The 56,834-nt window shown below is 70.9% G+C and carries 52 protein-coding genes and 2 tRNA genes; 22 read left to right on the top strand and 32 right to left on the bottom strand.

The features are described 5' to 3' along the window. Positions 1-522 precede the first annotated feature (522 nt). On the top strand, positions 523-807 hold the full coding sequence (locus ACPXBU_RS06090; protein ID WP_425757022.1) for a hypothetical protein: 285 nt from the start codon (positions 523-525) through the stop codon (positions 805-807). A gap of 98 nt (positions 808-905) precedes the next feature. Beyond that, positions 906-1,373, top strand: coding sequence for a hypothetical protein (locus ACPXBU_RS06085; RefSeq protein ID WP_425757020.1), 468 nt, complete (start codon positions 906-908; stop codon positions 1,371-1,373). 7 nt (positions 1,374-1,380) lie between these two features. Here ACPXBU_RS06085 and ACPXBU_RS06080 read toward each other — a convergent pair whose 3' ends face one another. Further along, positions 1,381-2,316 carry a PASTA domain-containing protein gene (locus tag ACPXBU_RS06080; protein WP_425757019.1) on the bottom strand — a complete coding sequence of 312 codons (936 nt, stop codon included), beginning with the start codon at positions 2,314-2,316 and terminating at the stop codon, positions 1,381-1,383. 157 nt (positions 2,317-2,473) lie between these two features. Further along, positions 2,474-3,157, bottom strand: a complete 684-nt coding sequence (locus ACPXBU_RS06075; protein WP_425757017.1) for a PASTA domain-containing protein — start codon at positions 3,155-3,157, stop codon at positions 2,474-2,476. A 126-nt stretch (positions 3,158-3,283) separates the two neighbouring features. Between ACPXBU_RS06075 and ACPXBU_RS06070 the strand changes: the two genes are divergently transcribed. Beyond that, a complete protein-coding gene (locus tag ACPXBU_RS06070) occupies positions 3,284-4,738 on the top strand; it encodes a hypothetical protein (RefSeq protein ID WP_425757015.1) in 1,455 nt (484 codons plus the stop codon). Between the two features lie 147 nt (positions 4,739-4,885). On the opposite strand, the gene ACPXBU_RS06065 is transcribed toward ACPXBU_RS06070, so the two are convergent. Both ACPXBU_RS06065 and ACPXBU_RS06060 read right to left on the bottom strand, forming a co-directional pair. Then, positions 4,886-6,364 carry a glutamate--cysteine ligase gene (locus ACPXBU_RS06065; protein WP_425757014.1) on the bottom strand — a complete coding sequence of 493 codons (1,479 nt, stop codon included), beginning with the start codon at positions 6,362-6,364 and terminating at the stop codon, positions 4,886-4,888. A 294-nt stretch (positions 6,365-6,658) separates the two neighbouring features. Beyond that, complete coding sequence (locus ACPXBU_RS06060) at positions 6,659-7,240, bottom strand: YceI family protein (protein ID WP_393365150.1); 582 nt, start codon at positions 7,238-7,240, stop codon at positions 6,659-6,661. A gap of 99 nt (positions 7,241-7,339) precedes the next feature. On the opposite strand from ACPXBU_RS06060, the gene ACPXBU_RS06055 reads away from it, so the two are divergent. Continuing rightward, positions 7,340-7,846 (top strand): MarR family winged helix-turn-helix transcriptional regulator, encoded by a 507-nt coding sequence (locus tag ACPXBU_RS06055; RefSeq protein ID WP_393365148.1) that lies wholly within the window; start codon positions 7,340-7,342, stop codon positions 7,844-7,846. Between the two features lie 275 nt (positions 7,847-8,121). Here ACPXBU_RS06055 and ACPXBU_RS06050 read toward each other — a convergent pair whose 3' ends face one another. The 3 genes from ACPXBU_RS06050 to ACPXBU_RS06040 form a co-directional block, all read right to left on the bottom strand. Continuing rightward, positions 8,122-10,812, bottom strand: coding sequence for an ATP-binding protein (locus tag ACPXBU_RS06050; protein ID WP_425757011.1), 2,691 nt, complete (start codon positions 10,810-10,812; stop codon positions 8,122-8,124). Between the two features lie 133 nt (positions 10,813-10,945). Beyond that, complete coding sequence (locus ACPXBU_RS06045; protein WP_393365144.1) at positions 10,946-12,094, bottom strand: acyl-CoA dehydrogenase family protein; 1,149 nt, start codon at positions 12,092-12,094, stop codon at positions 10,946-10,948. 75 nt (positions 12,095-12,169) lie between these two features. After that, positions 12,170-13,702: an acyl-CoA carboxylase subunit beta gene (locus tag ACPXBU_RS06040; protein ID WP_393365143.1), complete on the bottom strand. Its 1,533-nt coding sequence runs from the start codon at positions 13,700-13,702 to the stop codon at positions 12,170-12,172. A 169-nt stretch (positions 13,703-13,871) separates the two neighbouring features. Here ACPXBU_RS06040 and ACPXBU_RS06035 point away from each other — a divergent pair, with 169 nt between their 5' ends. Then, positions 13,872-14,432 (top strand): snapalysin family zinc-dependent metalloprotease, encoded by a 561-nt coding sequence (locus ACPXBU_RS06035; protein ID WP_425757009.1) that lies wholly within the window; start codon positions 13,872-13,874, stop codon positions 14,430-14,432. Between the two features lie 54 nt (positions 14,433-14,486). Here ACPXBU_RS06035 and ACPXBU_RS06030 read toward each other — a convergent pair whose 3' ends face one another. The 3 genes from ACPXBU_RS06030 to ACPXBU_RS06020 form a co-directional block, all read right to left on the bottom strand. Further along, positions 14,487-15,398: a hydroxymethylglutaryl-CoA lyase gene (locus ACPXBU_RS06030; protein WP_393367016.1), complete on the bottom strand. Its 912-nt coding sequence runs from the start codon at positions 15,396-15,398 to the stop codon at positions 14,487-14,489. 44 nt (positions 15,399-15,442) lie between these two features. Further along, positions 15,443-16,780, bottom strand: a complete 1,338-nt coding sequence (locus tag ACPXBU_RS06025) for an acetyl-CoA carboxylase biotin carboxylase subunit (RefSeq protein WP_425757007.1) — start codon at positions 16,778-16,780, stop codon at positions 15,443-15,445. Positions 16,781-16,851: 71 nt separating this feature from the next. Continuing rightward, positions 16,852-17,451 (bottom strand): TetR/AcrR family transcriptional regulator, encoded by a 600-nt coding sequence (locus ACPXBU_RS06020; protein ID WP_393365138.1) that lies wholly within the window; start codon positions 17,449-17,451, stop codon positions 16,852-16,854. 82 nt (positions 17,452-17,533) lie between these two features. On the opposite strand from ACPXBU_RS06020, the gene ACPXBU_RS06015 reads away from it, so the two are divergent. Then, positions 17,534-18,763, top strand: coding sequence for an MFS transporter (locus tag ACPXBU_RS06015; protein ID WP_425757005.1), 1,230 nt, complete (start codon positions 17,534-17,536; stop codon positions 18,761-18,763). On the opposite strand, the gene ACPXBU_RS06010 is transcribed toward ACPXBU_RS06015, so the two are convergent. Beyond that, entirely contained in the window at positions 18,760-19,938 is a 1,179-nt protein-coding gene (locus ACPXBU_RS06010) for an FAD-dependent oxidoreductase (RefSeq protein ID WP_425757003.1), read from the bottom strand. The genes ACPXBU_RS06015 and ACPXBU_RS06010 overlap by 4 nt on opposite strands. 86 nt (positions 19,939-20,024) lie before the next feature. On the opposite strand from ACPXBU_RS06010, the gene ACPXBU_RS06005 reads away from it, so the two are divergent. The 3 genes from ACPXBU_RS06005 to ACPXBU_RS05995 all read left to right on the top strand — a co-directional run bounded on the left by ACPXBU_RS06005 (position 20,025) and on the right by ACPXBU_RS05995 (position 22,403). Next, positions 20,025-20,606, top strand: coding sequence for a TetR family transcriptional regulator (locus ACPXBU_RS06005; RefSeq protein ID WP_425757002.1), 582 nt, complete (start codon positions 20,025-20,027; stop codon positions 20,604-20,606). Positions 20,607-20,673: 67 nt separating this feature from the next. Further along, the gene (locus ACPXBU_RS06000; RefSeq protein ID WP_393365131.1) at positions 20,674-21,222 is read left to right on the top strand and encodes a SigE family RNA polymerase sigma factor; all 549 of its coding nucleotides are present in this window, start codon (positions 20,674-20,676) and stop codon (positions 21,220-21,222) included. After that, positions 21,219-22,403, top strand: a complete 1,185-nt coding sequence (locus ACPXBU_RS05995) for a hypothetical protein (RefSeq protein ID WP_425757000.1) — start codon at positions 21,219-21,221, stop codon at positions 22,401-22,403. Before ACPXBU_RS06000 ends, ACPXBU_RS05995 begins: the two co-directional genes overlap by 4 nt. 82 nt (positions 22,404-22,485) lie before the next feature. Here ACPXBU_RS05995 and ACPXBU_RS05990 read toward each other — a convergent pair whose 3' ends face one another. The 3 genes from ACPXBU_RS05990 to ACPXBU_RS05980 form a co-directional block, all read right to left on the bottom strand. Then, the gene (locus ACPXBU_RS05990; RefSeq protein ID WP_425756999.1) at positions 22,486-23,388 is read right to left on the bottom strand and encodes a sulfurtransferase; all 903 of its coding nucleotides are present in this window, start codon (positions 23,386-23,388) and stop codon (positions 22,486-22,488) included. 73 nt (positions 23,389-23,461) lie between these two features. After that, positions 23,462-23,908 (bottom strand): imidazolonepropionase-like domain-containing protein, encoded by a 447-nt coding sequence (locus ACPXBU_RS05985; RefSeq protein WP_425756998.1) that lies wholly within the window; start codon positions 23,906-23,908, stop codon positions 23,462-23,464. 2 nt (positions 23,909-23,910) lie between these two features. Further along, positions 23,911-24,678 (bottom strand): SGNH/GDSL hydrolase family protein, encoded by a 768-nt coding sequence (locus ACPXBU_RS05980; RefSeq protein WP_393365125.1) that lies wholly within the window; start codon positions 24,676-24,678, stop codon positions 23,911-23,913. A gap of 242 nt (positions 24,679-24,920) precedes the next feature. Here ACPXBU_RS05980 and ACPXBU_RS05975 point away from each other — a divergent pair, with 242 nt between their 5' ends. Further along, positions 24,921-26,060, top strand: a complete 1,140-nt coding sequence (locus tag ACPXBU_RS05975; RefSeq protein WP_425756997.1) for a transporter substrate-binding domain-containing protein — start codon at positions 24,921-24,923, stop codon at positions 26,058-26,060. Continuing rightward, on the top strand, positions 25,946-27,106 hold the full coding sequence (locus tag ACPXBU_RS05970) for a hypothetical protein (RefSeq protein WP_393367014.1): 1,161 nt from the start codon (positions 25,946-25,948) through the stop codon (positions 27,104-27,106). The genes ACPXBU_RS05975 and ACPXBU_RS05970 overlap by 115 nt, the downstream gene beginning before the upstream one ends. Before the next feature lie 58 nt (positions 27,107-27,164). On the opposite strand, the gene ACPXBU_RS05965 is transcribed toward ACPXBU_RS05970, so the two are convergent. After that, positions 27,165-28,343, bottom strand: coding sequence for a TolB family protein (locus tag ACPXBU_RS05965; RefSeq protein ID WP_425756996.1), 1,179 nt, complete (start codon positions 28,341-28,343; stop codon positions 27,165-27,167). After that, complete coding sequence (locus ACPXBU_RS05960) at positions 28,340-28,870, bottom strand: SigE family RNA polymerase sigma factor (RefSeq protein WP_425756995.1); 531 nt, start codon at positions 28,868-28,870, stop codon at positions 28,340-28,342. Before ACPXBU_RS05960 ends, ACPXBU_RS05965 begins: the two co-directional genes overlap by 4 nt. A gap of 156 nt (positions 28,871-29,026) precedes the next feature. Between ACPXBU_RS05960 and ACPXBU_RS05955 the strand changes: the two genes are divergently transcribed. From ACPXBU_RS05955 to ACPXBU_RS05940, 4 genes are all read left to right on the top strand, one after another. Next, positions 29,027-30,796, top strand: a complete 1,770-nt coding sequence (locus tag ACPXBU_RS05955) for a proline--tRNA ligase (protein ID WP_425756994.1) — start codon at positions 29,027-29,029, stop codon at positions 30,794-30,796. A 57-nt stretch (positions 30,797-30,853) separates the two neighbouring features. Continuing rightward, entirely contained in the window at positions 30,854-31,279 is a 426-nt protein-coding gene (locus ACPXBU_RS05950; RefSeq protein ID WP_252416973.1) for a CBS domain-containing protein, read from the top strand. A 72-nt stretch (positions 31,280-31,351) separates the two neighbouring features. Further along, positions 31,352-31,780, top strand: a complete 429-nt coding sequence (locus ACPXBU_RS05945) for a SufE family protein (protein WP_357066208.1) — start codon at positions 31,352-31,354, stop codon at positions 31,778-31,780. A 20-nt stretch (positions 31,781-31,800) separates the two neighbouring features. Further along, positions 31,801-32,436, top strand: a complete 636-nt coding sequence (locus tag ACPXBU_RS05940) for a DsbA family oxidoreductase (RefSeq protein WP_425756993.1) — start codon at positions 31,801-31,803, stop codon at positions 32,434-32,436. Positions 32,437-32,501: 65 nt separating this feature from the next. On the opposite strand, the gene ACPXBU_RS05935 is transcribed toward ACPXBU_RS05940, so the two are convergent. The 5 genes from ACPXBU_RS05935 to ACPXBU_RS05915 form a co-directional block, all read right to left on the bottom strand. Further along, positions 32,502-33,050: a YbaK/EbsC family protein gene (locus ACPXBU_RS05935; protein ID WP_425756992.1), complete on the bottom strand. Its 549-nt coding sequence runs from the start codon at positions 33,048-33,050 to the stop codon at positions 32,502-32,504. Positions 33,051-33,145: 95 nt separating this feature from the next. Then, positions 33,146-33,340 (bottom strand): hypothetical protein, encoded by a 195-nt coding sequence (locus ACPXBU_RS05930; protein WP_425756991.1) that lies wholly within the window; start codon positions 33,338-33,340, stop codon positions 33,146-33,148. Positions 33,341-33,416: 76 nt separating this feature from the next. Next, entirely contained in the window at positions 33,417-34,070 is a 654-nt protein-coding gene (locus ACPXBU_RS05925; protein ID WP_425756990.1) for a GAP family protein, read from the bottom strand. Between the two features lie 51 nt (positions 34,071-34,121). Then, positions 34,122-35,510, bottom strand: a complete 1,389-nt coding sequence (locus ACPXBU_RS05920; RefSeq protein WP_425756988.1) for an MFS transporter — start codon at positions 35,508-35,510, stop codon at positions 34,122-34,124. A 58-nt stretch (positions 35,511-35,568) separates the two neighbouring features. Further along, positions 35,569-35,829 (bottom strand): hypothetical protein, encoded by a 261-nt coding sequence (locus ACPXBU_RS05915; protein WP_425756986.1) that lies wholly within the window; start codon positions 35,827-35,829, stop codon positions 35,569-35,571. Between the two features lie 217 nt (positions 35,830-36,046). Here ACPXBU_RS05915 and ACPXBU_RS05910 point away from each other — a divergent pair, with 217 nt between their 5' ends. Further along, positions 36,047-40,519: an HAD-IC family P-type ATPase gene (locus tag ACPXBU_RS05910; RefSeq protein ID WP_425757542.1), complete on the top strand. Its 4,473-nt coding sequence runs from the start codon at positions 36,047-36,049 to the stop codon at positions 40,517-40,519. 81 nt (positions 40,520-40,600) lie between these two features. Here the strand turns inward: ACPXBU_RS05910 and ACPXBU_RS05905 are convergent, their stop codons facing one another. Beyond that, a complete protein-coding gene (locus ACPXBU_RS05905) occupies positions 40,601-40,903 on the bottom strand; it encodes a hypothetical protein (protein ID WP_425756985.1) in 303 nt (100 codons plus the stop codon). 138 nt (positions 40,904-41,041) lie between these two features. On the opposite strand from ACPXBU_RS05905, the gene ACPXBU_RS05900 reads away from it, so the two are divergent. Beyond that, positions 41,042-41,842: an MBL fold metallo-hydrolase gene (locus ACPXBU_RS05900; protein WP_425756983.1), complete on the top strand. Its 801-nt coding sequence runs from the start codon at positions 41,042-41,044 to the stop codon at positions 41,840-41,842. A 76-nt stretch (positions 41,843-41,918) separates the two neighbouring features. Here the strand turns inward: ACPXBU_RS05900 and ACPXBU_RS05895 are convergent, their stop codons facing one another. Further along, positions 41,919-42,377 carry a YciI family protein gene (locus ACPXBU_RS05895; protein ID WP_425756981.1) on the bottom strand — a complete coding sequence of 153 codons (459 nt, stop codon included), beginning with the start codon at positions 42,375-42,377 and terminating at the stop codon, positions 41,919-41,921. A 171-nt stretch (positions 42,378-42,548) separates the two neighbouring features. Beyond that, positions 42,549-42,833: a hypothetical protein gene (locus ACPXBU_RS05890; RefSeq protein ID WP_425756979.1), complete on the bottom strand. Its 285-nt coding sequence runs from the start codon at positions 42,831-42,833 to the stop codon at positions 42,549-42,551. A gap of 119 nt (positions 42,834-42,952) precedes the next feature. On the opposite strand from ACPXBU_RS05890, the gene ACPXBU_RS05885 reads away from it, so the two are divergent. Together ACPXBU_RS05885 and ACPXBU_RS05880 are read left to right on the top strand one after the other, a co-directional pair. Then, positions 42,953-43,393: a DUF4259 domain-containing protein gene (locus ACPXBU_RS05885; protein ID WP_425756977.1), complete on the top strand. Its 441-nt coding sequence runs from the start codon at positions 42,953-42,955 to the stop codon at positions 43,391-43,393. Positions 43,394-43,431: 38 nt separating this feature from the next. Further along, complete coding sequence (locus tag ACPXBU_RS05880; protein WP_425756975.1) at positions 43,432-43,935, top strand: O-acetyl-ADP-ribose deacetylase; 504 nt, start codon at positions 43,432-43,434, stop codon at positions 43,933-43,935. Between the two features lie 74 nt (positions 43,936-44,009). Here the strand turns inward: ACPXBU_RS05880 and ACPXBU_RS05875 are convergent, their stop codons facing one another. Beyond that, the gene (locus ACPXBU_RS05875) at positions 44,010-44,642 is read right to left on the bottom strand and encodes a LysE family translocator (protein ID WP_425756973.1); all 633 of its coding nucleotides are present in this window, start codon (positions 44,640-44,642) and stop codon (positions 44,010-44,012) included. 697 nt (positions 44,643-45,339) lie between these two features. Here ACPXBU_RS05875 and ACPXBU_RS05870 point away from each other — a divergent pair. The 3 genes from ACPXBU_RS05870 to ACPXBU_RS05860 all read left to right on the top strand — a co-directional run bounded on the left by ACPXBU_RS05870 (position 45,340) and on the right by ACPXBU_RS05860 (position 49,214). Beyond that, positions 45,340-47,880: a phosphotransferase gene (locus ACPXBU_RS05870; protein WP_425756971.1), complete on the top strand. Its 2,541-nt coding sequence runs from the start codon at positions 45,340-45,342 to the stop codon at positions 47,878-47,880. A gap of 9 nt (positions 47,881-47,889) precedes the next feature. Then, positions 47,890-48,330, top strand: a complete 441-nt coding sequence (locus ACPXBU_RS05865) for an NUDIX hydrolase (RefSeq protein WP_425756969.1) — start codon at positions 47,890-47,892, stop codon at positions 48,328-48,330. Positions 48,331-48,434: 104 nt separating this feature from the next. Beyond that, positions 48,435-49,214, top strand: coding sequence for a PfkB family carbohydrate kinase (locus ACPXBU_RS05860; protein WP_425756967.1), 780 nt, complete (start codon positions 48,435-48,437; stop codon positions 49,212-49,214). On the opposite strand, the gene ACPXBU_RS05855 is transcribed toward ACPXBU_RS05860, so the two are convergent. From ACPXBU_RS05855 to gyrA, 7 genes are all read right to left on the bottom strand, one after another. Then, the gene (locus ACPXBU_RS05855; RefSeq protein ID WP_425756965.1) at positions 49,195-50,541 is read right to left on the bottom strand and encodes a radical SAM protein; all 1,347 of its coding nucleotides are present in this window, start codon (positions 50,539-50,541) and stop codon (positions 49,195-49,197) included. The two genes, ACPXBU_RS05860 and ACPXBU_RS05855, sit on opposite strands and share 20 nt — an antisense overlap. 43 nt (positions 50,542-50,584) lie before the next feature. After that, complete coding sequence (locus ACPXBU_RS05850; RefSeq protein WP_425756963.1) at positions 50,585-51,283, bottom strand: hypothetical protein; 699 nt, start codon at positions 51,281-51,283, stop codon at positions 50,585-50,587. 155 nt (positions 51,284-51,438) lie between these two features. Beyond that, positions 51,439-51,514 (bottom strand) — tRNA-Ala (locus ACPXBU_RS05845). Positions 51,515-51,556: 42 nt separating this feature from the next. Next, on the bottom strand, positions 51,557-51,685 hold the full coding sequence (locus tag ACPXBU_RS05840) for a DLW-39 family protein (RefSeq protein WP_209444550.1): 129 nt from the start codon (positions 51,683-51,685) through the stop codon (positions 51,557-51,559). 43 nt (positions 51,686-51,728) lie between these two features. Next, positions 51,729-51,802 (bottom strand) — tRNA-Ile (locus ACPXBU_RS05835). A 151-nt stretch (positions 51,803-51,953) separates the two neighbouring features. Continuing rightward, entirely contained in the window at positions 51,954-52,862 is a 909-nt protein-coding gene (locus ACPXBU_RS05830; RefSeq protein ID WP_393365088.1) for a DUF3566 domain-containing protein, read from the bottom strand. 4 nt (positions 52,863-52,866) lie between these two features. Continuing rightward, on the bottom strand, positions 52,867-56,649 hold the full coding sequence (gene gyrA, locus ACPXBU_RS05825; protein ID WP_425756962.1) for an intein-containing DNA gyrase subunit A: 3,783 nt from the start codon (positions 56,647-56,649) through the stop codon (positions 52,867-52,869). Between the last annotated feature and the right edge of the window lie 185 nt (positions 56,650-56,834).

Genomic DNA, 56,834 nt, shown 5'->3' with positions numbered 1-56,834 from the left:
TCGTCCGGCGAGCGTTCGCGACGAAGGGGGTGGTGCCGGTCCTCGGCCGGCCGCGACGGGCGAAACCGGCTCCCAGTGTGCCGTCCGTACGCGGAAGGCTTCAATAGGCCTTTCGCGGGACTCGCTCACGTATCGGCAAAAGTCGACGTGCAACTTGCATGAAGCACGTCCCTCATGCACTCTGTCCGTATGGCACGGGTTACTCAGCGTCTCGACCCGCTTCCTCGCAGTGGTGACCCCACCGAGGCGAGGAAGCCCGGCACGACGCGGGCCCAGCAGGCACAACCGAGACCTGCTCCGGGGTAATGACCCCGCCGCTGCAAGCCGGCAAGCTGCGGCGGCGGGCGCGGTTCCCGGCAGCATCCGGGTGGTGGTCGGGTGGCGGCACGCCACCAGCGAGGTACGGCCCGACCATCACCATCCGCACCACCGGTTCACGAGGCACGACCCCGTCACCGGCCGAGACGTCCCCCGTTCAGGCACCGCCGGCACAGTCGCCGGCCATCCTCCCCAGGAGCCCATGTGCTTCCCCGCACCGGTGACGTACTGCTCGTGACTCGCGCGGCGAGTGTCCAGTTCCTCAGGCCCATCAAGTTCCGGGTGATCCGGGTGCTGGACTGGCCCACCTACGACGGTTGGCTCTGGCTCGACGGCTACGAGCTGAACGCCGCGGGCGACGCGGTCACCCGACGATCGATCTTCGTCCAGCGCGACGGGCTGGAGCGGCTACAGGCAGCCCCCGAGCCCCGCCCGCACACCGTACGGGCCCGGCGACCGGTCACCCGTACCCCGCTCCGGGTCGGCTGACCGACGCGATCCGCCGCCGGTGGGCGTGCCGTCGCCATAGAATTGGTACGCCCACCCCGGCACCGTTCCACCCGCGCGTCCAGGACCCTGACCCTGGGATGGTCATGGTCAATCAGCCCGCCCTGCGGCGGCACCACCGCTCCCGTATCGCCTATGTCTGTGGACTGCTCGCTCTCCTCGGGGCGATGGTCACCGTCCTGGTCCTCGCCCGCGACCCGGCGATGTCGTCCACCCGCCTGACCACACCGGTGCCCGCACCGGAGATCACCGTGGTCGACGACCACCCGCCGACGGACGACGATCCACCGGCAGCCGAGGAATCCGACTGGCTCGGCGCCGACGCCCGGGGCAACCGTGCCGGCGTCACCGAGCCGACCGGGTCGGTGACCGGCGGCGGTGCCGGCGGCGAGCAGCAGCAGCAGCAGCAGCAGCAGCTCAGCGAAGCGGCTCCGGCCGGGAACACCGCGACGGACACCCGCCGCTCCCTGTTCTGGTCCGGGATCTTCGGCCTCGCCATCTCACTGGCCGGCCTCGGCCTGGTCGGCACCCGCCGGCGATTGTGGTGACCACAGGTCAGGGCGTACCGGTCACCGTCGGGCTCGGCGCCGTCGGGCTCACGTCCGTCGAGGGCCGGGCCTGGGAGATGATCAACAGCACCTCGTCCTCGGTCGACACCGGAGTGCCAGTTCCCGGCTCGGTGCCCACCACGGTCCCGGGCGGCAGCTCCGACGGCCGGTACACCACCTCGTAGGCAAGGCCGAGCCGGCTCAGCAACCCCTCGGCGGTGGCCTGCGGCAGGCCGGCGAGCGGCGGCACCGGCACCTCGACCGGCGCGCTGCTGGGCGGCGGGCTGCTCGGTGCCTCGCTTGTCGGCGCGGCCGAGGTGGGGGGAGCGCTTGTCGGCGCGGCACTTGTGGCACTGGCCGGCGGGACGGACGGGGTGGAGTCCGGATCGTCCCGGTCGTCATCCTGCTTGGCGAGCACCAGCCAGAGCGCCCCGCCGAGCAGGCCGGCGAGCAGCAGCGCGAGAACACCCCACAGGATCGGGAGCCACCACCGGCGGGCGCCCTGCTCCTCGACGTACCACTCTCCGGCTTCGTCCGGCCGGGGCGGCCGGACCTCGGCCCGTCCCGACCACGACGGCACGGCCGACCGCTCGACGGGCAGCCGTGTCGTCTGGTCGGCGGGTGGCCGCGTCGTTTCGTCGGCGGGTGGCCGCGTCGTCTGGTCGGCGGGTGGGGTCGGAGCGGGCGGCGTGGCCGCTGGCGTCGGGGCGGGCGGCGTGCCCGGACGGCCCGGCGGGGTCGCTGCGGGACTGTCGATCGGCATGGTCTGGTCCGGTGACCCGGCGGAACGAGCCGGGCCAGTCCGGTCGATCGGCGCCGTCTCGTCCGGCCCGCTCGTGGGTCTGGTCGGTTGCGGCGGCTCCGCCCGGTCGGCGGCCGGTGGCAGTGGGCGGGTCCGGTCGTCGTGCTCGCCGGCGGGAGGCTCCTGGCGGTCGTCGCTCATCGCACGTCCTTTCCCGAACCGGACGGGCGTCATGGCCCTCGACCGTCAACCTAGTCGCCCAACCGGCCGGCGGTGGGGATCAGCGGGCCGAGCCGCGCCGGTCACGGGCACGTCGCGCCTCCTCGGCCACGACGACGATCGACTCACCAGCCACAGCTCAGGGGGAGGGCTTCACCGTCGGTTGTTCGGGTGCGCCGGCACCACACCAGATGCTGACCTCGTCGTTCCACCGGGCCGAGCCGCCCTCGACCGGCTCCTGCCGGGCGACCTTTCCACTACGGCCGCTTATGTACCGCGGGTACAGACCCTCGTCGATCAATTTGTCGACGGCTTTGGCGCAGTCCTTTCCGACCACGTCCGGCACCTCCGCCGCCGGCGCTGGCCCAGCCACCTGAAGCTCCACAGTCGTACCCCGGGACACCGCGGTTCCCACGGGCGGTGCGGCGCTCTCGACACTGCTACCGGCTCCGCCGCCGAAGACCAACCGCCAACCCAGCCGTCGCTCGCGCAGCATCTCCCGGGCCTGTACGAAGTCGACGCCGAGAACCGGTGGCACGGTCAGGCCGGTTCCCTTGGTCGGCGCGGCGGAGGTCCGGACGGCCGACGGCGTGGCCCGACCGGTGCTCGGCCGAGCCGCGGTGGCGCGGCTGGTCGGCGGGCCGGTCGTGGTCGCCACGGCCAGCGGATCCCCCTGGGACCCGTCCCCATCGCCGGCCAGCAGCCAGCCGCCGGTCGCGCCGATCGCGGCGAGCAGCACAACGGCCAACCCACCACCCAGCCACATGCTGGCCCGGCTCGCGCCGCCCGCGGCATCCTGCGGGCCCGTGCTCGTGTCCGTCATACCGCCCACCGCCTCATCACCGGCGACCGTACCGTCCGCCGCCCAATCCGCCGCACCGACTGTCGGTCCGTACCGGCGGGTCGTTGCGACTCGCCGCGCCGACGACGGGACGTTACGCTGCCCGGCATGGCCAGACAGGGCTGGGGAGTGTCGATCGCGACCGCGATCGGAATCGCTGCCGGCGCGGGCGCCGCGCAACTGGGCTTCGGCTACGGACTCGGCGTCATCACCTGGACGCCCACCGAAGCGGGCGCCAGCGACACGGCCTGGGCCGACGGCCTCGCCTGGGCCACCTGGCTCGCCGCCAGCTCGACCGTCCTCGGCGCGGTCTGTGCGCAGCGGCTCCAGCAACGTGGCGCGCCGACGACGGCCGAACCGCCGCTGACCGGCCCGACAGCAGCCGAGTTTTCCGACTCGGCGACCGCCATGGATCCACCTGCCGCCGACCGGCCCGGCCCGGAGCCGACGGACGGCCAATCGCCGCAGGTGACCGACGCGGCGTCCGCCGACCGAGACGGCCTGCTGCGGCGGGTGGTCCTGGCGCTCAGCGCCGGGATCGGCGGCCTGGTCACCGTGCTGCTGATCGCCGTGCCGGCGCGGGTCGCGACCGGTGCCGACACCGGGGCGCCGCAACGGACCGCCGCCGTGCAGGCGACGCTGGGCATCCTGATCGGCGTGCTCGTCGCCGGCTGGGCGCTTCGGTCCCGGGCCGCCGCGATCAACGTGACCGCGACCGCCGCCTGGCTCTGGCTGCTCGCGGTGGTCTCGGTGATCGACGGGGTACGCGTCGGACGCGGGCTGACAGGTGCCCAACTCGGCACCTGGCACTTCGATCCGGACCACCCGCGGTACTGGATCTCCGACCAGCTCTACTGGCCCGGCGCGCTGTTGGCACTCGTGCCCGCGCTGCTGATCGGCGTGCTGGCCGCCCGGCGGACGGCCCGGTCGGCCGGGCACCGCGTCGGGGCCGCGGCCTCCGGCGCTGCCGGCCCGGTGCTTGTCGCGCTCGCCTACCTGACCACCCTGCCGCACTGGTCGACGCTGGGCCCCACGCAGCTCTCCACCCAACTGATCGCCCCGTACGCGGTGATCGCGGGGATCGGCGGCTCGATGCTGGCCGCTGTCCTCGCCGATCGTGGCGAGCGGAGTCGGGCTGCCCACCGGAGCGCCTCTGCCACAGCGCGGAAACCCGAGGCACACCCCGCAGTTCAGGCCGACTCGACGCAGGTCACCCTCGACGGGCCGACCCCTCGGACCGATCCGGCTCCGAACGCCGAGTCCGACTCCGAGCCGTCGACCTCCCGCTCGTCCATCGCCACCCCGGGTCGACGCGGCAGGACCGACGCCGCACCCCGGGCAACCACGACAGGCGCCGCACCGGCTGCGGACGCCACGCCAGGCGCGGATGCCACGCGAGGCGCGGACGCCACGCCAGGCGCGGACGCCACCCCGTGGGTGCCCGCACCGAGGGTGCCCGCACCGCGCACCGAACCATCCACCTCCGCCCTCGCAGAGGATCCGACACCAAGCGCCCGCCGCACCCGCGCATCCCGCCGATCCACCCGCCCCACCTCCGACTAACCCCCGGCCCGCGCCCCGCCCCGCGCCCACCCCCGAGCGCGTCGATCATGAGGTTGTAGCCATCCGGCACGGCGTGTCGCGCCTATAACCTCATGATCGACGCGCTCGGGGGTGGGGGTGGGGGGTGGTGGGGTGGGGTGGGGTGGGTTAGGGGACTGGCCAGGTGTGGACGGGTTCGTTGGCTCGTTGGAGATCCGCGTAGCGCTGGACCATGTGGTGCAGCGCGGCCGACCGGTCCATGCCGTGCCGCCGCTCCGCCGACCACACCGCCTCGGTCTGCCAGACGGCTCCGTTGCGGCCGGTACGGCAGCGTTGCTCGATGATGCCGAGCAGCCGGTCCCGTTGCGCCGGGGCGACGCCGAAGCCGTCCAGGCCGGCGGCGGCGGTGGGCAGCAGCCGCTCCAGCACCAGCTTGGTCACCGGCACGTCGCCGAGCCCGGGCCAGTGCAGCACGGCGTCGAGGCCGCGTCGGGCGGCGGCTTGGAAGTTCTCCTCGGCGGAGGAGAAGGTGAGTTGGCTCCAGATCGGGCGGTCCTCCTCGGCCAGACCCCGCGCCAGCCCGAAGTAGAAGGCCGCGTTGGCGAGCATGTCCACCACCGTCGGGCCGGCCGGCAGCACCCGGTTCTCCACTCGCAGGTGCGGACGGCCGTCCATGATGTCGTAGACCGGGCGGTTCCACCGGTAGACCGTGCCGTTGTGCAGTCTCAACTCCCCGAGCTGCGGCACACCGCCGGCATGCAGCACCTCCACCGGGTCCTCGTCCTCGCAGATCGGCAGCAGCGGCGGAAAATACCTGACGTTCTCCTCGAAGAGATCGAAGATCGAGGTGATCCACCGTTCGCCGAACCACACCCGGGGCCGTACGCCCTGGGCTTTGAGCTCGTCGGGGCGAGTGTCGGTGGCCTGCTGGAACAGGGCGATCCGGGTCTCGGCCCACAGTTGACGCCCGTACAGGAAGGGGCTGTTCGCCCCGACCGCGACCTGCACCCCGGCGATGGCCTGGGAGGCGTTCCAGTAGTCGGCGAAGCTGTCCGGTGCGACCTGAAGGTGGAACTGGAGGCTTGTGCAGGCAGCCTCGGGGGCGATCGAGTCGGTGTGTGTCCGTAACTGCTCGACGCCACGGATGTCCAGCTCGATGTCCTCGCCGCGGGCGCCGACGATCTGGTCGTTGAGCACCCGATAGCGCTCGTTCGTGGAGAGGTTGTCCTCGACCAGGTGCCCCTCGGTGAGGGTGGGCAGGATCCCGACCAGGACGATCTTCGCGTCGGACTTGGCGGCGCGTTCGTCGGCCCGGGAGAGGCTGCCGCGCAGGTCGTGTTCGTAGTCGGCGAAGCCGGTGCCCTCGATCAGTCGGGGTTCGGCGTTGAGTTCCAGGTTGAACTGTCCCAGCTCGGTCTGGAACAGCGGGTCGGCGATGTCGGCGAGGATCTCCTCGTTGCGCATCGCCGGTTCGGCCGCCGAGTCGACCAGGTTGAGCTCGATCTCCAGGCCGGTCATCGGCCGGTCGGCGTCGAAACCGAAGTCGTCCAACATGAGGGCGAAGACGTCCAGGCACCGTCGCACCTTCTGCCGGTAGCGGACGCGCTCATCCCGGGTGAAGGCGCCCTGCGCGACGTCCTTGCCCATGTGTCCTCCCGACAGCCGGCGCGGTCGGGATTCTTCCTCCCGGAAAGCGCATTGTGAACCCTTCACGGTAAGAGCGCCCACCTGACCGGGCCAGAGGCCGACGTCGGTGATCCGACATCGATCGGGGCGGGCGCACTCGTGGCGCCATCTGTACCCCGTTCGACGGAGCGACCGACGCGATGGCGGGCGAGCCGCCCGTGACAAATACCACGAGGTCGGCGTCGGAGGCGGAGACGACACCGGGCCCGCGCCGACGTGCGGCGTGGGCCCGGGGTACGGGTGCTGCGGGGCAGATCAGGCCTGGCGTACGGCCTCGCCCTCGATCTCGATCTTGATCTTGCGGCTGACCAGCACGCCCCCGGTCTCCAGGGCGACGTTCCAGGTCAGGCCGAACTCCTCGCGGTCGATCTCGGTGCTCGCGGAGAAACCGAAGATGTCCTGACCGAACGGGCTGCGGCCGACACCCTCGAACTCCACCTCCAGCTCGACCGGCCGGGTGACGTCCTTGATGCTGAGCTCACCGGTGAGCACGAACTCGCTGCCACGACGGGACTTGACCCCGGTGCTGCGGAACTCGAGCGTCGGGAACTTCTCGGAGTCCAGGAACTCGGGGCTGCGCAGGTGCGCGTCCCGGTCGGTCTGGGTGGTGTCGATGCTGGCCGCCTGGATGGTCGCGACGACCGACGACTGCAGTGGGTCCTCGCCGATGGTGATGGTGGCGGTCGCCTCCTTGAACTCACCGCGCACCTTGCTCACCATCATGTGTCGTGCGACGAAGCCCACCCGCTTGTGCGCCACGTCGAGGGCGTAGGTGCCAGCCGCCGGGATGGTGAGACCGTCCCAATCGCGGGTAACCGCATCGATGCTGCTGGTCATGCTGCTGTCCTCCAGGAGATTGTTTAGTAGCCCAACGACTGCTGTAGCAAATATAGTCGCAACAACATTCCCTCTGTCAAGTACTGGTAGGATTAACGAGTGACCAACGTCTTCGACGATCCCCGGATCACCGCCGTCGGCCTGCTCTTCGAGGCACACGCCGGGCTGTCAGCCCGGTTCAACGCCCAATTCGAGGAGCACGGCCTCTCCGCGGTCGAGTTCGAGGTCATCACCCGACTGGCCCGCTCGCCGGGCAACCAACTACGAATGACCGACCTGGCCGCGCAGACCTCGTTGTCGACGAGCGGCGTGACCCGCGTGGTGGACCGGATGGAACGTGACGGGTTGCTCATCCGCCGGGCCTGCCCGAACGACAGGCGCAGCTCGTACGCCGTGGTCACCGCCGCCGGGATGCAACGTCTGAACGAGACGCTACCCGGGCATCTCCAGATGATCGAGCAGTGGTTCACCGGCCAACTCGACCCGGAGGCGCTGGCAGCCCTGCTCGACGGGCTGCGCCGGGTGCGCGACGCCGCGCATCCGTGCGCCACCGCCGGCAGCGACGACATCAGCCCCGAGCAGGAGGCCGCCGCCACCCGGCCCTGAGCCTCCGGGATCGACGGTTGCCAGCACCGGCAGAAAGACCGGCAGAACTGCGCCAGCCAAGCCGGAGAATTCCACCAAACCCGACGTTCCGCTCTCGTGGGGGTGGCAGGCTTCCCGCACCGGGGATCACCGGGGGGTGACGGCGCGGGCGAACAGCGAGGGGTAGCACCAAGGGGGCTCTTCGTCCGCGCCACTCTCACCACGCCCACGCCCACGCCCACGCCCACGCCCACGCACCGGCACGGGCACGGGCACGGGCACGGGCACCGGCCCTCCTACGGCGCTTCCGGTCCGCTCCGGGCGGCCGTCAGCGCGTAGAGCAGTCCCGATTCCTGCGGCAGCAGTCGAATGCCGCTCTCCTCGCAGACCCGTTCCAGCCGCTCGAGGACCGCCGGGTCCGCGGTGCTCGCGGCCAGCCCGACAAGAGCCTCCACCACGTCTCGGCGCTCCTGACCTCTGGCGTCGGCAGCGGCGGCGAACCACTCGGCGGCCAACTCACGGTCGCCCCGGTGCAGCGCAAGATTCCCCTCGATCAACGCACCGAGCCCCGCCTCCGGCCCGCCGGCCGACAGCGCCGCGTCCTCCGAGCGTTGGCGCGGTATCACGGCCCGCCGAGCCGGCACTCGCGGTGATTCGGCCGCCGCCGCCTCAGCAGCCCCCGCACGCAGCTCGGTGAGCACCTCGGTCGCCTCCGCGGCACGCCCGTCCTGGGCGAGCGCCAACCCGATCTTCCCAAGCACCCGGCGGCGTCGCCTCGGATCACCCAGCTCGGACAACGCCGCGAGCGTCCGCCGGCCCTGGTCGACGGCGTCTGCGTACCAGCCCTCCAGGCGGGCGACCTCGGCCCGACTGGCCCAGGCCAGCACCCGAAGGCGCTGCTCTCCGCTCTCGGCGGCGAGCCGGTCCACCGCGGCGAGCCGGCGACGGGCGGCGGCCAGGTCACCGGTCCGGATCTCGTGCCAGGCAAGACTGTTCTGGGCCACCGCCAGATCCCGGGTACGTCCGTTCCGGGCGGCCAACCGCAGCGCCGTCTCGGCCTGCTCGCGAGCCTCGTCCTGCCCACCGACGTCGATCAGCAGGGTGCCGAGGACGCTTCGTGCCTCCAGCTCCCCGGTGACATCGCCGACCTGTTGGAAGATCTCCAACGCCGTACGCGCCGTCGACAGTTCCTCGGCGCCCGCACCGTGCTCGACCGCGAGCCGGGCAATCCCCAGCGCGCCCCAGGCACGCAGGATCGGATCGGCGTCGGCGGTCCGCGGGTCCGCCAGCAGCCGCCGCAACCACTGTCGCCCGGCGACGTCGCGCCCACGGAACCGCCACCAGCGGGTCAGGCACGCGGCCAGCCGCAGCGCGGTGAGCGGGTCGTCGGTGGTCGCGTGGGCCAGCGACGAGCTGATGTCACTGCTCATCTCGTCCAGTCGGTGCACCGCGTCGGGCTGCCGGGGGCCGACCAGATCACCCGCCGTCCGCGCCACCAGGCGCGCGATCACCTCGGCGTGCCGACGCCTGATGCAGGTCAACTCACCCGCCCCGGCCGCCTGCTCGACGGCGTAGTCGCGGACCGCGTCGAGCAGCCGGAACCGGAACTGCCCGGTGCCGCGTACGCTCAGCAGCCCCAGCTCGACGAGCCGGTCCAGCAGCGGAACGGGGTCGATCGCCACCGTGCCGTCCCGGTCGGCCTTGTCGCCGAGCATCTCCTCGGCCAACTCCACCGACCAGCGGTCGCCGAACACGGCGAGCTGCCGCAGCGCTGCCCGCTCGTCGGGTGCCAGCAACCGGTAGCTGGTCGCCACCGCGTCCCGCAGGGTGACCGACACCGCCGCCGAGGCGGGGTCCGACTCGCTGGCATGACGGGTACGCGCGTCCGGGGCGTCCCAGCCGGGCCGGGCCGCCGGATCGGCGGGAGTGGCGAGGTCGAGCACGCGGTCGCCGTACCTGTCGAGCAGTTCGGTGAGGTCGAGCAGTCGGCCCCGGGCGGCCATCAGCTCGATGGCCAGCGGCAGCCCTCCCAGCCTGCGAACCAGCGCGACGAGCGCGGGCAGCTCGTCGGGGGTGGGCGGCTCCCGGCGGACCTGAGCCAGTCGGGAGGTGAACAACGCGACCGCCGGCCACGATTCGAGCGTGGCCGCTCCCGCGCGTTCGGCGCCCGGTGGCGGCACGTCGAGCGGCGCGACCGGCCAGACCCTCTCGCCGGACAGTCCGACCGGGTGCCGACCGGTGACCAGCACCCGCAACGAGGGCACGGCACCGAGCAGCCGGTGCAGCGTCGTGGCGGCCGGACCCGGCGCGTGCTCCACCGCGTCCAGCACCAGCAGCGCCGGCCGTCCGGCGAGCCGGGCCACGAGTTCCGGCAGCCGGGCCGCGCTCAGTCCGGCCATCGAGGCGGCGAACACGTCCGGCCCGTCCGCGCCCTCCGCCACAAGGACTCCGGCCACACCGCCCGGGTGGGCGACGGCCACCAGGTGTGCCACCGCCGTCGCCAGCGCGGTCTTGCCGACGCCGGCCAACCCGACGAGGCTCACCAGCCGAGGCCCACGCTTTGCGGTCAGCATCTCGGCCAGCTCGGTGAGGTCGCGTTCCCGGCCGACGAGCGCGACCGGCGGCGGAAGTGTGACCGGCGGGTTGGTGGCCGCCGCGAGCGCTGTCGTCTGGTCACCGATCCCGAGCGCGGGCGGGGTGGTGTCCGGCCGGGGTGAGTCAGCGCCGGAGGGGCCGCGGGCGGCGGCCAGGAACGCCGCCCGGCTGGCGCCGGTCAGCGCCAACGCCGTGGCGAGCAACTCGACGGTGGTGCGTTGCGGCCGGACCGAACGGCCCCGCTCCAGGTCACGCACCGTCCGCACACCCACCCCGGCACGGGACGCCAGCTCGGCCTGGGTCAGGCCGGCGGCACGTCGATGCCCGCGGAGCAGCTCCGGCAGGGAGGTACGACCAGCCGGGCTCCGCGACCGATCATGATCCGGAGTCATGGCCACGAAGAGTACGGATGGACTACGACCGTCGGCAGCCGAACGTCGGGCTACCGACGCCCGTTCGCCGATAATCCGACAGCCCTACGGACAGCCCTGCGAGACCGACCGGTAGGCCCTCCGCGGCGGACCTTCAGAGACCCAGATCGCGAGCGATGATCATGCGTTGCACCTCGCTCGTGCCCTCGCCGATCTCCAGAATCTTGGAGTCGCGCCAGAAGCGGGCCACCGGGTACTCGTTCATGAATCCGTACCCGCCGTGGATCTGGGTGGCCTCCCGGGCGTTGTCCACCGCGATCGTGCTGGCGTGCAGTTTGGCGATGGCGGCCTGGCGCTTGAACGGCTCGCCGGCGAGCATCCGGGCGGCGGCGTCGTAGTAGGCAAGTCGGGCGGTGTGCGCCTTCAGCTCCATGTCGGCGATCTTGAACTGGATGGCCTGGTTGGCGCCGATCGACCGACCGAACGCGTGCCGCTCCTTCGCGTACTTGATCGACTCGTCGACGCAGCCCTGGGCGAGGCCGACCGCCAGGGCGGCGATGGCGATCCGGCCCTCGTCGAGGATCCGCAGGAACTGCGCGAATCCCCGGCCCCGCTCGCCGAGCAGGTTGGCCGCCGGCACCCGGCAGTCGTCGAACGTCAGCTCGTGCGTGTCCGAGGCGGTCCACCCCACCTTGGAGTAGCCGGGCGCCACGGTGAATCCGGGCGTGCCGGTCGGCACGATGATCGTCGACAGCTCCTTGGAGCCGTCCGGGTTCGTGCCGGTCACCGCCGTGACGGTCACCATGGCCGTGATGTCGGTCCCCGAGTTGGTGATGAACGCTTTCGACCCGTTGATCACCCACTCGTCCCCGTCGAGCACCGCCCGCGTCTGGGTGCCGGCGGCGTCCGAGCCGGTGCCCGGTTCGGTGAGACCGAACCCGGCCAGCGCCTCGCCGCTGAGCAACCTGGGCAGCCACGTCGCCTTCTGCTCCGCCGTGCCGAACCGGTAGATCGGCATCGCGCCCAGTGAGACCGCCGCCTCCAGCGTGATGGCCACGCTGGAGTCGACCCGGGCCAACTCCTCCAGGGCCAGGCAGAGCGCGAAGTAGTCGCCGCCCATGCCGCCGTGCTCCTCGTCGAAGGGCAGGCCGAACAGGCCCATCTTGCCCATCTGGCGGATCACCTCGTACGGGAAGGTGTGCTGCTCGTAGTGCTCGGCGATGACCGGGGCGACCACCTGGCGCGCGAAGTCCCGCACGCTCTCCCGCAGCGCCGCTTGATCGTCGGTGAGCCGGAAGTCCATCTCATCCTCCTGTAAGGACGGTCCGTCGGGCGCTCGTGACGCCGGGACGGGTCGCGGTGGGGCCTGGGCCGAGGATCAGACCGGGGTGACGCCGTGCCGACGGCGGGAGAAGTGCCGATCCTTCGTCCGCGCGGCCGCGAAGCGACGGACCAACTCGGTACGCAGGTCGTGCGGTTCGACGATGGCGTCCACGACCAGCTCGCTGGCCAGCCGGACAACGTCGATGTCCTGCTCGTACTCGGCCCGCTTGGCGGCCACGAAGGCGGCTCGTTCGGCCTCGTCCTCGATTGCCGCGATCTTGTTGGCGTAGACCGCGTTCACGGCGGCCTCGGCGCCCATGACCGCGATCTTCGCGCTCGGCAGCGCGATCGTGGCGTCCGGCTCGAACCCGGGGCCGGCCATCGCGTAGAGGCCGGCGCCGTACGCCTTGCGGACCACCACGCAGATCTTCGGCACCGTCGCCTCGGAGATCGCGGTGATCATCTTGGCGCCGTGCCGGATGATGCCCTGCTTCTCCACCACACTGCCGACCATGAAGCCGGGTACGTCGCTGAGGAACAGCAGCGGCACGTTGAACGCGTCGCAGAGCTGCACGAACCGGGTCGCCTTGTCGGCCGAGTCGACGAAGAGCACGCCGCCCTTGAACATCGAGTTGTTGCCCAGCACGCCGACGACCTGACCGTCGAGACGACCGAAGCCGATGGTCAGCTCCTTCGCCCAGAGCGCCTGGATCTCGAAGAACGAACCCTCGTCGAGCAGGCCCTTGACGTACCGCCGCATGTCGAACGCCTGCCGTTCGCTCGCCGGCACCAGCGCGGCCAGGTCGGCCTTCGCGGGCGCGGCGACCGCCGGCGCGGCCGGCGGCGCCTGCGTCCAGTTCGCCGGCAGGTACGACAGGTAGGTCTTGACCACGTCCAGCGCGTCGGCCTCGGTCTTGCAGAGGAAGTGCCCCACGCCGGACTCGGCGGTGTGCACCTTGGCCCCGCCCATCGCCTCCAGGGTGGTCTTCTCCCCGGTGACCATCTCGACCATCCGGTCGGAGCCGAGGTACATGCTGGCGTTGCCGTCGACCAGGGCGACCACGTCGCAGAACGCCGGGATGTACGCCCCACCGGCGGCACTCGGGCCGAACAGCGCGCAGACCTGCGGGATCGAGCCGGAGGCGCGGACCTGGTTCCAGAAGATCTTGCCGGCGCCGCGGCGGCCGGGGAAGAGGTCGACCTGGTCGGTGATCCGCGCGCCGGCCGAGTCGACCAGGTAGACCATCGGCACGCCGGCGCCGTACGCGCGCTCGATGATGCGGATGATCTTCTCGACGGTGCGGGCGCCCCAACTGCCGGCCTTGACCGTGGAGTCGTTGGCCATCAGGCAGACCTGCCGACCGTCGATGGTGGCGGTGCCGGTGACCACGCCGTCGGCGGGCAGCCCGTCGGCGAGCGCGTTGGCGTAGAGGCCGTCCTCGACGAACGAGCCCTCGTCGACCAGGAGCGCGACCCGCTCGCGGGCGAAGAGCTTGCCCTTGGCGGCGTTGGCCGCGTGGTACTTGTCCGCGCCGCCGGACCGGGCCCGCTTGCGCAGCTGCTCCAGTGCCTCACCGTCGAGCGTCACGCCGACTCCCTCGCCATCCTGACCTGAACGATCGTTAGGCTAGCGCATCGGCGCGACCACCCGCGACCCATGAGCGAATCAGACCGGCGAGGCCCAACACAAGACATTGAATAACATGAATCCTTATCGCTAGGCTCCTGGCACCCCTCCTCCCGGATTGGAGTCAGCGATGACCTCACGACTCAATCGGCTCGCGGTCGCGTTCCTCGCGACGGCACTCGCAACCGTCGGCGTCACGGTCGCCAACCCCGCACCCGCGTCCGCCGCCATGACCATCTGCTACAACACCAGCCAGGCGGGAAGCTACGCCAGCGTCGCCAACCAGTCCGCCTCGATCTGGAACAACGCCACGTCGAACCTGACGCTCTCCGCGAACTGCGGCTCCAACCTGCGGATCTACCGGATCACCGGCGGCGGTTCCTACGCCGTGCGGACCAGCCTCGGCAACGGCCGGGTCTACATCGACACCCAGCAGGCGGCGCAGTATAGCGTGCTGCGGATCATGACCCACGAGATCGGGCACATCCTCGGCCTGCCGGACAACTACAACGGCAACTGCGCGATCCTGATGTCCGGCGGCAGCGCCGGCACCGGCTGCACCAACCCGTACCCGAGCACCGCCGAGGCGAACCGGGTGACCAGCCTCTTCGCCGGCACGTTCAGCGCCACCGACCGTAACGCGAACGTCTTCCGGGACAGCTGGCCGAGCGTGGTCGCTCCGGTGAGCTGACCGACTCGGCAGGTGGAAGGGGCCGGCGCCCGCGCCGGCCCCTTCGTCGCGTCCTCAGCTCGGCAGCGGCGTCAGCCGGGTACGCGGACCGGCCCGCAGCACACCGGACGGCAGCTTCTTGCCGAGCAACTCCTCGGCCAACTCCGCCGCCTCGATCAGCGCCGGCAGATCGATGCCGGTGTCGATGCCCATGTCATGCAGCATGTGCACGGCCTCCTCGGTGGCCAGGTTGCCGCTCGCCCCCGGCGCGTACGGGCAACCGCCCAGACCACCGACGCTGGCGTCGAACTCGGTGACCCCCAGCTCCAGCGCGGTCAACAGGTTGGCCAGCGCCGTACCCCGGGTGTTGTGGAAGTGCAGCAGCACCGGCACGTGCGCGTTGCGGTCGCGTACCGCGGTCAGCAGCTCCCGGACCCGGCGTGGGGTGCCCATTCCGGTGGTGTCGCCGAACGCGACCCGGTCCGCGCCGTCACGGACCACCCGGTCCACGATGCCGGCCACCCGCAGCGGGTCGATGTCCCCCTCGTACGGGCAGCCGAAGCTCGTCGCGACGATCACCTCGACCCGCGCCGAGGCGGCGTGCAGCAGGTCGATCAGCTCGGCGATGTCGTCGAGCGACTCGTCGGTGGACCGGTTGACGTTGCGTCGGTTGTGCGTGTCGCTGGCCGAGACCACCACCTCGATCTCGGTGAAGCCGGCCGCGAGGGCGCGCTGGGCGCCCCGGGTGTTCGGCACCAGCGCCGAGTAGCGCACGCCGTCGGCCCGCACCGCCCGCTGCCACACCTCGTCGGCGTCGGCCATCTGCGGAATCGCCCTCGGGTGCACGAACGACACCGCCTCGATCCGGCGCACCCCGGTGCCGGAGAGGGCGTCGAGCAGCCGCACCTTGGCGTCGGTCGGGATCGGGTCCTCGTTCTGCAACCCGTCCCGTGGCCCAACCTCACGAATGGAAACGAAACCCGGCAGATCCGTCACGGGGTCACCTCACTCTTGATCAACGGGGTCGGGGGTCAGCGCATGCGGGAGACGATGGCCGTGTCGTAGGCGCCGGAGAGGAACTCCTCGTTGTCGAGCAGTTCGGTGAAGAAGGGGAGGTTGTTCTTCGGGCCGGCGATCTGGAAGGCGGCCACCGCGACCTTCGCGCGTTCCAGCACCTCCGCCCGGGTGGCGCCGGTGATGATCAGCTTGGCCAGCAGGCTGTCGTAGAACGGGGTGACCGTGTTGCCCTCGGTGTAGCCGGAGTCCACCCGGACACCGTCACCCGCCGGCTCCACCCAGGTCCTGATCACACCTGGACCGGGCAGGAAGCGCTTCGGGTCCTCGGCGTTGACCCGCATCTCGATGGCATGGCCCCGCGAGGTCAGCGCGTCCGGGTCGAACGTCGGGGCCAGCCCGGACGCCACCCGCAACTGCTCCTCGACCAGGTCGACGCCGTACACGTACTCGGTCACCGGGTGCTCCACCTGAAGGCGTGTGTTCATCTCCAGGAAGAAGAAGTCGCCGGTGGCCGGGTCGAGCAGGCACTCCACCGTGCCGGCGTTGCGGTAGCCGACCGCCTCACCCGCGCGCACCGCCGCCGCCAGGAGGCGGGACCGCAGCTCCGGCGAGACCGCCGGGGACGGGGACTCCTCGACCAGCTTCTGGTTACGCCGCTGCACCGAGCACTCCCGCTCGCCGAGCGCCACCACCCGACCGTCGGCCAGGCCGAGGATCTGCACCTCGACGTGCCGCACCCGGGGGAAGAACCGCTCGATCAGCACCGAGCCGTCACCGAACATCCGCTCGGCGAACGCGCGCACCTTGTCGTACTCGGTGCGCAGCGCCGCCTCGTCGACGGCCACGCCCATGCCCATGCCGCCGCCACCGGCCGCGGCCTTGACCATCACCGGGTAGCCGATCTCGGCGGCGGCCGTCACCGCCGCGTCCAGGTCGGCGGCCGGGTCGGTGGTGCCGGGCGCGACCGGAACGCCGGCCGCCGCCATCAGGTTCCGAGCGTTGATCTTGTCGCCCATCGCGGTGATCGCGTCCGCGCCGGGCCCGACCCAGATCAGGCCGCTGGCCTCGACGGTACGGGCGAACTCGGCGTTCTCCGACAGGAAGCCGTACCCGGGGTGGATGGCCTGCGCGCCTGTCGACGTGGCGGCGGCGAGGATCGCCTCGGTGTTGCGGTAGCTCTGCGCCGGGGCCGGCGGGCCGATCAGGACCGCCTCGTCGGCCTCGGCGACGAACGGCAGGTCGGCGTCGGCCTCCGAGTACACAGCGATCGCGCGGATGCCGAGCCGCTTGGCGGTACGGATGATCCGGCGGGCGATCTCGCCCCGATTGGCGACCAACAGTGACTCGATCATGATTCCTCCCGGCGTCCGGATGTTGGGACGATGTCAGGGAATCATGACCGGCCGGCTTCTGACGAGTCGACTCAGGCGAGCAGCGCGGCCAGGGCCGCCCCACGCAGCAGCTCGGCGCGACGCCGCCGATCCACCTCACCACCGAGGAACGGGGTCGAGTTCATCAGACCGAACGCGGCGTGCGCGATCACCCGCGCCTCACCGTCGGGCATGCCCGGGTGCAGTGCGGTGAGCACCGTCACCCACTCCTCGACGTAGAGCCGTTGCAGCCGGCGGATGCGCCGCCGCGGCTCCTCCGGCAGGCGGTCCAGCTCGTGCAGGTGCAGCGCGATCACCGCCGGGTTGGCCAGCGCGAACTCGACATGGAAGTCGATAAGGGACTCCAGCACCTCGCGGGGATCGTCCGGGTGCCCGACCGCGCGTTCCCGACCGCCGGCCAGCAGACCCTCACTCACCGGAATGAGCGCGGCAGCCAGCATCGCCTCCTTGCCGGCAAAGTGGTGGTAGAGCGCCGGACCGGTGACCCCAGCGGCCGCGCCGATGTCGTCCATCGACACACCGTGGTAGCCGCGGGCGGCGAACAGACCAACCGCGATCTCCAGAATCTCGTCCTTGCGGGACCTGCGCCGGCCCGTACCCGCCGCACCCCGTGCCTGCTGCTCCACCGTCACCGGGCAAGCCTAGACCGCGAACTGCCTGCGATGGAGGACAGCGGCTTGACCCTCGACCCGGTCGAACCCGCACGGTCACCGGATGACCTCCCCTCCGCTCGGCCGAGATTTCCGGCTGCTCTGGTCCGCCGCCGTCTCGTCGAGGTTCGGGGACGCGCTGCGTACGCCGGCGTTGGCCCTGCTGGCCGCGACGGTGACCCGCGACCCCCGGATCATCGCGGCGGTCGTCGTGGCTGGTCAGCTCCCGCCACTGCTCTTCGGCCTGCTCGGCGGCGTGTACGCGGACCGCTGGGACCGACGTCGGACGATGTCCCTGGTCGACGGCGTACGCGCCACCGTGGTGGCGGCGCTGGCCGTCGCGGTCGCCCTCGACCGGATCGGTGTCGCGGTGCTGCTGCTGGCCGCGTTCCTCCTCGCCGCGTTGGGCACGCTCTTCGACTCGGCGTCGTTCGCCCTGCTTCCGGCGCTGGTGCCCCCGGACGCGCTGCCTCGGGCGAACGGTCGACTGCAGGCGGGGGCCGCGGTGGCCGGCGGCTTCCTCGGCGCACCCGCCGCCGGTCTCCTCTTCGCCGTCGCCCCGGCCCTGCCGTTCGCTCTCGACGCCGTCACCTTCGCCGCCGCCGCCCTGCTCGTGCTGGCCCTGGCACCGGTTGCGACTCCGGCCCCGGTCGCGCACGGACGACGCGGGTCGGTGTGGGGCGAGATCGCCGAGGGGGTGCGGTGGCTACGCGGCCACCGGACACTGTGGCGGGTCACCCTGCTCGCCGCCGCCAGCAACCTGGCGATCAGCGGGATCATGGCGGTGCAGGTGCTCTACGCGCTCGACGTGCTGCGGGTGCCGCCCGCCGGGTACGGGCTGTTCGCCGCGGCCGCCATCGTCGGCGGTGTGGCGGGGGCGCTCGGTGCCGGCCGGCTCGCCGCCCGGGTCGGCACGCTGCCGGCGCTGCGCGCCGTGCTCGCCGTGGAGACCGTGGCGCTGACCGGGTTCGCGCTGGCCCGCGATCCGGTGCCGGGTGGCCTCGCGATGGCCGTCTTCGCCGCCGGGACCGTGGTGTGGAACAGCCTGTGCGCGTCGTACGGGCAGCGGCACGTGCCGGCCGGGCTGCTCGGCCGGGTCGGTGCGGCGCAGCGGATGGTGGGTCTGCTCACCGCACCGGTCGGGGCGGTGCTCGCCGGCCTGGCCGCCGCGGCGTACGGCACGGTGCCGGTGGCGGGCGCGGCGGCAGGCACGTTCGCGCTTGTCACAGTGGCCGCGTGGCGGACACTGCGGCCGGTCGGGACCGGCGTGCCGGACCAGAGCGGGGTTGCCTAGCCTGACGCCGGCTGCCGGTGGGACAACCCGGACAGGCGTAGCGCGACCTTCCGGCGGGCCGGCGGCAGTGCGCCGAGCAGCCGGATCAGCACGTCCCGGGCGGGTCGGTGGGCCGGGGGGACGGTCGCCAGCCGGGTCAGCCCGGCGGCGAAACTCAGCACGTCCTCGGCCATCGGCCGCTGCCCGGCGCTGTAGTCGTCGAGCAGCGACTCCGGGCCTCCGTCGAGCACGTCCGCCACGGCGGTGCCGAGGGCGACCGCGTCGCAGATGCCGAGGTTCATGCCCTGACCGCCGGCCGGGCTGTGTACGTGCCCGGCGTCCCCGGCCAGCAGCACCGGCCCGGCCCGGAAGGTGTCGGCGATCAGGTGGTGCACCCGGAACCGGGAGCCCCAGAGGACCTCGGTCACCCGGTCGGGTCGTCGCGCCGGACCGCGCTCGTCGAGCAGCGCCTGGAGGTACGCCGCAGCCGGATCCGGCGGAGCGCTCGCCACCGCGGCCACCAGCCGGACCACCCCGCCCGGCAGCGGGGCCCAGATCAGCGGACCGGACCGGGCGAGGAAGAGCGCCACCTCGTCGCCGGGCAGGGCGCTGTCCACCCGTACGTCGGCGAGCACGAAGGACTCCTCGTCGCGGGGGCCGGTGAAGCCGATGCCGGCTGCCTGCCGGACGGTGCTGTGCAGGCCGTCGGCACCGGCCACGTACCGGGCGCGCACCTCTGCCCCGTCGACCCGCGCGAGCACGCCGCCGCCGGTCGTACTCAGGCCGGTCAGCCGGGACGGCCGTCGGACCCGGACGCCGTGGGCTGCCAACTGTGCGGTGAGGACCGCCTCGGTGACCGACTGCGAGATCAGCAGCGCGTAGGGGAAGCGGGACGGCAACTCGTGGAACGGCACCGTCAGCAACACCCGGTCCCGGTCGCGCACGGTGAAGCGCGGCGACCGCATCCCCTGGGCGACGAGCGGCGCCGCCGCGCCGATCCGGTCCAGCACCTCCAGGGTGTACGCGTGCACGACCGCCGCGCGGGAGGTCGTCGGCGGCGCGGCCAGTTGGTCCAGCACGGTCACCTCGATCCCGCGTCGGGCGAGCGTCAGCGCGGTGGCGAGACCGGTGGGGCCGGCGCCCACCACCAGCACGTCGGTGCTCACGGGCAGCATGGCCACCTCCGGAGAAGCCATTGCCAACACTTGTTGGCAAACAGGTGTTGGCAACGCTAGGGCGCTGCTGATTGTGTGTCAACAGTTGTTGGCATACGGTCGTCGCCATGACCGCGTCCGCCCAACCGACCCACAGCCGTCGCTCCGACGCCACCCGGGCGGCGATCCTGCGAGCGGCCCGGGAACGCTTCGCGGCGGACGGTTACGAGCGCGCCACGATCCGGGCCATCGCCGCCGACGCCCAGATCGACCCGTCGATGGTGATGCGCTACTACGGCAGCAAGGAAGGGCTCTTCGCGGCGGCCGCCGAGTTCGACCTCCGCCTGCCCGATCTGGCCCCGGTGCCGCCCGCCCACCTCGGCGAGGTGCTGATCCGGCACTTCCTCAGCCGATGGGAGGGCGACGAGACGCTCGTGGCGCTGCTCCGGGCCGCCAGCACCAATCCGGGCGCCGCCGAGCGCATGCGCGGCATCTTCGCCGACCAGCTCACCGCCGCCGTGGCCACGTTCGGCACCGACCCGGCGACGACAGCCCGCCGCGCCGGTCTGGTGGCCAGTCAGATCCTCGGTCTGGCCTTCACCCGATACATCGTCCGCCTGCCACCGGTTGTGGATCTGCCAGCCGAGGAGCTGGTCGCCTGGATCGCGCCGACCCTGCAGCGCTACCTGACCGGGAATCCGGAAAACTGACCCAACCTTTTACCCCTCGCCGTGCGTCTGGCAGGTGACGCGTAACGCGGCGGCCGGGAGGGGGCGGATGGCACCGACGGGACACGACGGCCGGGACGGCTACCTCGCCTTCGTGGAGAACCACCAACACCGGCTGCTCCGTGCGGCCTATCTGATCTGCGGCAACCAGCACCAGGCCGAGGATCTGCTCCAGGACGCCCTGCTCAAGCTGGCGCTGCGCTGGGCGTCGGTCCGCGACGGCGACCCCTCCGCGTACGTGCGGGCCATCCTCTACCGGGACGCGGTGTCGTGGTGGCGACGGCGACGGCGGGAGTGGCTGAGCGCCACACCACCGGACCGGGCGACCCACGACCGGGACGGCGCGCTGCGGCTGACCATGCACGACGCACTGAGCCTGCTGCCGCCCCGGCAGCGGGCCGTCCTGGTGTTGCGCTACTACGAAGACCTGACCGAGGTCGCCACCGCCGAGGCGCTCGGGGTGACCGTCGGCACCGTGAAGAGCCAGTGTCACGCGGCGCTACGCCGCCTCCGCGAGGTCGCCCCTGACCTCGCCCGGGACGCCCGGCCACGGCAGGGCTCGGCCGATCTGGCCGCCGGCATGGAGGTGAACCCGTGAACGAGCAGGACCTGCGCCGGTTGCTGACCATCACCGTCGAGGACGTGCTGCCCAGCCAGCCGGCAGTGGCCAGTTGGGACCGGGCCCGGCGCAAGCGGCGTACCCGACGGGTCGTCGTCGTGGTCGCCCTGGCCGTGACACTTGTCGGCGGTGGCACGGTGGCGGTCCTGCGGCCAACCGACCCACCACCGAACCACTCGGTGGCGCCGACTCCGACCGCCGTCCCCACGCACGCCGATCCCGTGCAGCACCCGCCCGCCGAGCTGACCTTCCCACCCGATCCGCTGGCCCGGCTCGGCGGCCCGGCGACCGTGCCGCTCTCCGAGCGACCGGTCCAGCGGGCGCTGGCGCTGTTCCAGCCCACGGACGAGGAAAATCGCGCGGACGGCCCGGTGCGGGTGCTCGGCAACGACGGCGTGGTACGCAGCCTCGACGTGGTGACGCTGCAACCCACCCGGGATGCGGGCTACAACGAGGCACTCGCCGTGAAGCCGGGCGTGCTGTCGCCGGACGGCAAGTCGGCGGCGTTCGCGCAGACCAAGGAACTGGTCGTCGTCGACCTCACCACCGCGCAGGTGCGCCGGATTCCCCTCGACGGCTATCTGGAGCTGGTCATCTGGGCAAACGACCGGGTGCTGGTCGGGGGCGACGACCGGACGTACGCGGTGGACCGGGTCACCTGGGCGGCGAGCAGGATCGACGTGTCGACCTGGGTCCTGGCCGCACCCGACCCGGAGGCCGGCCGCGAGGCGCCGCTCGTCGAGTTGATCGGCGAACGGGATGGCCTGACACTGCGCAGCCGCACCGCCCGCGAGGCAACCGTCCGTTCCGAAGAGCGGATCACCGGCGACGGACTGCCCTCGCCGTATGCGATCAACGAGTTCTACGGCCAGGGCTGGCTGCACGGCGGGCGGCTGGCCAGCGCCGCGTGGATCACCAGCGACGAGATCGACGGCGCGGAGGGGGCGGCGGTGCTGGACGCCCGGACCGGTGCCGTGTCCCACCTGCTCGACCTGGGCCGGGAGCGCGGTAAGGGCTGCTGCGAGGTGCTCGGCTGGGACAACATGGGTGCGGTGCTGCTCCGGTTGGAACCGGCCGCGCTGGCCCGCTGGAACCCGGAGACCGGCGAGGTCACCGGCATCATCCGCGACCTGCGTGGCGTGATCGCAGTCGCCGGTTGAACGACCGCCCCCGCGCGAAAGGGCATCGCGCGGGGGCGGTCCACACCACCGGCCGCTCCGGCGGCCGACAGGCCGGCGTCGCTCAGGCGGCGAGGCCACCGGGCTGGTCGCCCTTGACGACGGGCGCCCGGACCAGGTTGCCCCACTCGGTCCACGAGCCGTCGTAGTTACGCACCTGCGGGTAGCCCAGCAGGTGCCGCAGCACGAACCAGGTGTGGCTGGACCGCTCGCCGATCCGGCAGTACGCGATCACGTCGTCGTCCGGGCTGAGCCCGAGCTGGTCGGCGTAGATCGCCTTCAGCTCGTCGGCGGACTTGAACGTGCCGTCCTCGTTGGCGGCGGACTTCCACGGCTTGCTGACCGCGCCCGGGATGTGGCCGCCGCGCAGCGCGCCCTCCTGCGGGTAGTCCGGCATGTGCAGCGTCTCGCCCGTGTACTCACCCGGCGACCGGACGTCGACGAGCGGCCGACCGGCGGCGATGTGCGCCATGACCTGCTCACGGTAGGCCCGCAGCGGCGCGTCGTCGCGCAGCGGCACCGGGTAGTCGGCGCGCGGACGAGCCGGCTTGTCGCGGGTCACCTCGCGCCCCTCGGCGATCCACTTCTGCCGGCCGCCGTCGAGCAGCCGCACGTCGGCGTGGCCGAAGAGCGAGAAAACCCAGAGGGCGTACGCGGCCCACCAGTTGAAGTTGTCGCCGTAGAAGACGACCGTGTCACCCCGACCGATGCCCTTCGCGGCGCACAACTCGGCGAAACGCTCGGCATCCAGATAGTCGCGGGTCACCTGGTCGTTCAGGTCCAGGTGCCAGTCGACCTTGACGGCACCGGGAATGTGACCCGATTCGTAGAGCAGCACGTCCTCGTCGGACTCGACAACCACGAGGCCCTCGTCGCCCAGGTGCTCGGCCAGCCACTCGGTGGTGACCAGCCGTTGCGGATCCGCGTACGACTGAAGGCGGGGATCAGGATCGTTCGGCACAGACATGATCCCCAAACTACGCCGTCACCCGGGCCGGTGAACGGCCATCGGGGTGCGACGCAGCGCACGCGAGACGCCCTCAGGCGCGGCGGTGCGCGATCCGGCCGGCGACCACGGTCACCAGGCAGACACCGTCGGGGTCATGAACCGCGAGGTCGGCGCGCTCGCCCAGCCGCAGCGTCGGCGACACGGCAGCGGGCAGCACCAGCAGGTCTCCCCGGTCGACGGCGGCCCGCACCCCCGGGTCGGTCAGGTGCTCCGCCAGCACCGCCGTCACCCCGTTCCGCAACAACGCGTGCACCCGCTCGCGCGGGGTGGGCGCCGTCGGCAACGGACCGTCGTGCAGCAGGCCCGGCCCCAGCGTGCCGGGCCACGCGCGAACCCGCACACCCGCGTACGCCGCGCTCAGCTCGGCCAGCGGGCCGACGGCCTCGATGCGGTCACCGCCGACCAGCACGGCGTGCTCCGACACCGGCTCACCGCCAGGGGTGCGCCGCAGCAGTGGCGCGGTGTGCAGCGTACGCACGTTCAGTCGACGATCGGCCCGAGCGACGGGCGCTTCGCCGTCAGCCTGTCACCTGACGACCGGCCGGTCAGCCGTCGCTTCAGCCAGGGCGCGAGGTGCTGACCGGCCCACCGCACGTCGGCGGCACGGGCAGCCAACCACGGCGACGGCGCCGGGTGCGGCGGGACCAGCAGCCACTCCTCGTCGCAGTCGACCCCGAGCGCGTTCAACACCTGCCCCGCGACCCGCCGGTGGCCGGCCAGGGAGAGGTGCAACCGGTCGGTGCTCCACAGCATCGGGTTGAGGAAGGTGTCGTCGGCGTACAGGTCGACCATGATGGCGCCGTGCCGCTCGGCGGTCTCGCCGACGGCCTGGTTGAGCAACTGCACCCGGGGGGCGACGAGGCGCTGGCCGGGCAGCCGGGCCATCACGTCGGCGAACCGGAAGAGCAGCACGTCCGCGCCGCCCGAACGCAACTGCCGGACCACCTCGTCGAAGCGGGACACCAGCGCGTCCGGGTCGAAGGTGCGGCGCAGCACGTCGTTGCCGCCGGCCGCGAAGCTGATCAGATCCGGCTTCATGGCCACCGCCGACGGCACCTGCTCGGCCACCACGCTGGGGAAGAGCCGACCCCGGATGGCCAGGTTCGCGTACCGGAAGTCGGGTCCCGCCTCGGCGGCGAGCCGGGTCGCCACCAGGTCCGCCCAGCCCCGGTAGGTGCCGTCCGGGTACGCGTCATCCATGCCTTCGGTGAAACTGTCCCCGACCGCGACAAAACTGCGCCAGCGCACCCGCGCCCCCTCACACCACTCGTTGCCTGCGGCGACCAGTCTTTCACCGGAGGCGCGGCGGGCAGTGCCCCGATCGGGCGACGTGGCGGAGGTCATGCGGCCGCCGGATCCGTCCGGCCCCGGGAACAGGGATCGATCGGGTGCAACTGTCGCCAATCCGGCTTGTGGCGGAGTGTCGTGGCTCGCGCCCAGGCCTCACAATGGGGGGCCGATCACCGGTCCGAGCAGCGGGGAGGGCCTAGTTGAGCCAGGCAAGCGAACCGAGCCCGCCGGGGCCGACCCCGGCGGCGACCACCTCGCCGCGCAGCGCACGGACCCGTCAGATCCGACTCGTGGGGCTCATCGTCGTGCTGGCCGTCCTGGTCGCCGCCCTGGTCCCGATCGTCCTCGCGATGGGACCGCCGACCCGCGACGAGTTGCTGGAGAAGGCCGGCCTCAAGGGAAAACAGCAACTCGTCATCGGGGTGAAGGACGACCAACCGGGCATCTCGCAGCACCTCGCGAACAACGTCTGGAAGGGCTTCGACGTCGACATCGCCTACATGATCGCGGGCTATCTCGGCTTCGACCACTCCCAGGTGCGCTTCCTGCCGATCGAGAGCGAGGACCGGGCCCGTCGACAGGCCCGGGACAACGACGGGTTCGTCATCGTCGACCTGGTCATCGCCTCGTACAGCATCAACGAGAAGCGCAAGGAGGAGGGCGCGGTCTTCTCCGCCGCGTACCTGCACACCGAGCAGTCGGCGATCACCCTGAAAAGCTTCGAGGGGCAGGTGAGCAGCCTGGAGGATCTCCGTGGGCGGACGGTCTGCTCGCTGACCACCTCGACGTCCATTCAGCGCCTCGGCGAGGCGGGCGCCACGCCGGTGGGCCGAAACCGGATCAGCGAGTGCGTCCAGGAGCTGTACGACGGCAAGGTGCAGGCCGTCACCACCGACGCGGCGATCCTCGCCGGCTTCGTCACGGCCGACCAGCCGGGCGACGACGGGCAACGTTTCCCGGTGACCCTCAAGAACCCGAAACCGCTCCGGCACTGGGACATCGGCTCGTCGCCGCAGGAGAAGTGGGGCATCAACGTCGGCCCCAACGAGGCCCTGCTCGACCTGGTCGACCTCGCGCTCTCCGAATCGGCCCTGGACGAGGAGAACTCGACCTGGGAGAACGCGTACAACGCCAACCTCCGGTGGCAGCAGGGATACAACCTCCCGCAGCCGGTCGCGGAACAGCAGCAACCCGAGGCGAGGAAGGTGAAGGTGCGACAGTGGCCGTGGGAGAGGATCGCGCTACCGCCCCCGGCGTACCCCGGGTCGTCACCAGTTTCGGCGAGACCCGTCGCCCGCGCCGGATGGCGGGGGCGCGGCAGGCGCAGCAGTGGCTGCTGACCCTCCTACCCGCCTTCCCCGTCCTGCTCCTGGTGCTGCGACTGTGGCAGCTCAGCCAACAGGACATGTCCACGATGCTGCTGCTGGTGCAGTACGTGAGCCCGCTCGGTCTGCTCAGCGCCCTGCTGATCGCCCTGGTGTGGGCGTTCCCCGTCGTCGTGCTCGCCTTCGGGGTGCTCGGTCGGCTGCTGCGGCTCAGCGCTCCGGACCGGTTCGACCCGGAACGGTCACTGCTGGCCTCCGGTACGGCACGCACCCCGGGCTGGGTGATCAGCGCCGCGGTCGCGCTGGGGGCGCTCACCTGGCAGCTCCGCTTCCTGCCGTCGCTGCTGATGCTCGCCCTCTGGCTGCTCGCGCTGCGCACCCGCTATCTACACCCGGACCAGCCGACCCGGGTGCTGCTGGTGAGTGTGGCGCTGCCCCTGGCGGCGGCGATCCTGGCGTACACCGTGCTCGGGCCGGCGATCTGGACCGCGTACCAGGATCGTGAGCTGGCCACCGCCGCGCTGCTGGCGGTGCCACCCGCCGCCACCGTGCTGCTCACCGGCCCGATCCCCGGCTGGATCGCCCCGACGCTCACCCACGGCCTGGCGTTCACGGTCGCCGCCGTGCTCCCGGTGGTGATGGGCGCGGTCTTCCTCCGGGTGCCGCTGTTGCCCACCGCCGCGATCGAGGTGGTGCCGAAGGAGTCGGCCAGGACGACCCCGGCCGCGACACCCCCGACGGGTGACGGCGCGCCGACCGAGGGCAGCGGGACCGGGCCGCCACCGGTTGCCGACGCCGACCCGGAGGTGGTGCTCGGCGCGCTCATCGCGGTCACCGACACGTCGACGATCGTGCTGGACCGGGCCGCCAGCGTGCGGTTCCTGCCGAACGGTTGGGTCGAGTCGCAGGTCCTCTGCCCACAGGTGACAGAGGTGCCGTACAGCCTCGTCTCGGTGCGTGGTTGGCCGGTGGAGGAGACGGCACTGAACTGGATGATGCCCCGGCGGCCGGTGGTCGATCCGGACGTCCGCTGTGAGGGCCGGCTCCCCGGCGCGCGGTGAACCGGGCCCGGTGGCGGGCCACCCCGGGAGGTGGCCCGCCCTCGTACGTGCCGCTGCGTCAGCCCGCGACGGCCAGGATCTGCATGTCCTTCAGGCTCGCCGGCTCGGCGGTCTCGGAGATCTTGCTGCCATTCGCGTGGACCAACAGCACGGCGTGCCCGCTGCCGTCCCGAACCCGTACGACCATCGAGCCGTCGGTCTGGAAGTAGACCTGCCGCAGCTCGCGTCCGCCGAGTGGCAGCCGGATCTCCTTCCCGGTCCGGGTGTCCAGCACCACGTTGACCCGCAGGTCGCGAGCGACGTCGCCGGCGTCCCCAGCCGCCTTCTTCCGCAGCAGGGCGATGCGGGAGCCGTCCGGGGAGAGGCTGGCGATGTCGTTGCTGCGCCAACCGTCCGGCGAGAAGCCGGGGACGACCCGCTTCGTCGTGCCGTCCGTGCCGTAGAGCGCGACGCCGGCGTCGGTGTTCAGGGCGATGGTCTGACCGTCCGCCGACCAGAGGGCATGACATGCCTCAGGTTCGGTGGTCCACCAGCGCACGCCCTTCCCCGTCGAGAGCGCCTCCAGCACGCCGTACCGGCCGGGTCCACCCGCCGCGTTCGGCTTCGTCTCGCGGAACAGCAGTTGCCGCCCGTCCGGCGACCAGACCGTGGTGACGCAGTACGGGTCGACATCCGAGCGAACCTTCCGCCGGTCGGAGCCGTCGGCGTTCGCGACGAACAGGTTGTTGCTGCTGCCGTCGCTGTCCACCCAGGCCACTCGGCGGCCGTCCGACGAGACGCTCACGTTGCCCTTCCACGCGAGATCGGGCAGCGCCAGCAGTTGGGCCGGGTTGTCGCCGGGGCGCCAGGACCGCAGGTTCGCGGTCTTCGCGCCGGTCACCTCGGCGGGCCCGTAGAAGAGCCTGCCGATCGCCACCGTCGGCGAGATCGCGCTGGACCCGCCGCTGGGCGGGGTGCTGGGGGTGTTGGACGGCGACGGGGTGGGCGTTGGCGACGGCGACGGCGTCGCGGTCACCGACGGGGTGTCGGCGGGGAGCGGCACGGGAGACCCGTTGGGCCGGATGGCGAGCGCGGTGCCGGCCGCCGCCGCGACCAGCACCAGCGCCGCGGCCGACGTGGCCACGGCGCGCTGGATCCCGAGCCGACGGGACGTACGCAGGGTCCGGTCCCGCAGGTCGACGACCGTGACCTCATCGGCCAGGTCGGTCAGGTCGAGCCGGAGACGCTCGTCGTTCATCGGGTGCTCCCCTTCAGGACGTACAGCTCGGCGAGGTCGGGGGCGACGGCGCGTAACTTGGCGAGCGACTTGGCCGTCTGGCTCTTCACCGTGCCGACGGTGACGCCGAGCAGGTCGGCGGTCTCCGCCTCGGTGCGGTCCTCGAAGAACCGCAGCACCAGCACGGCCCGTTGCTTCGGGGAGAGCTTCGCCAGCGCCGACCGGAGGGTCAGCCGCAGACTCGTCTGTTGCGCGTGGTCCGGGGCCGAGTCGCCTCCGCGGGGCTCGGGCAGGTCGCCCGGCATCGACTCGGGTACCCGGCGGCGCCGCCACCAGGACACCTGCAGGTGGTACATGATCTTCCGGGTGTACGCCTCGGCGTTGCCGCTGTGGTGCAGCCGGTTCCAGGACCGGTGTGTCCGGGCCAGCGCCGACTGGAAGAGATCCTCCGCCAGGTGCTGGTCACCGGTGAGCAGGTAGGCCGAACGCAGCAACGCTGGCGTGCGGGTACGGATGAACGAGTCGAACTCACTCAGCAGAGGGTCCACACGGGCCGATCCTTCGGGTCGTGGTGCGTGAGGGATGTGCTGCCTCTCCAGACGTCGCCCCGGGCCACAGTGGTTGCCGGCACGCACCCGCCGTGTTCACGACGCGCCTGACGAATTGGGTCGCTCGGGCGCTCGGCACGCCTCTACGCTGCGCGCATGCTGCTACGCATGTCGACCCTGCTGCTCCGGACCCTGCGCGAGGACCCGGCCGACGCGGAGGTGCCGAGCCACCGGCTTCTCCTGCGCGCCGGTTACATCCGCCGCGCCGCACCGGGCGGCTACACCTGGCTGCCGCTGGGCAAGCTGGTGCTGGACCGGGTCACCGACGTGGTGCGTGGCGAGTTGTTCGCGATCGGCGACCAGGAGGTGCACTTCCCGGCGCTGCTGCCGGCCGACCCCTACCGGACGAGCGGCCGCTGGGCCGAGTACGGCGACGACATCTTCACCCTCACCGACCGGCGCGGCGCCGAGCACCTGTTGGCGCCCACCCACGAGGAGATGGCGGCGCTGCTGGTCAAGGACGTGTTCACCTCGTACCGGGACTTCCCTGTGACGCTGTTCCAGGTGCAGACGAAGTTCCGCGACGAGGCGCGGCCCCGGGCCGGGCTGCTGCGCGGTCGGGAGTTCCTGATGAAGGACGCGTACTCCTTCGACCTGGACGACGCGGGGCTGCGGGACGCGTACGCCCGGCATCGCGCGGCGTACCAGCGGATCTTCGACCGGTTGGGCCTGGACTACACGGTGGTGCACGCGATGTCCGGGGCGATGGGTGGCTCCGCGTCGGAGGAGTTCCTGGCGACGGCACCGGTCGGCGAGGACACGTTCGTGGGCTGCACCGCCTGCGACTACGCGGCGAACACCGAGGCGGTGGTCACCCGGGCGCCGGCCGCCGGCGACCCGAGCACCCAGCGGGCGGTCGAGGTGCACGACACCCCGGAAACCCCGACGATCGCGAGCCTGGTGGAGTTGGCGAACGCCCGTCGGTTGGGGGATCGGGACGGCTGGACCGCCGCCGACACCCTGAAGAACGTGGTGTTGTCGGTCCGGCAGCCGGGTGCCGACCGGGCCGAGCCGGTGGTGATCGGGCTGCCCGGGGACCGGGAGGTCGACCTGAAGCGGGTCACCGCCGCGCTGGCGCCGGCCCAGGTGGCCGTCTTCGACGAGTGGGCCGAGCATCCGGAACTGGTCCGCGGCTACCTCGGGCCGCAGGTGCTCGACAAGCTGGGCATCCGCTACCTGGTCGATCCCCGGGTGGTGCCCGGTTCCGCGTGGCTGACCGGGGCGAACGAGCCGGGCCGGCACGCGACCGACGTCGTCTCCGGGCGGGACTTCACGCCCGACGGGACGATCGAGGCGGCCGAGGTACGCCCCGGGGACAGCTGCCCCGACTGCGTCGACGGCGAGTTGACGATCCGGCGGGGCATCGAGATCGGCCACATCTTCCAGCTCGGTCGCCGGTACACCGACGCGTTCGCCGTCGACGTGCTCGGGCCGGCCGGCAAGCCGGTCCGGCCGACGATGGGCTGCTACGGCATCGGGGTGTCCCGGGCGGTCGCGGCGATCGCCGAACAGCACCACGACGACCGGGGACTGGTCTGGCCGGCGGCGATCGCGCCGTGCGACGTACACCTGGTGGTGGCGGGCAAGGGCCCGCAGCTCGACGCGGCGCTGGAGCTGGGCGGGCGCCTCGCCGCCGCCGGCCTGCGGGTGCTCGTCGACGACCGCACGCACGTCTCGGCCGGGGTCAAGTTCACCGACGCGGAGCTGATCGGCATCCCCCGGGCCGTCGTGGTCGGCCGCCGACTCGCCGAGGGGTACGTCGAGATGCGCGAGCGGGCCGGCGACGGGCGCGTCGAGCTGCCGCTGGAAGGTCTGGTGGACCGACTTGTCCACGAGGTACGCCAGGAACGTGGGAACCTGGTGTAGCTGCCGCGTCACGGGGTAGTGCAGTCGGATCGACCGAAGACGTTTGCGGAGGCTCTCATGACCGGTTACCGGGTCAGTGACGTGATGACCAAACAGGTCGTGTACCTGCCTGCCGAAACCACACTGGACGAGGCTGCCAGGGTGATGAAGGAGGCGGACATCGGTGACGTGGTGGTCACCGACGGCGCAAGCCTCGCCGGCATGCTCACCGACCGGGACATCGTGGTGCGGGCCGTGGCGGAGAACAGCTCCCCCGCGGCCACCACCATCGGCTCGATCGTCACCCGCGAGGTGGTCATGATCGAGCAGCACTGCACGGCGGGTGAGGCGGCGGCGCTCATGCGGGACCGGGGCATCCGCCGGGTGCTGGTCTGTGACACCGACCGCAAGCTTGTCGGCATCGTCTCGCTCGGCGACCTGGCCATGCAGCTCGACCCCACGAGCGCGCTCAGCGAGATCAGCGAGCAGTCGCCGACGGTGTGACGAACGGGCCGGGCCGGCCGCACGGTAAGTGCCGCCGGCCTGTTCGCGGGTGGCCGGCGGTAGCCTCGACGCATGGCTGACATGCCGGCCCGACTGGCCGAGATCGTCGACGAGTTCGCCGCCGCGCCGCGTGACCTGGTGCTGGAGATGCTCCTGGAGTACGCGGACGTCATTCCGGTGCTGCCGGAGGGCACCGTCGAACGCGAGGGCATGGAACAGGTGCCCGAGTGCCAGACATCGTTCTTCCTGCGCGCCAAGGTGACCCCGGAGGGCACCGTGGCGACGATCTTCGACTGCCCGCCGGAGGCGCCGACCACCCGGGCGTTCGCCGGGATCCTCGCCGAGGGGCTGGCCCTGGCGAGCCCGGAGGAGGTGCTGGCCGTGCCGGACGACCTCTACCAGCGGATGGGCCTGGCGCAGGCGATCAGCCCACTGCGGATCCGCGGCGGCACGGCGATCCTGGGCCGACTCAAGCGTCAGGTGCGGGAACAACTGGCCTGACCGCGAGGTTGCCAACGATCATGGAGATCGAGATCTACGCGGACGTCATCTGCCCGTGGTGCTACATCGGCAAGCGCCGCCTGGACGAGGCGCTCGCCAGCTATCCGGGCGAGGTGACGGTCCGCTACCGGCCGTTCCAACTCGACCCGTCGCCGGTAGCCGAGCCGCTGCCCCTGGTGGAGGCGCTGGCCGGAAAGTTCGGCGGCCCGGAGCGCGCCCGGCAGATGGTCGCCCACGTGACCCAGGTCGCGGCCGGTGACGGGCTGCGGCTGGACTACGACCGCGCGGTGATCGCCAACACCTTCGACGCGCACCGGCTGGTCTCCTGGGCCACGGACCAGGGCCGGGCGGCCGAGATGGTGGAGGCGCTCTACCAGGCGCACTTCAACCACGGCATCGACGTCGGGTCGCGGGAGGCGCTGGCCACCCTGGCCGGCGAGATCGGCCTGGACGCCGCCGACGCGCGTCGGTTCCTCGACTCCGACGAGCGCGTCGCCGACGTCTCCGCCCAACTGGCCGAGGCGCAGGGCCTGGGCATCAGCAGCGTGCCGACCTTCGTCCTGGCCGGAAAGTACGCGGTCTCCGGTGCGCAGGAGGTGCAGACGCTGCTCGCCGCACTCAGCGAGGTCGAGCAACGCGAGGCCGCAGCCCACTAGGCCAGCGCAGCCGGCATCGATGATCACGATGTTTCACGTGCAACAACATCGATGCCGGTGTTTGTTCAGGCTGGCCTGGCCAGCCCTTCCACCACCTGGGCGCCCGGCAACGCGCCCAGCGCCGGCCCGGGCAGCGCGATCTTGCTGTGCCGTACGCCGGACCCGATGATCACGTGCGGGGCGGCGATGACCCGTGCGTCCACCAGGATCGGCCACTGCGCCGGCAGCCCGATCGGGGTGATGCCGCCGTACTCCATGCCGGTCAACTCGACCGCGTCGGTCATCGGGGCGAAGCTCGCCTTGCGGACGTCCAGCGCCCGGCGGGCCACCCCGTTCACGTCGGCCCTGGTGGTGGCCAGGACGATGCAGGCCGCGTAGCGGACCACACCCTCACGCTTGCCGGCCACCACGACACAGTTGGCCGACACGTCCAACCCCACCTCGTACGCCGCACAGAACGCCGCGGTGTCGGCGAGTTCGGCGTCGATAGGGGCGACCAGCACGTCGTTGACGTCGACCGGCGCGTCGGCGGGCCACTGCGCGATGGCCTCCGCCACCGGCGGGGCGAGCAGGTCGAGGCGGGCGCGGGCGGGTTCGGTCTTCAGCGTTCCCATCACGGGTGCGATCCTCGCATCCGCGACGCTGAAACGCCCGACGGCTCCCGTGCCGTTTCGGGACGCCACCGGCCCGGGCCGGACGGATCCGGTGCTCAACTGCCGGCGAGGAAAGCGTTGTCGCGCAGGAAGGAGCGGTCCCTGGCGGCAGCCAGCTCCTGCTCGCGTCGGGCCCTGGCCCGTTGTAGTTCCAGATCCTCCATCGCGTGCCGGACACCCAGCCGGATCACGCCGTAGAGGAAGACGAAACCGAAGACGTAGAGGATCACCGTGGTGACGACAGCGAACATGGCGTCACCGTAAGACGAACGTGAACCGTTGTTGCTCTCATTTCCGCCCCGTTCCCCCGTACGTGTCTGCCCCGGCTCAGCCCGAGCGGACCAGGTCCAGCACGGTCAGCAGCGCGAAGAACGCGATCACGATCTCGTTGACGATCCAGGCGTGCCCCTCGGCCCACTCCCGCATCCGGGTCAGGACCCGCGCCGCCCGGTCCCCGAGCAGCAGCAACGCCAGCAACGGCAGGGCGAGCAGGAGCACGGTGAGCAGCACGAACGGCACGAGGTGCCACCACGGCAGGTCGTGTCGGGCCACACTCGCCCCGACGGCGGCCATGGTCAGGTCGTCGGTCGGCGTGAGCACGAAGAGCAACGCGCCCAGTCGCAGTGCCGTACGCGGGGCGGCGTGCTCGATGCTCCCCAGCCACCTCGGCGGTCCGGACCGGTTCCGCCGTACCCACACCAGCACGGCCAGGCCGACCAGCAGGGCGAGAACCACCAGGTCGATGGCGGGACCGCGATCGACCTTGCCGGCGGCGGCACTGGCGTCGGCGGCCAGCCCACCCACCCAACGGGTCAGCAGCCAGCTCAGCGTCACTCCGGCCGTGACCACCAGCCCGGCGCCGGCGAGGAAGCCCAGTGACGCCGCCCGGGGCCGGTCCGACGAGGCGAGGAAGACCGCCACGACAAGTTGGGTCCCGGCGACCATCACCACGGCGAGCGGCAGGACGGTCAGGAAGTTCATCGCCCGCCATCCTCCCGGGCCGACCGGGCCGGGAGTGACCGAATCCGCGGATCACCCGCCCGGTCGCACGCTCCCAGGCACCACGACGCGACCGGCCAACAGCGCCCCGAGCAGCGCCAGGCCCGCCGTGACCGCCAGCGTCGCCGCGTAACTGGCCGGGCCGGGCGCGCTCCCCGCGGCCAGCACGGCACCTGTCAGCGCGAGCACCGTCGCCGCGAAGAGGGAGTCGCCCAGTTGCAGGGAGGAGCTGTTGCGGCCCTGCTCACCGGGGGCGGACAGCTCCAGGGTGAGCACCGACAACGACGGGTAGAGCAACCCCATGCCGAGGCCGGCAGCCGCCCATCCGAGCACGGCGACGGCCACCGGGATCTCGGGCCACACGGCGAGCGCCACCGTGGCCGTGCCGACAGTGATGCAGCTCAACCCAAGCCGCGGCAGGCTGGCCCGAGACGCGGGCACCGGCATCCGGCCCTGCAACCAGGAGCCCACCGACCAGGCCAGCGCGCCGACGGTGAGGACCAACCCGGCCGCGGTCGGCGAGAGGCCCCGCTCCCGGGAGAGCATCAACGGGATGACCACCTCGGCGCCCACGAAGGCCGCCGACGCCAGCCCCCGCAGCCCCACCACAGTGGGCAGCCCCCGGGCCGCCCGCAGGAACCCGGCCGGCAGCAGACGCGGCGCACAGACCAACAGGCCGACCACGGCCAGCGCGACAAGGACCAGGGCGGTGACGCCGCGCTGCTGTCCCCCGATGTGCAGCAGAGCGGCGCTCACCGCGGCCCCGCACGCCCAACCGATCCGTCCCACCGCGCCAACTGGTGGCCGGGTCGCCACGCTCCGCCCCAGCGACCGCAGGCCGGGGTGGATCAGCAACACCGCCGGCACCGCCACCGCCGGCACCGCGAGGAAGACCCACCGCCAGCCCAGGTGCTCCACGATCAGGCCGGCCACCGCCGGCCCCACCAGCGACGGTACGACCCACGCCGCCGCGAACGCCGCGAAGATCCGCCGGTGCAGTTCCTGCGGGTACGCCTGCCCGACGATCACGTAGAGCGCCACCGAGAGCAGCCCGGTGCCGAACCCCTGCACCACCCGCCCGACGACCAGCACACCCATCGCGTGCGCGGTGCCGGCGATCAGCAATCCGACCACGAACCAGGCGACCCCGTGCCACATCGGACCCCGTGGGCCTCTGGCGTCACACCAGATGCCGGAGACCACCATGGCCAGCACGCCGGTGGCGAACGGGCCACCGAACGCGATCCCGTACAGCGCGACCCCGTCGAGGGCGCGGGCGACGGTCGGCATCGCCGTACCGACCGCCAGCGCCTCGAACGCAAGCAACGAGATCAACGCGACGCTGCCCACAGTCATCGCGCGCAGCCGGGGTGCGAACAGTCCCGGCGCGGCAGGTGCGGTGGTGGCGACTGTGCTCGGCATGACCCGAGCATGCGACTTCAACCTGGATTCAAGTCAATCACCGGTGACCCGGCTCTCGTCAGGCGTCCTGCAGCGCCTGCCCGACCCCGCGCACCACTCCCGACAGGTGCTGGTCGGCCAGCAGGTGACCGGCGGTGATCACCAGGGCGATCGGCCACTCGATGACCTGTAGGGCGGCGAGCACACCGAGCCCCGCGTAGTAGGCGACCTTGTCCGGTGGCGGCACCGCCATCTCGCCAAGTATTGGTAACGCCACCCGCCGGTCGTACATCCGGACGTTCTCGTGCGAGCCGTTCAGATGTCGCGTCAGCGTGCTCATGCCGGCCTCCCCGTGTCCGGTGATGGTCGTCGGATTCCACGGCCCACCCCGTCCATGCGCCGGCGACGACGCAAAGTTCCACCGCCGAAGGGGCATAACGGACGGCAGGTCGGGAAGCCAGGCCGCCGGACGTGCGGCGGTGGGAGGACGAGATGGCCAAGGTCAGGACCAGCAGCAACAGGGAGTCGGACACGCGTCCGTCCAGCCGTACGCCTCGATGACGGCGGCGGGTCGCGCGGCCGGCCGCATCCTGCCGTCCTTCGGCATGCCGCATCTGGTCGGCGAGGCGTCCCGGACCGTCGGCTCGGCCGCGACCAGGCTGGCCCGGACGGCCGGGCTGACGCGGCGTCGGGTGTGGTCCCGGCCCGGCCGACACCACATCGAGGTGCACGGCGTCTGCCAGGACGGCGGGAACCAGTTGGCTCGTCAGGTGGAGGGCGCGCTGGAGCGTCTGCCCGGAGTCGCCTGGGCCCGGGTCAACGCCCCGTCCGGGCGGGTGGTGGTGGCCGTCGAGACCCCCGAGCCGGCGCTGCGCGAGCTGATCGCCACGATCAGCCGGATCGAACGGACCTGTGACCACGAACCGGATCCGGAGATCCCGCCACCGCACCCACCGGAGGAAGGGCCACGCACCCCCCGTACCCTCGGCGCGCTCGCCTCGGACGCGCTGGGCCTGACCATCTCGGCGGCCACCCGGATCCTGCCGTTCGCGCCGCTGCCCGGTGAGGTGGCGGGCCTGCTCGCCGCGGTTGATCTACAACCGAAGCTGCACGGGTTCATCGGCAAACGACTGCGCTCCGACCCCCGCGCCGACCTCCTCTTCCCGCTGGCCGAAGCGGTGGTGCAGGGGCTGACCGGCCGTTGGACCGGGATCGTCCTGGACGGCGCCCAGCGGATGGTGCAGTGGGGCGAGGCGCGAGCCCAGCTCTCCGCCTGGGAGCGGGCCGAGCCACGGCTGACCGGCGACGCGGAACGAGCCACCGCCCGTTGGCCGGTCATCGAGCGTCCCCGGCCGAAGCCGGACGGCCCGGTCGAGCGGTACGTCAACCGCATGCTCGGCGCGGGCGCGGCGGCGGGTGCGGCGGCGATGCCGTTCGCCGGACCGAAACGGGCCATCGCGGTGGGCCTGTCGACGCTGCCGAAGGCTCCCGGCAGCGGACGCGAAGGGTACGCGGCCCAACTCGGCCGGATGCTGGCCCGGCGCGGCGTGATCGCGATGGACCGCAGCGTGCTGCGGGAGCTGGACCGGATCGACACGCTCGTGCTGGACGCCGCCGTGCTCGGCTCGGACCGGGGCGTACTCGCCGATCTGGCGCCGGTGCCCGGCGCGGACGTCGACCAGGTGGCGGAGCGGGCCTTCGCGCTGTTCGACCCGGATGATCCGGCTGCCTCCCGCGCGGCGGACGGCTGGCGGCTCGGACCGCTGGATCAGCTGCCCCGCACCGACCTCGGGACCATCCCGGACGCCGAGCGGCTGCGCTCCGCCGGCGGCCACCTGCTCGGCCTCGCCCACGGCGACCGCCTCGCCGCGCTGTTGCGGGTCGAGCCGGAACCCGCCCCCGGCGTCGACGGACTGCCGGCCGCCGCCCGGCAGGCTGGCCTGCGCCTGGTGGTGGCCGGCGGCGACGAGCAGCGGTACGGCTTCGCCGATGCGATGTTGCCCGGCGGCGACCGACTGGCCGAGTCGGTACGCGCGTTGCAGCGCGACGGCGCGGTGGTGATGCTGGTCTCGGCGGACCGGAAGGCACTCGGCGCGTCCGACTGCGGTCTGGGGCTCGCCCCGCCGGAGGCGCTGCCGCCGTGGGGCGCACACCTGCTGGTGGGCGCCGACCTGCGGGTGGTGGCCCTGGTGGTCGAGGCGACCGGGGTGGCCCGGCGAACGGCTCAGCAGAACATCCGGCTGGCCATGGCGGGCACCGGTCTCGGGGCGCTGGGCGCGTTCACCGCTCCGCCTACCCAGCTGCCGCACAAGGCGCTCGTCGCGGTCAACGGCGCGGCCGGGTTGGCCTTCGCGAACGGGGTCTGGCAGGCCCGCCGCCTGCGCGACCAGTCGGACACCCCGGCACCGGTGGCGACGGCCTGGCACCTGATGCCGGTCCGTACCGTGCTCGACCACCTGCACACCACGCCGGACGGTCTGGCCAGCACGGAAGCGCAGCGCCGGCACCACGGCACCGGCGGGAACGGCGATGCCGGACCGGCACGCGGTGGTCTGCTGCGCGCCTTCGTGGACGAGTTGTCCAACCCGTTGACCCCGGTGCTGGCCGCCGGCGCGGTGCTGTCCGCGTCGTTCGGCTCCCTCGTCGACGCCGCGCTCGTGGGCAGCGTCGTCGGTGGGTCCGCCCTGATCGGCGCCGTGCACGAACGCAACACCGAACGGTCACTCGCGGAGCTGCTGTCCCGTTCGGCGGTGACCGCACGGGTCCGCCGCGACGGCGGCGAGCAGGTTCTCGCCGCCGAGGACCTGGTCCTCGGTGACGTCATCGCCCTGGAGCCGGGTGACTCGGTGCCCGCCGACTGCCGCGTCCTCGAATCGGTGGGCCTGGAGGCCGACGAATCGTCGCTGACCGGCGAGTCACTGCCGGTCGCCAAGTCCAACCGACCTGTGGTGGCCGCCGCCATCGCCGACCGACACTCGATGCTCTACGAGGGCACCACCGTCGCCGCCGGGCACGGCACAGCCGTGGTGGTCGCGACCGGCTCGGACACCGAAGCCGGCCGCAGCCTGGCGCTCGTCCGGCAGGCACCACCGACAAGTGGGGTGGAAGCCCGCCTCGGTTCGTTGACAAGCGCCGCCATCCCGTTGGCTGCCGGTTCGGCGGTGGCGGTGGCCGGCGCGGGCCTGCTTCGGGGCGTACCCCTGGCCGAAACGGCGGCGACCGCGGCGAACCTCGCCGTGGCGTCGGTGCCGGAGGGGTTGCCGTTCCTGGTCAGCGCGGCGCAGTTGGCCGCCGCCCGCCGGTTGGCCGAGCACGGCGCGTTGGTGCGCAACCCCCGCACCATCGAGGCGCTGGGTCGGGTGGACGTGCTCTGCTTCGACAAGACCGGCACCCTCACCGAAGGCCAGTTGCTGCTCGCCGGGGTCGGCGACGGCGTCGGCGACCGGTACGCCCCGGTGGACCGGCTGGACGACAGGCTCCGGTTGACGCTGGCCGCGGCGCTGCGCGCCACTCCCGCCGCGGCCAACCCGGAGGAGTTGGCGTTGCAGACCGACCGGGCGGTGCGACGGGGCGCCGGCGTGGCCGGGGTGGTGGAGCAGACCGGTGCCGCCGGGTGGCAGGCTGCCGGCGGGCTGCCGTTCGAACCGTCCCGTGGCTATCACGCGAGCATCGGTGAGACCGACGGTCGCCTGTTGTTGAGTGTCAAGGGCGCTCCGGAGACGGTGCTGCCGCGTTGTTCGGCCCGACGCACCGACGGCAGTCAGCAGCCGCTGGACGACGCCGGGCGCGCGGAGCTGGAGCGGATGCTGGCCGATCGGGCCGGGGCGGGAAACCGGATCCTGGCCGTCGCCGAGTGCCAGGTGGACGACCCGAAGGTGACCGACGCCGACGTCCGAGGGCTGACCTTCGTGGGTTTCCTGGCCCTGGCCGACGGGGTCCGGGAGAGCGCCGCCCCCGCGGTACGCCGCATCCGCCAGGCCGGCGTGCACACCATCATGATCACCGGTGATCATCCGGCCACCGCCGAGGCGATCGCGGCCACCATCAGCGAGCACGACGAGCAGCGGGTGGTCACCGCCGGTGAGCTGGACCAACTGGACGACGAGGCGCTCGCCGAGCGGTTGGCCCACACCGACGTGGTGGCCCGCTGCACCCCGGCGCACAAGGTGCGGATCATCCAGGCGTTGCAGAAGTGCGGGCGGACCGTCGCGATGACAGGCGACGGCGCCAACGACGCCCCGGCGATCCGGCTGGCCGATGTCGGCATCGCCCTCGGCCAACGGGGCACCCCGGCGGCACGGGCCGCAGCCGACCTGGTGGTGACCGACGACCGGTTGGAAACCATCATCGCCACCCTGGTCGAGGGTCGGGCGATGTGGTCGTCGGTGCGGCACGCGCTCAGCATCCTGGTCGGCGGCAACCTCGGTGAGATCGCGTTCAGCGTGCTGACCGCAGCGGCGACCGGCCGCTCCGCGCTCACCGGCCGACAACTGCTGCTGGTCAACCTGCTCACCGACCTGGCACCGGCACTTGCCATCGCGGTCCGGCCACCCGCGTCGGACCGCACCGACAACCTGCTCCGGGAGGGCCCGGACGCGGCGCTCGGCGAAACCCTCACCCGGGAGATCGGCCTCCGGGCGGCGGCGACCACGCTGGGCGCGACCGCGGGCTGGACGTTGGCCCGGTACACCGGACGCCGTCAGCGGGCCGGAACCGTCGCACTCGTCTCCCTGGTCGGCACCCAACTCGGACAGACCATCCTGGCCGGCGGCACCAGCCCCGCCGTGCTGGCGTCCACGGCGGCGTCGCTCGGCGTGCTCGTCGTGGTGGTGCAGACGCCGGGGGTGAGCCAGTTCTTCGGTTGCACCCCGCTCGGGCCGGTCGGCTGGACCATCGGGGCCGGCTCGGCGCTCGGCGCGACCTTCGCCAACGGCGCGCTCACCAAGCTGATGGAACACGTGCCCCAGGCCCGCCCCGACCGGAGCGGATCCGGCGCCGAGCCTGCGGCGGAAGGTGGTTCCGAGGGCTGACGGACGACCCGTCGTGACCGGGACCTCGCGGCGGTGTGCCGTACGGTCGGCTGGCGCTCGCCGCTCCCCGCGCGGCAGCGCTCAGCGAACCGGAAACCCCTCCCGTACCGGGCCCGACTCGGCCCAGCAGTGGCCGCCCCGGAACTCGATGCCCGGGATCTCGTCGACCAGCCCGGTGACGTCCACGACGCTGGCCAGCGACGCCGTGAGATCACCCCGCAACTCCTCGGCGGCGGTGTCGAGGTCGTCCTCCTCGCTGGACCAGTCGATCCGGGCGGATCGCAGCTCGGCGACCGCATGACCGGTCACGGCAGCCGGATCGGTGACCACCACGTCGACACGGCAGTACAGGTGCAGGGTGACGGGCTCCGGCGGTACGTCCACGGGTGAATCATGGCGAGCGCGGTGCCGGGTGGGAAGCCGATTCCTCGGTGCTGGTGAATCTGCGTGCCCGATGCGGCGCGAAGAGCTGAGCCGCATGCCGACGGCTCGCCTGGGTACCGGAGCCGGAGGAGGTGGGCAGTGGTCGAACAACCACGGGTGACGTTCATCGGTACCGCGACGACGGTGCTGCGAATCGGCGGGTTCACCCTGCTGACCGATCCGAACTTCCTGCATCGGGGGCAGCGGGCGTACCTGGGTAAGGGTCTGTGGTCGCGCCGGCGCACGGACCCGGCGCTGCGGATCGCCCAGCTCCCGGAGCTGGACGCGGTGGTCCTCTCCCACCTGCACGGCGACCACTTCGATCGGGTGGCCCGCCGGCAACTGGACCGCGACCTGCCGATCGTCACCACCCCGGCGGCGGAACGCAAACTGCGTCGGTGGGGCTTCCAGGCCGCCCAGGGTCTGCCGACCTGGTCGTCCCGGGAGCTACACCGCGACGGTACGACACTGCGGCTGACCTCGATGCCCGGACAACACGGCCCGGGTGCCCTCGACCTGCTGATGCCCGACGTGATGGGCACGATGATCGATGTGGAACGTGCCGGCAGCAGGGAGTTCCGGCTGTACGTCACAGGTGACACCCTCAACCGGCCGATGCTCACCGCCATCCCCGAGCGCTACCCGGACATCGACGCGATGCTCATCCACCTCGGCGGCACGAAGGTCGCCGGAATCCTCCTCACCATGGATGCTCGCCAGGGTGCCGACCTGGTGGAACTGGTCCGCCCGAAGCTGACCGTGCCGATCCACTACGACGACTATCCGGTGTTCCGGTCCCCGCTCGCGCACTTCGTCGACGAGGCCCGCCGCCGTGGCTGGGTGCGGCAGGTGCGCACCATCGCCCGCGGCGAGACCGCCCCCCTGACCCCACCGGCCTGAGGTGGACGGCGACGGGCCGGCGCGATGATCGCCGCCTACCGGCGAACCGGTGGGCGGCGATCGACGCGTCGGGAGGTCACCGCCGACGATCAGCCTCACGGAGCAGCGCCTCCGACTCGGGGTCGGGCATGATCTCCCGGACCTCCTGCGCACAGCGGCAGGCGGCCGCAAGCTTGGCGGCCCACGCCAACGCGTCGTCGCGAGAGGCCACGTCGACGATCGCGAACCCGCCAATGACCTCCCTGGTCTCCGGGTACGGGCCGTCGGTGACCGTCCCGTCGGTTGCCACGATCGTCGCCTGCTGCCTCTCCAGGCCGGTGCCGAACACCCACACGCCCGCGTCCATGGCCTCCCGGACCACCGCGTGTGAAGCCTTGGCCACGTCGGCAATCTCCTCGGCGGGGATGTGGTCCATCGAGCCGTCATTGAACGAGATCAAGTACCGCGTCATCCTCGTCACTCCCATGTCCCGGCGGCCACGTCGACCACCTCTCGTCTCCTCTACGAACGACTCGTCCCGGATTCGACGCTCCACCGGAAAACTTCGCGGGATCATCGCCGGCTCGGCGCTCGCCACGTCCGTCGGATGAGCAGATCGCGCGTGAGTCCGCACGTCAAGGGACTCAGGGCCCACCAGCGCCGTGGCTAATCTGGACGGGTGAATGCGCCAAGCCCCGATCGTCGAGAGCGGCGGGTCCGCTGGTGATCATGTCGGGTCCTGGACGATGTCGCCGGACGATTCGACCAGGTGGATGAACCGCCGCAGGATCAGCCAGGGGACATCGCCGCCACAACTGACCACCACCTCGCTCGCCGGGCGCGGGGTGAACGGCCCGCCCTCCGGCGTCGCGTCCGGGATCCGGGCGCTGAGGTACGGCCCGGTCCCCGATGCTCCGGTCAGTCCGACCAACTCGTACTCCCACGCGTAGTCGGACACGCTGTAGTACGAGTTGACCTCGTAGAGCTTGCCGTCGTGATCCCAGACGTCCACGGCCGCAGGATCACACACCTTCGTCAGACGGGGCAGCGCATTACCGGTGGATGACGCCGCCCTTGCGCCACTCCCCGCCTGGCTCCATGATCGGCTCACCGGGAACGTGGAGGAGAAGCATGGGCACCTGGGATGACGGTCCGTTCGACAACGACAGCGCCGCCGACTGGTGCGGTGATCTCCACGACGCCGATCCGTCCGCGCGGGGGGCAATGGTTCGTACTGCCCTGACAACGGCAGCGCACAACACCGACTACCTCGACTATGACGATGCCGCCTCGGCCATCGCCGCTGCGGCGATCGTCGCGTCTCAGCTGCCCGGCGGGGACCCCATAACCTCGGCGTACGCGCCGGACTTCCTGCTTGCTGGCGAGTCCCTCGACCTGGACGACGACCTGCCGCTGCTGGCGGTCGAGGCACTTGACCGGATCCTCGGCGACGACTCGGAGTGGCGCGGCCTGTGGGGTGAGGGAGGAGTGAGTGAGTTCCCGCAGATCACCAAGCTCCGCGCGGTGCTGTCCGGGCCGCCCGAACTGTCCGGGCAGATCGCACTGCTCTAGGGGCCGCGCGTCCATGGTGCCGTGGTGCATCCTCAGGTATGCCCGTGATTGAAGTTGTGCTTGGGGATATCACAAGCGAGGACGTCGACGCCATCGTTACCGCCGCCAACGAGTCACTGCTGGGTGGCGGCGGTGTGGATGGGGCGATTCACCGAGCGGCCGGACCGCGACTGGCCGAGGCCGGCGCCGCGCTCGCACCCTGCGCTACCGGCGACGCGGTCGCCACACCCGCATTCGACCTCAACCCGCCAGTGCGCCATGTCATCCACACCGTCGGCCCCGTCTGGGAAGGCGGTGGCTACGGTGAGGTCGACCTCCTGATCTCGTGCTATCGGCGCAGCCTTGAGGTTGCCGACGAGGTCGAAGCGCGCAGCGTCGCCTTCCCCGCCATCGCCACCGGCGTGTACGACTTCCCGCCCGCGCAAGCCGCGAAGATCGCGATCTCGACCATCAGAGCAACGCCCACCAAGGTCGAGCGTGTCCGCCTGGTCGCCTTCGACGAAGAGACACACCAGCTTCTGACCGCAGCAGTCCAGGCGTGACCGAAGCCGGGGAGTCGAACCCCTGACGCCTCACCGATGGAAGCTGAGCCGCCATCGAGTGCCGAAGAAGGGCATCATCGCTCGACGGCCAGTCGCACGCCCAGCCCGATGAATACACCTCCCGTGGCTGTGTCGATTCGGCGGCGAACGGCCTGCCGGCGACGGAGCCATCCCCCGATCCGCCCTGCGAGCACACCCACCGTACCGTCCACGATGAACTCCAGGACGATCAGAATGGCGCCGAGGATCGCGAACTGCACCCAGACCTGACCCAGCTCTGGGTTGATGAACTGTGGGAGGAACGCGATCGTGAAGGTGACCATCTTCGGGTTGAGCAGGTTTGTCAACAGTCCACTGAGATAAGCCCGGCGACCCGAGATGCCCGCGCCGACCATTGGCAACTCGCTCTGCTCGCTCTTGCGGTGCCGAATCATCTGCACGCCAAGGTAGATCAGGTAGGCACCTCCGACGATCCGCACCACAGTGAAGGCGGTCGGCACCGCCGCGAAGAGAGCGGCCAGCCCAGCGGCCGCCACGACGACGTGAACGGCCTCGCTCGTCGCCACCCCCGCCGTGGCGAGCAGGCCGGCGCGCGGACCGCCGCGCATCCCACACCCCAACACGAACAACATGTCCGGCCCGGGACTGACCATCGCGATGATCGTGGTCAGGGTGAAGGCCACGAGCAGGTGCTGATCTATCGGCATGAAGAAACCGTTCCATATATCGCTACAGCCCGGCAGGTGTCGCCCACAGCCGTGACCTGGGACACAGTCGTTCGACCCGCGCCGCTTCCGATCAACCGGGACCAGTGACATTTCACGGTGTCCTGTGCCCGCCGTGTGCCCGACGGCCCGACGCAGCGTGGTTAGGTGCAGCGGTTCCATATCGGGCTGCGGGGCAATCTCGCATCGGCCAGCATCATCAAGCTGCACACGGTGCTGCGTGCAATCGGGCGGCCTCGATGTCGGCCAGGTCAGCGATGGCGAGCACGTGCCGGCGCGCAACGAGCACAAGCCAGCCCGGCAGCCCGGAATCTACCGCGTGCCCTACTCGCCAGTGCTCGTCGGCCGCAATCCGCTCAGGCGGTGGAAGCTCATCGATCCGGGCGGTGTTCTCGCAACCGGAGCACCCCGGACTGTCACCGTGGCAGCAGAACTCTTGCCGCAGGCTCCGGCAAGGGTCGCCACCGTCCCGCTGCCGCTCCACGAAGCCGATCGCCCAGAGCAGTGGGACCGCGGCGACCAGCACCCGGAGTCGCCGTGGCTGTACCAACGCCCCGCCCATGCCATCCCCTCTGGCCGCCACCGCAACCCCGAGCCTTAATCGAGGTGCACTCACGACGGTCGACGTAGGCTTGACCGGAACGGTCATCGACCGGCGCGACTGCACTGGGAGCACCCCGTGGACATCCTGTGGCAGAAGAACGACGACCTGGTGTCCCGGGTGCGGGAAACCTTCGGCGCCGACACTCTCGACGAACTGCTCCGACGTGCCTTTCCCCGGCGGACCGTGCTGCACGTCGGCGCCCTCACCCCAGGAATCTCCGGAGCGGCAGTTCTCCACGTACGACCGGAGCAGGACGGCTCGGCCCAGCATCCGTGCGTCGTCAAGATTGGGCCGGTCGGCGACATCCACACCGAGTACGAGCGGTGGCAGCAATATGTGCAGCCGTACCTGGGCCACGGGGAGATGCCGGACGTGCTCTCCCCCGCGGTGATCGTCGGCAACCACGCGGCGATGGTCTATAAGTTCTACGCCGCCCGGACGCTGGCCCACATGATCCGGGATCTGGCGGGTGCCGACGACTCGATCGGCATCGTGGACGCGGTGCAGACCCTGTTGACCATCGTGCACGTGTGGCATCGATCTCGATCCTCAACGTACTTCGATCTGATCGCCGAGGAGTACCCGCTTGAGGCGGAGACCCTGGAGCGCTTCGAGCAGTACGCCGCCGCCGAGCGTCAGTGGGGTGAGATCGCCGAACCGAAGCTCGTCCGCGATGTCTGGTCACAACCGCCGGAGAGCCTGCGCAAGCCGCAGCTCACCACCATCGGACACGGTGATCTGCACGCCGACAACGTACTGGTGGGGCCGAACGGCTCGTTCGGCATCATCGACTTTCTGCACACAGGCAGGCACCACTTCCTGCGTGACCTGGCGACGCTCGAGGCCGACCTGGTCCTGCGGGTGCTCTGTCCAGCGGAGGCAACGGCGGACCAGGCCCAGCGGTTGACGGCCCTGTTGGAGCCGTACTACACGACGGCGGCGTTCACCACGTCCTCACAGCACGATGCCCTGGGACAGGGGGCGTGGTTGCCGCTGCAGAACGTGGTGCGCTGCCTGCGGTCGGCGGTCTGGGGCCGTTCCGAGCACGACGCAGAGCAGATCCCCGGCTACCTCATCGCCGTGATCCGCCGCATGGTCAAAATGATTGTTCGTGACGACAGCCGCCTGACAGACTTCCAGCGCTGGCTCGCCGCCTGTCTGGTGTCGGCACAGACCGCCGAACTGGCCCGCGGCGGGCGCTCAGCGGAACTGCCGATCCCGGTAAGCGGCGACCAAGTCCGCGAACGGGTGCCCGGGCCACCAACTGAGGAGCCGGTGGCCGCCTACCTCGATCTGGAGTCCGAGGTCGAGGTGGTCCTCGGGCAACTGTCCGAATCATGGCGTCCCACCGCCATCGGCACGATCGAGGCCGAGTTGCCGGCGATCGCCGAGGAGGTGCGGCGACGGCTGCCGGAGCGCGAAGGCCACCTCGCCGAGGTGTTCCGGGCGTTGACCGACGGGTACCCGGAGCCGCTGCCCGATCCGGACACCGATCCGGAAAAGGTCAATCACGTGCTGGCCCGGGCGGACACCAACCGCATGATCGAGGCTCGGGTGGTGCGACAGGGCGAGGCGCTGGCGATCCAAATCCCGGACGTGGCCGCCCTGCTGTCGCACTCGACGCGCGAGCTGCAGATCTTCGAGCCGCTGCTACGCGCCGCCTGCGACCTCTACGAGGCCGGCTCGTATCAGGCATCCCTGACGCAGTTCCGTCGGCTGGCGGCCCGACTGAGCGGCGATCTGTCGATTACACGCAGCGAGCTCACGCTGTTCTTCTACTTCCTGTCCAAATGCCTGCTGAAGCTCAATATGTACAGCAGCCTCAACCGGCTTCTTGACGGTCCGTACCGCGTCTTCTGCCTCGACGTCTGCCCGGAGTTGGAGGCGGAGCGGCTTCTCATCGCGGGGGTGGCCCACCGGCACCGCGGCGAGCTCAGCCTTGCGCAGGCATGCCTTGACGATGCGGTGGCCCAGCTCGCGCTGCTTGCTTCGCGTTCCGAGTCGGCCCTCGTCCACCTCGCCCTCGCCGACGCGTATGTGTTGAGCGCGCACCCGCGTTTCGACAACGCGGTCGCGCCCGAAGCCGGGCTGGTCGCTCGTCAGGCCACCGTGCGCCTCACGCTCGCCGCGCTGGAATCAGCACGGCGGTCCTATGAGGAGTACTGGCGCAGTGGTGGCCGACCGTCCCACTACGAGGGCCGATTGGCTGGCACAATGGCGTACATGACGGTGGTGCGCTCCGTTGTCGAGCCGGCGACGCTCGACGACGAGGCGTGGTCCAAGGCCGCCGCCGAAGCTCGGCAAGGTTTCGAGCCCGAGTTCGACCGTAAGCCGGTGGGTGTGATCGCCGGGCGCGCCGCTCTAGCCTCGGTCAAGATGGCGCAGGCGCGCTGGCTGGCCGTGACGCAGCCGGAGCATTGGCCACAGCAGATGAAACAGTGCCTGCGCGAGGCCGAGGCGGCGCTCTCCCGCGTGCTGACGGACTATGTCAGTCGGGTGGAGCTGGGTCCCCGCTTCGAGTACCGCAAGCTCATGGCGATCCAGTCATCGATCGAGGCGTTGACGGCCGATCCGCTGGGCCGAGTGGATCCCGACGCCCTCACCCCTCTCATCTAGGAGTCCGCCGTGCCCGAAGAACGCGGCCAGTACCTCGCCGGAGCTTTCGCGTTCCTCTTCGACCAATCCGGCCGCTTCCTGTTGCTGGAGGAGCGTGCGGACCGGCGGAAGTACATGTTCGACCTGCCAGGCGGGACGCTTCAGCCGTTCGAGGACCCGATCGCGGGACTGCGCCGCGAGGTACGGGAGGAAACCGGCATCGAGGTCGGCAGTGTCTCCCCGCTCTGCCACCTGAAATACGATGTGCACGACAGCGGCCAGCCCATCCTGGTGGCGTTCTACGTGGCTCAGGCAGTATCGAGCTCGGTGCAGCTCTCCACGGAACACGCCGGCCACTGCTGGATCACCCGTGAGGAGTACGACGCCAACCAGTACACAGTCTCGCTCGCCAACGAGGAGACCCGGCGTTTACTGGACACCTACCCGCACAGCGACTTCATTCTCCAGTGAAGGCGGTCGTCGCGGGAGATGTCCTCTTCGAGGTGAACGGACATCTTCGGGCGACGTTTCCGTCCCTCCTCGCGGACCGGCTCTTCTACGGTGATGTCGCCGCCGTGGTCGGCGGCTCGGCGGCTAACTTCGCCTTGGCGGCCACGGCACTTTTCGACGAGGTCGTCGCGGTAGCCGCGGTGGGCGGTGACGCGGTGGGCGAGGTGATCCGCGCGCAACTCGAGCACCGCGGCGTCCGCGCCCGGCTGGCGGTGAAGCCGAACCTTCCGTCAGCGGTTGCAATCTATGTCCGGGACGAGGCCGAGCACCGGGCCAAGGGCGCTCGCCTGTTGCTGGTCGGGGAACCGGCCGCACTGGGGCAGTGGGACACCGGGGACGCGGAGGCCTTGCGATCCGAGCTCGCGGACACCGACGTGCTGGTCGTCGACGGTTACGCGCTACGGGCCGAGCCGCGCCGGGCCGGCACGCTCACTCTCATGGCACAGGCCCACGACTCGGGTGCCGAGGTCGTCTACGACATCGTCCCGCACGACGTGTTCCGGTCCACAGGTATCGCCGAAGTCCGGCGATACGGCCGTTCGGCGACAATCATCGTCGCCGAGGCCCGCACGTTGAACGCCCTGGCTGGCGAGGACTGGACCGATGCGGACACTGGCGAACAGGCCGCACACCGGGCCGCGACGTTCGGCGCCCGAACGTTTCCGGGTCGTCGCCTGCACGTCCGGTTCGGTCTCGGCAATGCTGACCGCACCCTCACCCTCTCACCGAACGGCGACGTGGAAATCAAGGCGACGGGATACGCGGAGAGCGACGAGCCGCGTGGCTTCGGCGACCGGCTGCTGGCCTTCGAGTTGGCTACGTTGCTCAAGGATCGGCGAACCTGAAGAAGGCCGTGTCGCGGTCGGCGGTCAGCGCCTCGTGGATGCCGTTGAACATGATGTTCGCCGACCGGTCGATGCAATCACCGCACGCGCCGGGGAATTGCTGAACAAGAGATGTCATCCGCGGGGTCCACCAGACATCGTCCAGTCCGCCGTCGCCGGTCATCCGGCCGAACACGGTGCCTTTCGCACCGCCGGAGAAGCCCTGCCCCCGATAGCGTCCGCAGGGCACCAGGGCCGGCTCGGACGGGGACGACCCAACCTCGACCAGAGCACGGTGAGTCGACGCCAGGCAGGTCGAGAAGTATTCGCGCGGGACGTAACCGGTGTCGGTGAGCGACCGGGTCGGGAAGAATGCCTGGAACTCGTTGTCGACCAATTCGGTGCATATCCGGTCGACCTGGCGGTGGTAGTTGTCCTCCTGCTCGGCCGTAAACGCCACCCTCAGGCGGTCGCCGAGGACCACCCGGAAGGACACATGGTCCAGCCCGGCGGTCTTTGCCGCCGCTGCGATGGCGTACACCTCCGCCACGTTCGTCGGATGGATCATCGACGTGCCGCCGAGCGGCATCACCGCGAGCGGAGCGGGGCCATGTTCTGCACGGCGCAGCCGATCGAGTTCGGCGAGCATCCGCAGCAGGGACGTCACACCCAGTCGCGGGGTCCGGTGCAGCAGCATCCTCGTCTTGTCGGTGGCCGCGTTGAGGCTGACCCGCACATAGGTGCGGGCCCGCACCAGCGTCAGCAGTAGCTCGGGTCGCAGCAGATCGCCGGCGGTCAACACGGCGGAGGTCAAGCCGAGCTGCCGGCACAGGTCGACGGCCTCGGCAAAGTGAGGGCTTACAAGCGGATCACCGCCGCCGTCGAAGCGGACCACGCGCACGCCCATTCCGGCCGCCGACCGCAGGGTGCGTTCGAGGGCGGGCCAGGACAGGTGCAGGCCTGAGCCACCATGCAAGCGGTAACTGGCGGAGAAGCAGAAGGTGCACGCCGACACGCACGCCATCGTGATATCCAAGTCGAGTTGGACCGGACGCGGCTTGCCGTCCCGGATGCCGTCCAATAGCGCCGCTATGTGGTCGGACAGCCGGCCCGGTATAATTTCACCGCCGTGCGCCGGTATCATCCGGAACGACCGGGTCATGGGTGACCACGCCACCAACGCGGTCCAGTGGCCGAACGTCACGTTGTCGTTTCCTTCGACCACCCGTCCCGACCCCAGGTCGACCGGTTCCCCGCCGCCTGGCGGCCGGATCAAGTAGCTGCGGCCACCGCGGTTCTCGGCCACCACGGCATACGGCGATGCTGTCGGCGCCACCGGAGGAATCACCGGCTCAGCGTTACGCGGACTTTCACATATGTCAATCTCGTCGCTAGGTCAGCAGAAGCCGCTGAATCATGCTCAACGCCTGCTGCATCGGCGCGACGAACCGCTCCCGAAAGTCGGCGGCCTCTCCGTACGGACCGATGAAGCCCGCGACCAACGGCAGTGCCGACAGTTCGACGAGCGCCTGCTCGTCCTCCAGCGCGGGCATCGTCTCCTCGTACTCGGTGACCAGCTCGCGCAGGTAGGTCTCGGCACGACTGATGGCGACGCCCAGCTGCTCCCGCTCCGGGAACAGCTCGTTGTCGGCTCGCACCGCGAAGGAGTGCGCCTCCAACGACAGCTGTGCGTCGAGAACCACTTGAAGGAATTCGTCGTATCGGCCGGTACGCAGCCGCGGCACGTTCTCGTTGCCGGGTCGGCGCACCAACGCCTGGGCACGCAGCATTCGCCGAGCACGCTTGACCGCGTTGTACTGCTCGACGAGATCGCGCAGATACCTCTGCCGGGCTTCCCGGCGGGCGAGGATCAGGTCCTCTTCGCGGCGGACGTCCTGGGCGCGCCGGTCGGCGTCCCGGTTGAACGCCTGGTAGGTGATAGACACCGCGCCGCCCAGAACGGCGACCAGGATGAACTGCAGCAGGATCTTATAGGCTTCCACGCCCACCACGCGGGCCGCGGCATCATGCCGCAGGATCAGCAGGGCTGCCAGCGCGAGTGTGACCAGGACAGCGACGACGATCGTCACCGATAGGCGACGAGACGCGGTACTCCGTTTCGTGGCTATGCCGTCCGAGTCTAAACGGCGATGAGGATCCCACGCTGGTAGCTGGGGCCGTCGACGGCGGCGCGGTCAACGCGGCCGTCCGGGTCGCCGTCAGCATGGCAGAACAAGGAAAGTGTTGGTGGAGCCCAGGGGACTCGAACCCCTAACCCCTGCCTTGCAAAGGCAGTGCTCTGCCAGTTGAGCTAGGGCCCCGTGGACGGCCGCGGCGATGATCGCTCGTCGCCGCGTCAGACGTCAGCGCAGATCGGGTGCGGTGGTCGCCTCGTGCCAGAGGGCACGCTCGTCGTTCGAGGCCTTGATCTTGTTGAAGACGACGGCGGCCACGCCGACAACGCCAGCCAGAATCAGCAGCTTCTTGAACATGGGGCGACCCCTCGTGCTCGACTAACGTCGGACGACCGTGCGGTGGGGCTAGATGGAATCGAACCATCGACCTCAGAGTTATCAGCTCTGCGCTCTAACCGACTGAGCTATAGCCCCGCGTTGCGACGAGCAAGATTAACCCATCCGCTCTGCCGACCCCAAATCGGGGTCCGAGTCTGCGAACTGAGCCGTCGCCGCCTGCCAAAACCTACCCGAGTACGGGACGCCGGAGCGACCGCATTTCGCGGTGCCCCGGCGTCCCGTTCACTCAGTCCCGCTCGGCGAGCGTCAGCTCGATCCCGCCGACGAGGTCGGCGCAGACGTTGTAGACGAACGCTCCCAGCGTGGCCAGCGCGGTGAACAGCACCACGTTTACCAGGCCGATAAGCGCCGAGCTGAGGATCACGCCCTTGGCGGTGATCTGGAAGCCGCTGGTGCTCTGCCCACCGCCGGCGTTGACCAGGTCACCCAGGCTCTCGTTGACGCTCTTGAACACACCCATCGCGTCCAGCGCCAGGTAGAGCACCGAGGTGGCGACCACCACGACGATGAAGAGCACCACCGAGACGGCGAACGCGAACTTCATCACCGACCACGGATCGATGCGCTTCAGGTTCAGCCGCGCCCGGCGCGGTCCGCGGGACGCGGCCGAGCTGACCGACGTACGCGCGGCACGTACCGCATCACCGACGCGGGCAGCCCCGACCGCCGACGGGTTGCCGATGCCCGGCGGCAGGCCACCGCCGCTGACCGGGCGGCCGGCAGCGGAGGTACGCGCCCCGTCCGACGGCGGCTGGGTCATGCCGGGTGTGATCCGCGGCTGAGTGCCGGTGGACCCGGTCGACGCCGCCTGGCCGGGCCGGACGTTGATCGGCTGGGTGGTCGCCGGCCGGGCCGAGGGTGCCGCCGCAGCACCCGAAGGTGTGGCGGCGGACGTCGGCGCCTCGGCACCGGACGCCTCGGTCCTGTCACCCTTGCCAGCGTCGTCGCTGGTTGGCTCCGGCGGGGGTGTCATGCCCGGGGCCCTGGTGAATTTCGGGGCAGGCGCGTCGGCGGGGACCGTCGCCCGGCCTACGGCCGCGCGGCCGGTCGCTGGTGTGCCGCCCTTGGCGGCCTCCTCGTCGACCGGGTTGGCCGAGGTCCCCGTGTTCCCCGACTTCGCCTGTGTCTCCGTCATTCAACTAGTCCTGTTCGTCAGGCTCGTCGGCATTGCGAGCAATCGCCACGATAGTCACGCCGTCCGGGAGGTCCATCAGCTTGACCCCCATTGTGTTCCGGTCACGCGTACGGCGTACAGGCTTCACCGGAGTCCGAATGACACCACCATTGCTGGTGATCGCGAACAACTCGTCGTCCGGATCGATCACCACCGCGCCAACCAGACCACCGCGCCGTTCGGTGATCTTTGCAGTCAACACGCCCTTACCTCCCCGGCCCTGCACCGGGTATTCCTCGATCGGGGTCCGCTTCGCGTATCCCCCGTTCGTGGCCACCAGAACGTCCAGACCCTCCCGCACGACCTCCATGGCGAGCAGGACGTCGTCGTCCGTGAAGCGCATGCCGATCACACCCGAGGTGGCCCGGCCCATCGGCCGCAACGCCTCGTCCGAGGCGTTGAACCGGATCGCCTGTGCCTTCTTCGAGACCAGCAGCAGGTCGTTCTCCGGCGCAACCAGCGCAGCACCGACCAGCTCGTCCTCATCGCGCAGGTTGATCGCGATGATGCCGCCGGAACGGTTGGAGTCGAACTCCTCGAGCCGCGTCTTCTTCACCAGGCCGTTCTTCGTGGCCAGTACCAGATAGGGGGCTACCTGGTAGTTCGGGATCTCAATGATCTGCGCTATCTGCTCGTCGGGTAGGAAGGCGAGCAGGTTGGCCACGTGTTGGCCCTTGGCTACCCTACTGGCCTCCGGCAACTCGTACGCCTTGGCCCGGTACACACGGCCCTTGTTCGTCAGGAACAAGATCCAGTCGTGGGTCGAGCAGACGAAGAAGTGGCTGACGATGTCGTCCTGCCGCAGCGTAGCGCCACTGACGCCCTTCCCCCCGCGTCGCTGCGAGCGGTAGAGATCGACCTTGGTCCGCTTGGCGTACCCGGTCCGGGTGATCGTGACGACCACATCCTCGCGGGCGATGAGGTCCTCCATCGAGACCTCGCCGTCGAACGGGATGATCTGCGTACGCCTGTCGTCGCCCCACTTGGCGACGATCTCGCCGAGCTCCTCGGAGACGATCTTCCGCTGCCGCTCCGGCTTGGCCAGGATGTCCTTGAGGTCGGCGATCTCGATCTCGAGCTTGGCCAGGTCGTCCACGATCCGCTGCCGCTCCAACGCGGCGAGGCGGCGCAGCTGCATGTCCAGGATCGCGGTCGCCTGGATCTCGTCGATCTCCAACAGCCGGATCAGGCCCTGCCGCGCGTCGTCGACGGTCGGCGAGCGCCGGATCAGCGCGATCACCTCGTCCAGCGCGTCCAGCGCCTTGCCCAGACCGCGCAGGATGTGCGCCCGCTCCTCGGCCTTGCGCAGCCGGAAAGCGGTCCGCCGACGGATCACGTCGATCTGGTGCTCGACGTAGTAGCGGATGAACTGCGCCAGGTTGAGCGTGCGCGGCACCCCGTCGACCAGGGCCAGCATGTTGGCGCCGAAGGTCTCCTGGAGCTGGGTGTGCTTGTAGAGGTTGTTCAGCACGACCTTCGCGACCGCGTCGCGCTTGAGCACCAACACGATCCGCATGCCGGTACGGCCGGAGGACTCGTCGCGGATGTCGGCGATCCCGGCGAGCTTGCCCTCCTTGATCAGCTCGGCGATCCGCTCGGCGAGGTTGTCCGGGTTGACCTGGTAGGGCAACTCGCTGACGACCAGGCAGGGCCGACCCCGCTTGTCCTCCTCGACCTCCACCACGGCGCGCATCCGGATCGAGCCCCGACCCGTGCGGTACGCGTCCTGGATCGCCGTCTGGCCGACGATGAGGCCGTAGGTCGGGAAGTCCGGACCCTTGACGATGCCGAGCAGGGCTTCGAGGGTGGTCTCCTCGTCCTCCTCGGGATTGTCGAGGCACCACTGGACCGCCGCGCCGATCTCCCGCAGGTTGTGCGGCGGGATCTTGGTGGCCATGCCGACCGCGATGCCCTCGGAGCCGTTCACCAGCAGGTTGGGGATCCGCGACGGCAGGATCGTGGGCTCCTTGGCCCGGCCGTCGTAGTTGTCCTGGAGGTCGACGGTGTCCTCGTCGATGTCCCGCAGCATCTCCATGGCCAGCGGGTCGAGCTTGCACTCGGTGTTGTGGCTGACGAACCCGTCCGAGACGAACGAGTGGTCGTCGGTGTCGACCCGGACGCTGTAGACCGGCTGCACGCCGGCGTCCGTGATCTGCGCCACTTCCGCGTAGTAGAAGCGACCGTCGACCAACGGCTCGACCACGTCGAGCACCTCGGTGTTGGTGATCCGCGCGGCGATCTCGTCGCGATCCCGCTCCCAGCGCTCCACCCGGTCCACGTTGTGCCGACGCAGCCAGTCCCGCTCGGTCCAGCGCTGCGCGCCGTGCTCGCGGATGAACTCACCGACCAGCGGCACGTGGTCGCTGGAGAGCGCGGTGCTGCTCGTCGGCACCTGGGCCAGCTCGGCCTCCAGCTTGGCCTGCTTCCGACCGAGGAAGCCGACGTGCGCGGCGAAGATCCGGGCGTCACGGCGGTTGGTCACCACGACCTTGATCTCGCCGCTGTCGTAACGGGTCTGCCGGCTGATCACGCCGAACTCCAGCAGCAACTGCTGGACCTCGCGGGCCAACCGCTCACTGCGGGTCGAGTACGAGATCTGCATGGTGTTCCGCGGCAGCAGCGAGGACGAGCCGTCGCCCTCGAAGAGCGCCTGCAGGAACGCCCGCTTGATCGCGGCCGGCCCCTGCCAGACGAACTCGGGTACGAACTTCGCGGCGCTCCGGGCGCCGACCAGGTCACCGAGGAGGCTCTTGCGCAGCGCGGTGAGGTCCTGCACGTCGAGTTCGTGCAGGGTGCTGCCAGAGGCGATGACCCGCTCGCTGACGTAGCGGGGCCCGCCCACCGCGAGGTCGTAGGCCGCGAGGACTCGGACGAAGAACTTCCGGTCCACGTTGTTGAAACCGGCGCGCCCTGGCGAGACCCAGCCCTCGCTGACAAACGCGCCGGCGAGGACGGCGGCCTCGACGTGCTCCAGCATCGGGTAGCCGATCTCGTCCGGCACCGAACGCTGGAGCACCACCCGGTCGCCCGGGGAGATCTCGGCCAGCAGCTTCCACAGCAGGGTCGGCACGCCGGCCACGTCCACCAGGCAGAGCACCGGGTGGTTGTGGGTGCCGGTCAGCTCGTACCCCTCGCGGGTGCGCAGCCGCAGCGTGGGGTGCTCACCGGAGTGGAAGAACTTGGAGGCGCGGACCAGGTCACCGTTGCGGTCGCGGACCTTGAGGTCGATGTCGGTCTCGCTGGACGGTGCCGCGTCCGGCACGACGTCGCCGATCCGCACACTGCCGTCGGCAGTGCGAATCCGGACATCTCCGGTGATACAGTAACGCATCGCCGCAGCCGGATCATTACCCGGCGAGCCGAAGTTGCCGTTGCCGTCGACAAGCGGATACCGCAGTGACCAGGGCTGCGCCATCCGGACCAGCGCGTCGTAGATCGCCGAGTCGCCGTGCGGGTGGAACTGGCCCATCACGTCGCCGACGACGCGGGAGCACTTCACGTAGCCGCGGTCCGGACGGTAGCCGGAGTCGAACATCGCGTAGAGGATCTTGCGGTGGACCGGCTTGAGGCCGTCCCGGACGTCCGGCAGCGCACGCCCGACGATGACGCTCATCGCGTAGTCGAGGTAGGAGCGCTGCATCTCCACCTCGAGCCCGACCGGTTCGATCCGGTCGTGCGCGACCACCGCGGCGATGGCCTCGGCGGGGACCTCGGGCTCGTTCGGTGTGGACTCGGGAGAATCGGTCACTGTATACCCTTATCAGACTCAGAGTCGTTTTCGTGCTGTGGATAACCGCTGTGGATACCGGCCAAGCTGTGGATAACTCTGTGGACCGGTGGAGCGGGGCGGGGGGGCCCCCCGGCGCCACCCCCGGAGGGCGCATTTGAACGAGCACGCCGGGGGGGGGGGGTAGCGGGGTTTTCAGCCGCCGC

It is taken from the genome of Micromonospora sp. DT231 (assembly GCF_049847025.1).
GTDB lineage: Bacteria > Actinomycetota > Actinomycetes > Mycobacteriales > Micromonosporaceae > Micromonospora.
This window is presented reverse-complemented; position numbering and strand designations above follow the sequence as displayed.

What these genes read in the sequence shown, in the direction of transcription:
- ACPXBU_RS05915 (WP_425756986.1), bottom strand. Translation starts at nt 35,829, where the DNA reads ATGAGCACGCTGACGCGACATCTGAACGGCTCGCACGAGAACGTCCGG.
- ACPXBU_RS05945 (WP_357066208.1), top strand. Translation starts at nt 31,352, where the DNA reads ATGGCTGACATGCCGGCCCGACTGGCCGAGATCGTCGACGAGTTCGCC.
- ACPXBU_RS05840 (WP_209444550.1), bottom strand. Translation starts at nt 51,685, where the DNA reads ATGTTCAAGAAGCTGCTGATTCTGGCTGGCGTTGTCGGCGTGGCCGCC.
- ACPXBU_RS05885 (WP_425756977.1), top strand. Translation starts at nt 42,953, where the DNA reads ATGGGCACCTGGGATGACGGTCCGTTCGACAACGACAGCGCCGCCGAC.
- ACPXBU_RS06045 (WP_393365144.1), bottom strand. Translation starts at nt 12,094, where the DNA reads ATGGACTTCCGGCTCACCGACGATCAAGCGGCGCTGCGGGAGAGCGTG.
- ACPXBU_RS05875 (WP_425756973.1), bottom strand. Translation starts at nt 44,642, where the DNA reads ATGCCGATAGATCAGCACCTGCTCGTGGCCTTCACCCTGACCACGATC.
- ACPXBU_RS05965 (WP_425756996.1), bottom strand. Translation starts at nt 28,343, where the DNA reads ATGAACGACGAGCGTCTCCGGCTCGACCTGACCGACCTGGCCGATGAG.
- ACPXBU_RS06035 (WP_425757009.1), top strand. Translation starts at nt 13,872, where the DNA reads ATGACCTCACGACTCAATCGGCTCGCGGTCGCGTTCCTCGCGACGGCA.
- ACPXBU_RS06065 (WP_425757014.1), bottom strand. Translation starts at nt 6,364, where the DNA reads ATGGGCAAGGACGTCGCGCAGGGCGCCTTCACCCGGGATGAGCGCGTC.
- ACPXBU_RS05920 (WP_425756988.1), bottom strand. Translation starts at nt 35,510, where the DNA reads ATGCCGAGCACAGTCGCCACCACCGCACCTGCCGCGCCGGGACTGTTC.
- ACPXBU_RS05925 (WP_425756990.1), bottom strand. Translation starts at nt 34,070, where the DNA reads ATGAACTTCCTGACCGTCCTGCCGCTCGCCGTGGTGATGGTCGCCGGG.
- ACPXBU_RS06060 (WP_393365150.1), bottom strand. Translation starts at nt 7,240, where the DNA reads ATGACCAGCAGCATCGATGCGGTTACCCGCGATTGGGACGGTCTCACC.
- ACPXBU_RS06080 (WP_425757019.1), bottom strand. Translation starts at nt 2,316, where the DNA reads ATGAGCGACGACCGCCAGGAGCCTCCCGCCGGCGAGCACGACGACCGG.
- ACPXBU_RS05935 (WP_425756992.1), bottom strand. Translation starts at nt 33,050, where the DNA reads ATGGGAACGCTGAAGACCGAACCCGCCCGCGCCCGCCTCGACCTGCTC.
- ACPXBU_RS05830 (WP_393365088.1), bottom strand. Translation starts at nt 52,862, where the DNA reads ATGACGGAGACACAGGCGAAGTCGGGGAACACGGGGACCTCGGCCAAC.
- ACPXBU_RS05990 (WP_425756999.1), bottom strand. Translation starts at nt 23,388, where the DNA reads ATGTCTGTGCCGAACGATCCTGATCCCCGCCTTCAGTCGTACGCGGAT.
- ACPXBU_RS06085 (WP_425757020.1), top strand. Translation starts at nt 906, where the DNA reads ATGGTCATGGTCAATCAGCCCGCCCTGCGGCGGCACCACCGCTCCCGT.
- ACPXBU_RS06015 (WP_425757005.1), top strand. Translation starts at nt 17,534, where the DNA reads ATGACCTCCCCTCCGCTCGGCCGAGATTTCCGGCTGCTCTGGTCCGCC.
- ACPXBU_RS06025 (WP_425757007.1), bottom strand. Translation starts at nt 16,780, where the DNA reads ATGATCGAGTCACTGTTGGTCGCCAATCGGGGCGAGATCGCCCGCCGG.
- ACPXBU_RS06010 (WP_425757003.1), bottom strand. Translation starts at nt 19,938, where the DNA reads ATGGCTTCTCCGGAGGTGGCCATGCTGCCCGTGAGCACCGACGTGCTG.
- ACPXBU_RS05955 (WP_425756994.1), top strand. Translation starts at nt 29,027, where the DNA reads ATGCTGCTACGCATGTCGACCCTGCTGCTCCGGACCCTGCGCGAGGAC.
- ACPXBU_RS05880 (WP_425756975.1), top strand. Translation starts at nt 43,432, where the DNA reads ATGCCCGTGATTGAAGTTGTGCTTGGGGATATCACAAGCGAGGACGTC.
- ACPXBU_RS05940 (WP_425756993.1), top strand. Translation starts at nt 31,801, where the DNA reads ATGGAGATCGAGATCTACGCGGACGTCATCTGCCCGTGGTGCTACATC.
- ACPXBU_RS06050 (WP_425757011.1), bottom strand. Translation starts at nt 10,812, where the DNA reads ATGACTCCGGATCATGATCGGTCGCGGAGCCCGGCTGGTCGTACCTCC.
- ACPXBU_RS05950 (WP_252416973.1), top strand. Translation starts at nt 30,854, where the DNA reads ATGACCGGTTACCGGGTCAGTGACGTGATGACCAAACAGGTCGTGTAC.
- ACPXBU_RS06075 (WP_425757017.1), bottom strand. Translation starts at nt 3,157, where the DNA reads ATGACGGACACGAGCACGGGCCCGCAGGATGCCGCGGGCGGCGCGAGC.
- ACPXBU_RS06070 (WP_425757015.1), top strand. Translation starts at nt 3,284, where the DNA reads ATGGCCAGACAGGGCTGGGGAGTGTCGATCGCGACCGCGATCGGAATC.
- ACPXBU_RS05930 (WP_425756991.1), bottom strand. Translation starts at nt 33,340, where the DNA reads ATGTTCGCTGTCGTCACCACGGTGATCCTCTACGTCTTCGGTTTCGTC.
- ACPXBU_RS06005 (WP_425757002.1), top strand. Translation starts at nt 20,025, where the DNA reads ATGACCGCGTCCGCCCAACCGACCCACAGCCGTCGCTCCGACGCCACC.
- ACPXBU_RS05910 (WP_425757542.1), top strand. Translation starts at nt 36,047, where the DNA reads ATGACGGCGGCGGGTCGCGCGGCCGGCCGCATCCTGCCGTCCTTCGGC.
- ACPXBU_RS06000 (WP_393365131.1), top strand. Translation starts at nt 20,674, where the DNA reads ATGGCACCGACGGGACACGACGGCCGGGACGGCTACCTCGCCTTCGTG.